The following is a 57,671-nucleotide window of genomic DNA, read 5'->3' as shown; positions in this document are numbered from 1 at the left end:
ACCACCAGCGCGCCCTCGGGCACCTCGTCCGCCTCGTCGACGAACACCGCGCCGCGCTCCCGCAACGTCTCCACCACGTGCCGGTTGTGCACGATCTCCTTGCGCACGTAGACCGGCGGCCCGTAGGTCTCCAGGGCCTTCTCCACGGTGATCACCGCCCGGTCGACCCCGGCGCAGTAGCCGCGCGGCTTGGCCAGCAGGACGCGTTTGGTGGGGGCGCTCATGCCATCCAGGGTACGGGCGTCGCGCGGCGGGCCGGTGTCGTGGTGCCCGGTGTGCTCGGCCCCTCGCTGTGCAGAACCCGGGGACTCGGGCAGGCTAGAAGCATGAAGTCACTCCCGCTGCCGTTGCGGGTCGCCGCCGGGCTCGCCGCCACCGCGTTCGAGCAGGCCCGCGACCTGCCCACCCGGATCGCCGGGCTGCCGGTGACCGTGGCCAGCCAGGCGCTGCAGGTGTCCATGCGGGTGCAGCAGCACGTCACCGAGCTGGCCATCAAGGGGGACGAGGCGCTCGCGGCGCTGCGGCCGGTGCCGGACGAGCCGGAGTGGGCGACCTTCGACGAGGACATCGAGGGGGACTTGGCGCACCGGGTGCCCGATGAGGACTGTGTCGCGTTCGACCACGAGGACGCGGCCCCCGCCGGGCTGGCTGACTATTCGGAACTGTCGCTCGCGCAACTGCGATCCCGACTACGGGGATTCGACGCGGATGCGTTGGAGGAGTTGTTGGCGTTCGAACGCGCCAACGCCAACCGTCCCTCTTACATCGGCATGCTCACTCGCCGGTTGGCCACAGTTCGCGATTCGTCCGGTGACGCTGCCTCCGCGGACAAGTCCGCCGGCGACACCGACCCGACAGACCCCACCGACGCGTGACGGGACCGACCGCAGAGGAGCCGTGGCCGGTCCGCACGGTAGCCCGCAAGATCGCCGACTGGGTCAACCGGCTGGGCACGGTGTGGGTCGAAGGACAGCTCACCCAGATCTCCGCGCGCCCAGGCACCGGGACCGCCTTCCTCACCCTGCGCGACCCGGCCGCCGACGTGTCCATGACGGTCACCTGCTCCACCCAGATGTTGCGCGCCCACGAACCGCCGCTCTCGGACGGCACCCGCGTGATCGTCCACGCGAAACCGACGTTCTTCCTCAACCGCGGCACCCTCAGCCTGCGTGCCGACGAGATCCGCGCCGTCGGCGTCGGCGAGTTGCTCGCCCGCATCGAGCGGTTGCGCAGACTGCTCACCGCCGAGGGCCTGTTCGACCCGCGACGCAAGCGCAGGCCGCCGTTCCTGCCCAACACGGTCGGGTTGATCACCGGCCGCGCCTCCGCCGCCGAGCGTGACGTGCTCGCCAACGCGACCGCCCGCTGGCCCGCGGTCCGGTTCCGGGTGGAGAACGTGGCGGTGCAGGGCGCGCTGGCCGTGCCGCAGATCTTGGACGCGCTGCGCGTGCTCGACCGCGACCCGGACGTCGAGGTGATCGTCATCGCCCGCGGTGGCGGCAGCGTCGAGGACCTGCTGCCGTTCTCCGACGAGGCCCTGTGCCGGGCGGTCGCCGACTGCCGCACCCCGGTGGTCAGCGCCATCGGCCACGAACCGGACACCCCGCTGCTCGACCACGTCGCCGACCTGCGCTGCTCCACCCCCACCGACGCGGGCAAACGGGTCGTCCCGGACGTCGCCGAGGAGACCGCCCGGGTCCGGCAGATGCGCGACCGGGCCCGCCGCGCGCTGCACGGATGGGTGGATCGCGAGGTCAGGTTGCTCGCCCAACTCCGCAGCCGACCCGTGATCGCCGACCCGCTCACGCCGCTGCGCAGGCACGCGGAACAGGTGGATGCCCTGGTCGGGCGGGGTCGCCGGGCGCTGCTGGCCCGGCTGGACGCGGAAGCCGTCGCGCTGACCGCCACGCGTGCCCGCTTGACGACCTTGGGGCCAGCCGCCACTCTTTCCCGAGGGTACGCGGTCGTACAGCACACCGATGCCGACGGGACTCCCCGGGTTCTCCGCTCCGTCCAGGACGCCCCCGAGGGCACCGAGGTCCGCATCCGGCTCGCCGACGGCGCCCTGCACGCGGTCGTCACCGGCGACCGGGAGGCCACGGCCGAAGGGAGCTGAGCGGACCGATGCGACCCTGCCGCGAACCCACGTTCCTCCCGCTCACGCTGTCCACCGCGCACGCGGGCCGGAGCCCGGCCGCCCGAGTGGTCCAGGCCACCGCGCACCGCGCCGACTCGGCCGCCGCCGAGTGCTGGGCCGCGCTGCTCGCGGGCTGCGACGCCCCCGGCCGCCACCAACTGCCATCCCGCCTGCGCGAACTGTCCGACGCCACCGCCGCCTACGCGGGCCCGTGCCACACCGCCCGCATCGACCAGGCCCGCGCCCGCGTCGAGGAAGCCGCCGCCGAACGCGACGGCGAGGACTTCGCCGAGGCGTTCGTCGGCTACGACCAGGCGGTCGCCACCGCCATCGCCCGCGCCCACCCCCGACTGGAAAGCCCCACCCGGTGACCGAAACCCCAGGCTACGAACAGGCCCGCGACGAACTCGCCCAGGTTGTCGCCAAACTCGAGGCAGGCGGCCTCTCCCTGGAAGACTCCCTCACCCTCTGGGAACGCGGCGAATCCCTCGCCAAGATCTGCGACCGCCACCTGGCAGGCGCCCGCGAACGCGTCGAAACCGCCCTGGCGGCCGCGGAAGCGGAAGACCGGTAGCCCTTAGGGGCGCCGTCTGCCCGTTGCTCGCGCAGCCGTGCTCGGCCGGCACTGGCCGCACGCGGAACCGGAGTCCGCGCGCACCCCCGCCCTGCCGGGCGGGCGATTGTCCACAATGCGCTGAGCTGTCCACAGCCGACCCGCGCGGCTCTTGACAAGCCGTCGTTCTCGATAGGCTCAGGAATGGGCCCCCGGCCCCCGGGTGGGCGGGCTCGCGTCCGCAGGTGGGTGCGGTCGCGTCAATCGCTCGATCGAGGACGTAGGGGGCGTCGAGCGGTGGGTACGGCGGTTGTGCGCGGGGGCTAGTCGCGCGTGGTGGGACGGGGGCGGCGGGGGCGGGAGTCCGCGGCGGGCTCGCGGGTGGGGCGGGATTTGCTGGGGGCGCCTGCCGAGGCCCGCTCGCGTGCGGGGCGGGACGGGGGCCGGGTGCTGGTGTGCCGGTTGGGGTCGCGCTGGATGAACAGGCGGACGAGCCCGAGGGCGACCGTGATCGCGGTGGTGATGCCCATGGTGGGGAAGTTGCTGGTCAGCGGGATGCCGACGGTGAAGATGAGTTTGCGCAGGCCGCCAACCGCGGAGGCCGGGGCCAAGAGCAGGTTGGCGGCGACGGCGGTGACCGCGAAGATCAGCGGCGGTTGCACCATCGGGCCGAAGAGGTTGGCGCGGCGGACCAGGCAGATGGCGCCGATGCAGCCGATGATGAAGGCGGCCTGGTAGATCTTGCCGAGGGCGTCGTGCAGTTGCATGTCGATGACGGCCGCGGCGGCGGCGAGGCCGAGGGCGAGCAGCACGGCGCCCCACCACGGCAGCCCGCGCGACCTGCCGAGGATCGGGCGTTCGTCCCACGCGGGCGCGGCGTGGGAGACATCGTCAAGATCGCTTCGGCGATCGCGGGTTGCGGTCACACCGGTACACGGTAGTCCGTCTCGGGTACGCCGTGGCGGGCGTCGGCCGTGCGGCGTCCCCGGGTCACCCGTTGTTGTGATCACCCGGACCGATTTGCCGGGTATCCCGGCCCATTTATCGACTCTGCGTCTCACCTCGGATCACTCAAGGTAGCCGAATTCGCCTCGGCGGCCCTGTTCCGGATCTCACCCCGGACAACCTTCGCCGCCCGATCGCCGTATTACGCCGTCATGCCTTCCGCGTCGCCGTTGCCCGCGGCCAGCGCCTCCTCGACTCTGCGCAGCTCAGGGACCTGCGTCGGGTTCGCGGCCGCCTCGCTCAACGGGGTCACCGACGACCGGAACTGCTCCAGCGCGTCGAGTTCCCGGCGGCGGGCGGAAAGAAACCGCTGCAGGTGGGTGCTCGACAGGTTCACCGCGTCGATGGCCGCGGACGCCGTCCGGTGCGCCGCGTCGGCCCCGGACCGGACCGCGGCGACGTCGGCGGCGATGGTGCGCTCGGTGGCCGCGAACAGGGCGGCCGAGGCGAGCACGGCGAACCCGGTCGGCCCGCACAGGAACACCCGCCGGTCGAGCAGCCAGCGCAGCAGGGTCGGATCGGCGTCCATGGCGGCGACCACGGCCGCGTCCGACGGCACGAACATGATCGTCCCGTAGATCGCGTCCGCCCACCGCTGGTAGCCCTTGCCCGCCAACTCCGCCGCCCGGGACCGGAGGTTGCGCACGTGCACCCGCAGCGCGTCCAGCCGTTCCTCGGCGTCGTCGGTCTCCACGGCCTCCGCCCAGGTGGCCATGCTCATCTTCGCGTCGACCGGGACCCGGCGCTCGTCGCCAACCAGCAGCAGCAGGTCGGGTCGGGCCGCGCCGCCGCCCGCGACGTCGGTCTGCACCGTGTAGTGCAGACCCTCGCGTAAGCCCAGGGCGCGCGCGGTCTCCACGAGCACCTGTTCGCCCAGTTCGCCGCGGCCGCTGATGGACGCGAACGCCACCTCGTAGCGGCGCAGCGCGGTCTGCTGGCCGTCCGCCCGGTGGCGTTCGGCGATCACCTCGGCGCGCGCGGCGTCGGCGCGGCGCTGGACGTCGGTGTAGAGCCGCCAGAACAACCCGCCCGCCGCGACCAGCAGCAGGGCGAGCACGGCGACGACGGTGCCGAGCACGGCGGTCACGGTCATGCCTCCTTTCCTCGGGTTCCAGATGTACCGCATTGCCCCGACAGAACCAGCTCGAACGCGCGTTCGAGCGGCGAGCCTCCCCCGATCGGGGGCAAGATCGGCCTAGCCTGGCGCGTCATGCGGGTCCTGCACACCTCCGACTGGCACGTGGGTCGCCCGTTCCACGGCCGGGACCTGTTGGCCGAGCAGGAATCCGTGCTCGGCGGCCTGGCCGACCTGGTGGCCGACGAGCGGGTGGACGTGGTCGTCGTGTCCGGCGACCTCTACGACCGAGCGGTGCCCTCAGCCGAGGCGGTGGACGCGGGCGCCCGGGTGCTGCGCCGGATCGCCGCCGCGGGCGCCAAGATCGTCGTCACCCCGGGCAACCACGACTCCGCGCCGCGGCTGGGCGCGTTCGCCGGTTTCGCGCAGGCTGGCGGGCTGTACCTGCGCACCACGATCGCCGAGCTGCACGAGCCTGTCGTGATCGATGACGTGTACGGCCCCGTGGCCTTCTACGGCATCCCGTACCTGGAACCCGAGCTCGCCCGTCATGCCCTCGGTGACCTTGAGCTGCGCGGCCATGCCGCCGTGCTCGGTGAAGCTATGCGACGCGTGAAGGACGACTTGGCGTCGCGCCAGGCCAGGTCGGTGGTTCTCGCGCACGCGTTCGTCATCGGCGGGGAGACAAGCGACTCGGAGCGCACTATCGCGGTCGGTGGGGTCCCACATGTGCCCGGGTCGATCTTCGCCGGTATCGACTACGCGGCCCTTGGTCACCTGCACGGTCCCCAGACCTTGGCCGACCACCTCCGGTACTCCGGTAGCCCCCTCGCGTACTCGTTCTCGGAGATCCACCACCGCAAGTCGGTGTGGCTGGTCGAGTTGGACGCGGGCGGTCTTGCCGGTGTCGAGCGCCGTGAGCTGCCCGTGCCAAGAGCCCTGGGGAAGCTGCGCGGCGAACTACGGGATCTGCTGACCAACCCCGCCTACGAGCCCGAGGTCGAGAAGTTCCTGTCCATCGAGCTGACCGACAAGGTGCGCCAACTGGACGCCATGCGCAGGCTGCGCGCACGGTTCCCGCACGCGCTGCACCTGGATTGGCAGCCGGAGGGCGGCAGGCCCAAGGCGCTGCGGTACGCCGACACGGTGCGCGGCCGCAGTGACGAGGAAGTCGCCTGCTGTTTCGTTGAGGACACCCGCAACAGTCCGCCGACCACCACCGAGCGCGCGCTCCTACGGGAGGCACTGGCCGCCGTCGCTGGTAAGGAGCCCGAGTGAGGCTGCACCACCTGGAGCTGACCGCGTTCGGGCCGTTCGTGGGCCGCGAGAGCGTCGACTTCGACCAGCTCGGCGCCGAGGGCTTGTTCTTGCTGCACGGTGACACCGGGGCCGGTAAAACCACCTTGCTCGACGCGGTCGCCTTCGCGTTGTTCGGCTCCGTCCCCGGCGCGCGCGCCGAGGCCAAACGCTTGCGGTGCGACTACGCCGATCCGGACGTGGTCACCGAGGTGACGTTGGAGCTGACAGTCCAGGGCCATCGTCTACGGATCGTTCGTAGCCCCGAGTTCGAACGCCCCAAGAGGCGCGGTGGCGGCACCACGAAGCAGAACGCGCGGGCCTCACTTACGTGGGTAGGGCCGTCGCCGTCGGGTCACCGTTCGGAGGGTGTGACCCGGATCGATGAGGTCGCGCGGACCGTCGAGCGGCTGCTGGGGATGACCAAAGAGCAGTTCTTCCAGGTCGTGCTGCTGCCGCAGGGTGAGTTCGCCCGATTCCTGCGGGCCACGACCGAGGAACGCGAGAAGCTGCTGGAGAAACTGTTCGGCACCGAGCACTTCGAGCGGGTCGAGCAGTGGTTCCGCGACCACCGTCGCGACCTCGGCCGCGAGGTGGAGCTGCGCCAAGGGGCCTACCGCGAACTGTTGGCCCGGTTCGCGCAAGCGGCCGACCTGGAACCGCCGGACGAGGTGGACATCGAGTGGGTGGACGGTGTTGTCACCGAGGCCGGTAAGACCGCCGGAGAAGCCGCCGAGGTCTCCGCAGCGGCTGCTAAGCGCCGAGACCGGGCGGACGAGGCCCTGATCGACGGGCGTGAACTGGTCCGCCGAGTCAAGCGCGTGCACCGTGCCGTCAACGGGTTGGCCGAGTTGGCCCACCAAGCCCACGAGCGCGTGGCATGGCGGGAAGAACTGGCAGCAGCGGAACGTGCCATCCCGGTCGTTGCCGCTACCGAGACGCTGATGAACCTGGAACGCCGGGCGGACGAGGCCGACGCGCTGGTCGTCGCCCGAGCCGGTGACGTTGCCGCGCAGGGCTTTGAAGACGCTGAGGCAGCACTACCGACATTGCGTGATGCCGTCGGACAACTGCGGGAGGAAGCAGGCGGTCTTGCCGCATTGGTGGCCGAGGCCGAGCAGCAACGTGCCGATAAGAGGCGATTGACGGCGTTGGGGGAGCGGGAAGAGGTAGTCCGCAACCAGGCTGTCGAGTCCGAGCATCGGTTGGCGGAATTCCCGGACCGGTTGAAGCGGGCGCGTGAAGACCTCGCAGCGGCCACTACGGCTCGCGCCTCGCTCGTAGGACTCCGTGCGCGTCGCGCCGAGGTCGATGCTGCCTTGGTCGACCGCAAAGCTCTGCCCGGCACAGAGAAGGACCTGGTTAAGGCTGAGGACAACAACCGCGTGGTAACCGATAAGCACCAGGCCGCGCGTGAGGAAGTCCTACGGCTGCGGCAGCTTCGCCTTGACGGTATGGCAGCGGAGTTGGCGGCCGGACTCGTTGACGGAGCCGCTTGCCCTGTCTGTGGCGGGTTGGACCACCCGCGCCCGGCGCCCGTACCCGTGGGCGCCGCGACCGCCGCTGATGAGCGTCAGGCGCAGTCGGCAGAGGTGGCCGCGTTGCGTGCCCGCGAACAGGCCGCCGGTGTCGTCTCTCGTGCTCGGGCCGCGCGAGACACCCTCTTGGAACGGTTGATGCGATGGGACGGAGAGGACCTACAAGCCTCTTACGCCGAAGCAGATCGCGCGTACGTTAGCGCGAACGAGTTGGCGTCCCGTTTCGGTGCATTCGAGCGCGCGGTCGCCAGTGTCGAACGTGATCACGAAGCGCTGCGCGACGAGCACGCCAAGCTCAATAACGAATTGGCCCGCTTGACCTCCGAGGCGACCGAACTGCGGTCGGCGGTCGACCTGCGTGAGTCCAAAGTGGACGCGGCTCGCGGTTCATACCGTTCGGTGGCCGCGCGGCGGGAACACGTGCTGGGCGTGGTCGCCGCGATCGACGCTCTGATCGAGGCCCACACGGTTGCGTTCACCGCTCACGACCGGGTGCGGGAGCAGCGTGACGCCTTGGCCGACACGGTGTCCACCGCCGGTTTCGCTGAACTGGGGGAGGCGCTGACGGCCGCCCGCGCCGAACCGATCATGGACAAGCTGCGGTCGCGCATCCAGGAAGCGGTGGAGGCCGAGCAACAGCACCACGCGACCCTCGCCGACCCGGACGTGTTCGGCATCGAGGCCGACCTGGACGTCGACCTGGCCCCGCTGGTCGAGGCCGCGACCGCCGCCCGCGCCGCCGCCGAGGACGCGTTCGCCCGGTCCCGCACCACGTCGACCCGGTTCGACCAGTTGACGGCCATCGGGGAGCGCCTCGGTACCGCGTGGTCGGAACTCGCCCCGCTGCGCGCCGAGTACGCCGAACTCGACGCGCTAACCGACGTGGTGAACGGGCGCGGGCAGAACAGCACGAAGATGTCCCTGCGGTCGTATGTGCTCGCCGCGCGGCTAGAGGAGGTCGCCGCCGCCGCGAGCCTGCGCCTGCGCGACATGACCCAGGGCCGTTACTCGTTCGAGCACACTGACGAGGCAGGTGCGCGGGGCACTCGCGGCGGCCTGGGCCTCGACGTCCTCGACGACTACTCCGGCCAACCCCGCCCCACCAAAACCCTCTCCGGCGGCGAGTCGTTCGTCGCCGCCCTCGCGCTGGCCCTCGGCCTTGCCGACGTCGTCGCCGCCGAATCCGGTGGCGGTGCCCTCCTGGACACCCTGTTCGTGGACGAGGGCTTCGGCACCCTCGACGCCACCACCCTCGACGAGGTCATGTCCACCCTCGACACCCTCCGCGCAGGCGGCCGCGTCATCGGTGTCGTGTCCCATGTGGACGAACTTCGGCAACGAATCCCCACTCGCCTCAACGTCCGCAAATCCCGCAGCGGCTCAACCCTCCACCTCACCGCTTGATCCACTGTGCTGAGCTGCCCCCGAATCCAGCCTACCCACTCACCCCGACATTCCCGCCCCTCCATCACCACCCAGTGGACGCCTTACACGCATGTGGACAACCAGCCCACATCCCCTGGCCCCATGTGAATAACCGCCCCACATCCTTCGCCGGCCAAGGGGGGACAAGCGATTCACAACCCGGCGTGGATCAGTGTGGATAATCGACCCACTCTCGCCCTCGATCAATGTGTGCAACCAGTCCACACCCACCGCTAATGGGTGTGGGTAACTAGCTCGCACCCCGTCGTCGATTGGTGTGGATAACTAGTCCACACCGATCGGCGGCCGGGTGTGGATTGGTTATCCACACGTGTCGGGAGAAGGGTGTGGGGTGGTTGTGCACATGTGTGGGGGTTGTCCACGGGGGAGGGTGGAGATGGGGGGAATGTCGGGGTGGGCGGGTAGGCTGGAATTGGGGGCTGCTCTGAACGGGCGGCGATGTCGGGGTCAGACTGTGGGGCCTGCGGCGCGGACCAGGTGCATGCCCGCGTAGGAGCGCCAGGGGCGCCAGCGGCGGCCGTGTTCGATGAGGGTTTCCATGCTCGCGGGGAGACCGAGGATTCGGGCGCCGTTGCGGAGGGCCAGGTCTTGCGGGAGTAAGACGTCGGGGTCGCCGAGGAGGCGCATGACCACGTAGCCCGCTGTCCACGGGCCGATGCCGGGGTAGGACTGGAGGCGACTTCGCAGCGCCTCTCCGTCCACGCCGACGTGGAGTTCTATGTCGCCGGAAGCGATTGCGGCGCAGATGGTTCGGATTGTTTCCACGCGGCGGGCGGGGCCGGTCAGTATTTCCGAGGCGCGTTCGGCGACGGCGGCGGCGGAGGGGAAGAGGGTGGTGAGGTCGCCTTCGGGGGCGGGGAGTTGTTCGCCGACGGCCTCGGTGAGGCGGCGGGCGGCGGTGCGGGCGGCGGCGACGCTGACCTGTTGTCCCAGCAGGGCCCGCACGATCGTCTCGGTTCCGTCCACACTGCCCGGTACCCGGATTCCCGGTACGGCGGCCACTGATGGCGCGAGCGCCGGGTCGGCGGCCAGCACGCCGTCGATCGCGGCGGGGTCGGCGTCCAGGTCGAACAGTCGGCGCAGGCGGGACACCGCTGTGCCCAGGTCTCTGAGGTCGGCCAGGCGGAGGGTGCATTCGACGTGGGTGCCCGCCGGGCGCAGGTGCGCGGTCGCCGAGCCGTGCGGGAGGCGGAGGGTGCGGGCGTAGCGGCCGGGGCGGGCGGATTCGACGCCGGGGATGGCGCGGGCGGCGAGGAAGGCCAGGATCCCGGCGGCGTCGAACGGGGTGCGGACGGGCAGGCGCAGCCGGATCCGGCCCGCGGTGGTGTGGTGGCGGCCGCGGCCGGAGCGTTGGGCGGCGACGCGCAGTTCGGACGGGGTGGTGGCGAACACCGAGCGGATGGTGTCGTTGAACTGGCGGACGCTGGCGAATCCCGAGGCGATCGCGACGTCCGACACCGACATCGTGGTGGTCTCGATCAGCAGCCGGGCGGTGTGCGCGCGGTGCGCGCGGGCCAACGCGAGCGGACCCGCGCCCAGCTCCGCGGTGAGCACCCTGGTCAGGTGCCGCTCGGAGTAGCCGACCCGGCGGGCCAGGCCGGGGACGCCCTCGCGTTCCACGACCCCGTCGATGATCAGCCGCATCGCCCGGCCCGCGAGGTCGCCGCGGGTGTCCCACTCCGGGGAACCGGCGACGATGTCGGGCAGGCAGCGGCGGCAGGCGCGGTACCCGGCCTGCTGCGCCGCCGCCGCCGTCGGGAAGAACTCGGCGTTGCGGCGCCGGGGCGCGATGGTCGGGCACGACGGCCTGCAATAGAGCCCGGTCGGTCGCACGGCGAGGTAGAACTGGCCGTCGAAGCGCGCGTCGCGGGAGACGACCGCGCGATATCCCAACTCCGGGTCGATCAACACCCGACCATGCTGCCGGCGTGCGTGCTTAAGGGCTGGCAGGAAAGAGACATCTGCATCCGGACGGACCAACAAAAACAAGGGGACCCGCCGCGAACGGCGGGTCCCCCGTGCTTTACCGCAGGGAATCAGTTTCGGTTATGACACCGATTGGACCACAACATCACCCGTGCCGATGAGCACGTCCGCGTCGTTGCGGACCTGGACGTTGCCCAGCAGCACGCGACCCGCGGCGGGTGCCTGGTTCGCGGTGACCGAACCCTGCACCGTCCACTGGGCGCCCGCGGCCCGGCTCGCGTTGGCGTCGGTGACGCTCACCGCGCCGTACGCCGGGTTCTGGAAGACGTCCAGGTAGCTGTAGGTCGTGGTGCCCGCCGGAACCGCGTAGCCGTCGACGAGGGCGATCCACACGCCCGCCGCCGGGTTGGCGATGTTGACCTCTTCCTCGGCCGTGCCGCCCGCGGACTGCCCGGCGAGCACGCAACTGCCGGAGGAACAGTTGTACAGGGACAGGTCGAGGTCGGCGCCCGGGTCGGCGGCGCTGCCGATCTTCGCCCGCAGGGCGGTCGAGCCCGGCGCGACGTTGATCTGGTACTGCTGGCTCGTGCCGTCGGCGATGGTCGGGGTGGCGCGCTTGGCGCTGCCCAGAGCCGTACCGGTGGCCCTGCCGTTGAAGGAGCCGTACAGGTTGCTCAGCGTGTAGCTGCGCGCCACCGGGGAGCCCACGGTCGCCGAGGCGATCGTGTCCGGGTTCGGCGCGACGGTCGCACCGAGCACCGACGCGGTCAGCACGTACGGCGCGAGCGCGACGTCCGAGGTGCGGCGGGACTCGACGACGACCTCCCACACACCCGGGAACGGGTTGGTCAGGGTGCGGCTGTTCGGGTCGCCCCCGTCGCACCCGGCCACCGGCGGGTTGTAGCAGTTGGTCGAGGTGTTGGCCTCGAGGTGGTAGCCGTACGGGTGGAAGCGCAGGAAGCGCAGTTGCCCGGCGCCCGCGGCGGTGCCGCCGCCCTGCAGGTCCAGCTTGAAGGCCGGGGTGTTCGCCGGGACGCGGAAGAAGAACGACTGCGTCTCGTTGCGGCCCACGACACCGGAGTTGCGGATGGTGTAGTTGTTCGCCGCGGTGAAGTCCTGGGCGGCGATGACGGTGTTCAGCGTCTGGCCCTCGATGCCCGAGGTGAGCGGGCTGTCCAGGTTCATGATCGCCGAGTGCACGCCCGCGCCCTTGACGTTCACGTTGACGGTGAACTGCACCGCGCTGTTCTTCGGCAGCGTGACCGTCGACGGCGAGCTGAACGTGCCGTCGTTGCCGACCCACTTGACCTGGTACGTGGTCGGCGCGTCCGGGCCGGTGGTGCGGTTCAGCGTGTAGGTGCGGGTGTAGCGGTCACCGGACTTGACGCCCTCGCGGTCGTTGATGCCGATGCCCACGCCCGGGGTCTTGAGCAGGCTGGACAGCGCGGTGTTGACCGGGACCGATGCCGAGATGTCGGTGATCGACGGGTTGTTCTTCAGCAGGTTCCACGCCTTGCGGGTGTCGATCAGGCCGTTGCCCTGCTCGTACGCGCCCACGTTGGACAGGTACCGCGCGGTCGAGCGGAACGCGAGGCGGATCTGCGCCGCGGTGTGCGACACGTTCTTCGCCTTGGCGGCGCTCACCAGCAACGCGGCGGCACCGGTGGCCTGGGGGGACGCCATAGAGGTGCCGTTGAGCATCGCGTAACCCGGCGGCAGGTCGTAAGTGCCGACGACGGGGCCACCCGGCTGCCAGGTCGGCACGGTGGAGATGGCCGAACCCGGGGCGATGATGTCCGGCTTGAAGCCGCCGTCCTCACGCGGGCCGCGGGAGGAGAACGGGTGCAGGTTGTCGTCGCTGAGCGAGTCGGACCCGTAGTTCGCCTTCCAGGTGTCACGGGCGATGTAGGAGCCGACGGACATGACCTTCGTGGCCACCGACGGGTCGCCCACGGTGTTCTCGCCCGCGCCGTCGTTGCCCGCGGAGATGAACATCTGCACGTTGTAGGTGTCGATAAGGCGGTCGTACAGCTCCGCGCGCGCGTTGTTCGCGTCGTTGAGCTGCGGCAGGCCGCCGATCGACATGTTGATGACGTCCACACCGGCGTCGCGGGCGGCGTAGATCATGCCCTCGAGCAGCGCGTGGTTGGTGCAGCCGGTGATGAACAGGCAGACCCGGACGGACACGAGCTTCGCGCCGGGGGCCGCGCCGGTCATCTGGCCGCCGAAGAGGCGGTTGCCCGCGACGATGCCCGCCACGTGCGTGCCGTGCTCACCGGACACGATGCCGATGTTGACCTCGTTGTCGGCCGGGTCGGTCTGCACGACGTACGGCATGGACTCCTTGATCGCCGTCGCCGGGTTGTCCGTGCCGAAGTAGCCGACGTCGTTGCGGACCTTGTAGTCGGTCATCGGCTTGTCGTCGCCGAAGGTGCCGTTCTGGTTCGCGTCGACCCAGACGGTGCTGGTCGCCGGGTTCCACAGCACGCCGAACAGGCCGGAGCTACCGGCCGGGTTGCCGTCCCGGTTGACGTCGTTGCCCAGCTCGCCGCCGAGGCGCGGGTCGCGCTCGTTGAACACGCCGTAGCGCAGCGTGCCGGTCTCGTTGGGCAGGCCGTTCTCGGCGCCGGTGGTGGTCTTGGTCATCTGGATCCACGTCGGGTCGTCGTCGTTGTTGACGCCGTTGGTGAACGTGGGGTCGGTGTAGGTGACCCAGTCGGTGATCTTGCGCTCGCCCGTGGTGGTGGTCTTCAGCGCGGGGTGGTCCAGGTCGATGCCGGAGTCCACGATCGCGACGCTGGTGCCGCGGCCGTCCCAGGTCGGGTGCTCCTCGACGAACTGCGACGCGCCGGTGTCACCGGTCGGCATGTACGAGTTGTGGTTCGGCGTGGTCGGGCCGGGCGCGGGCTGCGGGGACGGGTCCTTCGCTGCCTCGGGCTTCGGGTCCGACAGCGGGACGTTCTCGTCCAGGTCGAGCGCGGAGACGCCGGGCAGCTTGGCGACCTTGGCGACCTTGTCGACGGGGACCTCGGCGCGCACGTAGCCGATCTGGTCGTCCCGGTACTCGACCTTCGCGCCCGCCTTCGACAGCTCGTCGACGTGGGCGGCGGCGGTGCCTTGCTTCTCGGTGGCGATGAGGACGGTGACCGTCTTCTTGCCCGCCTGCTGCGCCTTGTTCAGCAGCTCTTGGTCGTGCTTGCCGAGACCGTCGCTGTCGGCGGGTGCAGGGGTGTCCGCCGCGGTGTTCGGTGCCGCGACCGCGGTGGGGATAGTGCCGAGCACGGCGCCCGCGACGGCGGTGGTCAGGGCCACCAGTCCGATCGCGACCCGGCCTCTGCGGCGCCTGGGGGGTTGGTTCATCCCACGTTCCTTCTTCCTCAGCGGGTGAGCTGGGTGCGCGCCGTCGGACCCTCCGTGGCCGGCGGGGCGCTCACGGAGTGTTGTTGGCGGGGATGCCGGTGACTAGCGTCCATTTGGGCTAATCCGGTTGGGTTCATCACACTGTATTAGTGCGCAGCGCACACGCATCGTCGCAGAGTGCCCGCGCGTTACCCATCGAATGGGGGATTTCCTGCGTATGTCTGGCGGACGACACACAGCGTTCCGTAGCCACAACTGGGAACGGTGTTGGTAACTATTTCGCACCGGGCGCCGGGCGCGGGCATCCGGGGTGGGGGTCCGTAGACTCAGGCACCGTGAGTTTGACCCTCGGGATCGTCGGCCTGCCCAACGTCGGCAAGTCCACCCTGTTCAACGCCCTGACGAACAACGACGTGCTCGCGGCGAACTACCCGTTCGCCACCATCGAGCCGAACGTCGGGATCGTCCCGCTGCCCGACCCCCGGCTGGACAGGCTCGCCGAGATCTTCGCCTCCGAGCGCGTCGTCCCGGCCACGGTGTCCTTCGTCGACATCGCGGGCATCGTGAAGGGCGCGTCGGAGGGCGCGGGCCTCGGCAACAAGTTCCTCGCCAACATCCGCGAGGCCAACGCCATCTGCCAGGTCATCCGCGTCTTCGACGACCCGGACGTCATCCACGTCGACGGCGTGGTCGACCCGCTCGCCGACATCGAGACGATCAACACGGAGTTGATCCTTGCCGACCTGCAGACCCTGGAGAAGGCGCTGCCCCGGCTGGAGAAGGAGGCGCGCACCCGCAAGGAGGCCCGCCCCACCCTGGAAGCCGCCGTCGCCGCCAGGGACCTGTTGAACAGCGGCCGCACCCTGTTCTCCGCGGGCGTGGACGTCTCCCTGCTGCGCGAACTGAGCCTGCTCACCACCAAGCCGTTCCTGTACGTCTTCAACGCCGACGAAGCCATCCTCAGCGACCCCGCCCGACGCGACGAACTGACCAAACTGGTAGCCCCCGCCGACGCGGTCTTCCTGGACGCGAAGGTCGAGGCGGAACTACTGGAACTGGACGCCGAATCCCGACTGGAACTGCTGGAGTCGGTCGGCCAAACCGAACCCGGCCTCAACGCCCTCGCCCGCGCAGGCTTCCACACCCTCGGCCTGCAGACCTACCTGACCGCGGGCCCCAAGGAATCCCGGGCGTGGACCATTCCACAGGGGGCTACCGCGCCACAGGCCGCAGGTGTCATCCACACCGACTTCGAACGCGGCTTCATCAAGGCGGAGGTCGTTTCCTACGACGACTTGGTTGAGGCCGGAACAATGGCCGCAGCGAAGTCGGCGGGGAAGGTCCGCATTGAGGGCAAGGACTACACCATGTCCGACGGGGATATTGTCGAATTCAGGTTCAACGTGTGATGTGACATAGACACGCCCTGGTCATCGCAGGCGACTGCTTGGCCACCTTGCAGGTAGATGGCGCGGAACCGTTTGCGTCGACCTGTGAATGCCTGCGCCAGCGGGCTGTGCTGCGATCCCGGCGTACTGTCAGACCCACTCGTTAGAGTCCTGGTGTGTGTCCATCGAGAGCGAAGCGAGCCGCCTGCGCGAGTTGGGCGGATCCATCGCGGCGTCGGGGTCAGCGGCTGTTGACCGCTTCACCGGATGGTTGGACGAGACGACCCAAGCTGTCCAGACGGCCCTCGGCCACTCTGCCCGGTCCGAGCAGATCATCGGACTATTGGGGGCCGCGAGGTCCCACCTCGGGGATCTCGACGCGGCACTGACCCAGGCGAGTACGGCGGTCTCCGCCGCAGCCGATCATCACGGACAACCCACTGCCCCTACCGATTCGTCCACGGGCCCTCCGCCTGCCGGTGCGAGCGGTGACCGGCCATCCCCCGGAACGGCTCCACCCCCGGAGCCCCAAGGGGAACCCAACACGCACGGCGACCGGTATCCCGAGGAGGCCATCCCCTATCACGACTTCATGCCGCCCCGAGTGCGGACGGGGCAGCCGAACTCCCCGCCGATGACCGGATGGGTGCTGCTTGACGGAAAGGACTTCGGTGAGGTCACCGCAACGAGGCGCGATCCATGGGCGGAGCAAGCAGCTCAGCGTATTCGGGAACTCCGTGTCCCTAATGCCGATAGGCTCGGAAATCATGTCGAGGTCAAAGTTGCGGTCATGCAGGTTGCGATGCAGCGAAAAGATGGTTGTGTCGTGATAAATAACGCGCCATGCGGGTCTCAGCCCGGCTCCTACCCTCCCGGATGTCACGGCACGCTTCCTCGGATTCTTCCCAAGGGGTATACGCTGACAGTCCTTGGCACTGACACCCAAGGTAACCCATTCAAGCACACATATCACGGGAGGGCTACTCGATGAGTTACTGGGCTCCAGTACTCGAGCGCGGATGGATCGCTGTCGACGATCTTCCGCCCGAGGTGGACCTGCTGGCTGCGGTCAAGCAGCTTAATGAGCATGGGGTGGAAGTCCTGTGGGTATGGGAGTTGGCAAGCCGCTGGGCCGGTGAAGACGATCCGGAAGGTGAGGAGCAGCAGGAGAGTCTGACGATCGGTGTGTTCAATGAGACGGGCGTTCTGACTTGGCGGAAAGGGTTCAGCCTCTGGGCTCCGACGCGCGGCTTGAATACCGAGTGGGAGGATGCCCGCTTGGCAGGATTCTATGAAGTGGGTATACCTCCTCGCAGCATTGTTCCGATCGACGTTGTGTACACAGCGCTCGCGGAGTTTTTGTCCACGGGGAGTCGACCGACCTCGGTTGAATGGGAGCTGGGCGAGCGTATGCCGGGGATTCCGTCCGAGCCGATGTAGCGGTCCGCAAGGGACAGTCACTGGGTCGGGCTCAACGTTGAGGCGAACGAAGCATGGCATCATGCCGACGAAATCGCCTTGTTGGCGGTCGGCGCGGGACCATGAGCGGTGGCTGAGCACCGGCTCAGGAGTGGTAGGGGCGTGCAACGGCCGTGCACGCCCCTACAACAATGCCCGCAGCGCTGGCAGCAGCACCAAATCAGCCGGTAGCCAGTCCACCGCTGTTAGCTCCGTCGAGTTCAACCACCGCAGGGATCTGTGTTCGCGGGCCACCGGCTCACCATCGACGATTCGAGCGGCATAGACCCGTAGGACGTAGTCACCGTGTAGCGGCACGTCCGGGCCTACGCGCTCGCCGACCTTGACCGTCACGCCCAACTCTTCCCAGCACTCCCGGCGGACCGCTTCTTCTTCTGTCTCCCCAGGCTCGACCCGTCCCCCTGGCACTTCCCACTTCCCGGCCGTCTCCGGCGGGAAGGCGCGTTCCTGCGCCAAGAGGCCCCGGTCCCCGACGATCGCTGTTCCCACTACGACTTGCATAACCCCTCACGCGACCGTTGTTGTTCGCCAGCTCACCAGGAACCTTGCGCCGCCCTCCGGGGACTCGCCGACCCGTACGGTCCCGCCTCGCCTGCGGACGACCTCCGCTACGAGCGCCAGGCCGAGTCCGGTGCCACCACTACTACGAGCGCGGTCGTCTTGAACTCGGTAGAACCTGTCGAACACACGAGACCTGTGCTCGACGGGGATACCGCCGCCGTCGTCGTCTACGACCAGCCGAGTGACGGTAGAGCCACCTATAACCGTCACCGTTATCCGTGACCGGGCGTGTCTTGCCGCGTTGCGCAGCAGGTTGTCCAACACCAAGTCGACCTCGTTGTGTGCGGCGAGTACCCAGCACCAGCCCGCTGGGGTGTGCACAACGACCTCGGGGCCGTCATCGGGACAACGGGCGGCGGCGTCGTAGGCCGCCGCGGACAGGTCGACCTGTTCGGCGGGTGGGACCTCGCCCGCGTCCGACCGCGCGAGTGTCAACAGGCCGTCCACCAGCGCGGACAGGCGCTCCGACTCGTGGACCACGTCTGTCAGCACCTCTTGCGCCAACTCCGGGTCGGGATGCCGGACGGCCACCTCGGCCTGGACCCGGATCGACGCGACCGGGGACCTCAGTTCGTGCGCGGCGTCCCCGGTGAACCGGCGCAACCGGTCGGCGGCCTGGTCGCGGCGGGCCAGCAGATCATTCAACGCGCCGGTCAAGGCCCACAGCTCATCCCGCGACGCGGGCAGGGGCAAACGTTTGCCCGCTCCGAGTCGCGCGGCCGCCTGCCGCATGTGCTGCACCGGTCGCAACGCCGACCGCACCGCGAACCACGTCGCCAGGGCGCCCGCCGCAGCCACGATGATCGCGGCCACCAACAACCAGTGCAACGTGCTGATGTGCGCCGTCGTGTAACCGGCCAAACCGGTACCCACTACTACGACACGCTGAGAACCGTCCGGGGCAGACACCACTGTCCCCAACCAGCGCACGGGCGGGTAGTCCGTCAGCCTTAGCACGGGAGTGCCCGCCTTCAGGACACGTACATCAGCGGCGGATAGAACCGGCGCGGGCTTACCGTCAACCGGCTGCCCAGCCGTGTCCAACACGTGCGCGAGGATGCTCGGGGAGCTGGACTCGACGGGCCTACCGTCCATGACCGCCGCTGCCGCCGCGGTTAGCACCGGCGACAACTCGCTGTCGGCGGAGTCAACCAGCAGGGGCTCGATCATCCGGCTCGTGAGGAAGGCAAGCGCAAGAAGCACCGCGAGCGTCACCGCCGTGGCGACCGTAGTGACCCGGAACCGCATCGATCGGCGGAGCCACAGGTCGCGAGGGCCGATCACCTCGGTGGGGTGGCCGGATCGATGACGGCGTCCAGCTCCGAGGTCGACGCCAGGTAACCGTGCCCACGCACCGTGCGCACGATCCCGTCCGCGCCGGCCGCGTCGAGCTTGCGCCGCAAGTAGCCCACATACACCTCGACAGCATTGCGCGTCGCGGCCTGTTCGTCGCCCCAGACCGCGCGCAGCAGTTCGTCCTTCGTGACCACCGACCCCGCCCGACCCGCCAACGTGTCCAGCACGGCGAACTCGCGGGGGCTCAACGCCACCGGGGTCCCACCGAACCGCACCTGCCGAGTGCCCCGGTCGACCTCCAGGCGGCCCAACCTGAGGGTGCGGCCACCGCCGTCCTCCGCGCCGCGCCGCAACACGGCCCGGACCTGGGCGACCAGCACCACGAACGAGAACGGCTTCACCAGGTAGCCGTCCGCGCCCAGGTCGAGGCCGTCGGCCTGGTCGACCTCGCCGTCCTTGGCCGACACCAGCAGTACCGGCGTCCGCACGCCCTCGGCCCGCAACCGCTCCAGCACCCGGTACCCGGAGAGGCCGGGGAGCATGATGTCGAGCAGGATCACGTCGAACGTGCCGGTCAACGCCACCCGCAGGGCGCTGGGCCCGTCGGCGGCGACGACCACGTCCATTCCCTCGGCGGTCAACCCGCGCTGCAGCGCCCGGCGCACGCCGAGTTCGTCGTCGACCACCAGCACCCGAGGCTTCACAGGTGCCATCATGGCCGTAACACCCCCCAGCCGGAGCGGACTCTCAGCCGACTCTCAGCAGGCCGAGCGCTCTCAGCTCCATCTCAGCGACCGGGGAGCAAGGTTCTCGGTGCGGGAACGAAGCAACCCGAACAGGGGAGAGAAACCATGAACAGGAAACGGACGGCCATCGCCGTCGCGGCGGCGGGCACGGTCGCGGGGGTGACCGGGCTGGTCCTCATCGCCAGCCCCGCCGGTGCGAACGAGGCCCCGCCGGTGCTGCCGCCGATCAGCGCGCAGGCCCTGGTCCAGTCGGTCCTCGACACGAAGGTGCCCGCCATGGACGGCGCGGTCGAGCTGCAGAACAACATCGGGCTGCCGGTGCCGGGGCTGCCGCAGAGCTCGGGCAGCGGCGAGATCGCGCACGTCTACTCCGACGGGCAGGGCCGCGGCCGGATCGCCCTCAAGCAGGGCGGCGCCGAACGCACCATCGTCCAGGACGGCACCACCACCTGGCTGTGGAACTCGGCCGACCGGTCCGTCGTCAAGTACCGCAACGGGGACACCGCGGCCAAGCAGCACGACCAGGTCAGCGACCCGACGACCGCGGCGCAGACCATCGTCGGGAAGATCCAGCAGGACAGCGTCATCACGGTTGACGGCACCGCCCGGGTCGCAGGCCGGCCGGTCTACCAGCTCGTGCTCACGCCGAAGCCGACCGAGCGGACCCTGCTGCGCGAGGTCCGGGTCTCCGTCGACGCGGACACCCGGCTGCCGGTGCGGGTCGAGGTGTTGGCCAACGGGCAGTCCGAACCCGCGCTGGAGGTCGGGTTCACCACCTTCAACGCAGGCGCGCCCGACCCGTCGCTGTTCACCTTCACCCCGCCCGCGGGCGCCAAGGTGACCGACGGCACGAGCGCGGTGCGCGACGAGAAGGAGCGCACCGACCTGTTCAACGCCGTCAACGGCAAGTTCGTCGGCGAGGGCTGGGACACGGTGTTCACCGGCAAGGTGCCCGCGTCGCTGCTGTCGACGCAGGCGAGCAAGGACCCGAACCGCGGCCCGGTGGACGTCACCGGTCTGCTGTCGCGGCTGGGCAAGCCGGTCACCGGGCCGTTCGGCTCCGGGTACGTCATCAGCACCAAGGTGGGCACGGCCCTGATCACGACGGACGGCCGGGTGGCGGTAGGCGCGGTGCCGCAGCAGGTACTCGTCGAAGCCCTCGGGGCGAAGTGAGCGGGCTGACCGAGCACGGGGCGGCCGCGGAGACATCCGCGGCCGCCCGCACCAAGGGCCTCCGCAAGGTCTACCGGGGGACGGTCGCCGTGGACAACGTCGACCTGGAGGTCCCGATGGGCGCGGTGCTGGGGATGCTCGGCCCCAACGGATCAGGCAAGACGACGACCATCCGGATGCTGCTCGGTCTGGTGACCCCGACCGCCGGTTCGGTCGAACTGCTCGGGCACGCGATGCCGGACGGGGCGCCACGCGCCCTGCCGCACGTGGGCGCGCTGGTGGAGGGGCCCGGGTTCTACCCGTTCCTCTCCGGCCGGGAGAACCTGCTGCGGTTCGCCGCCGCGGAGCCCCTGCTGTCCTCTTCGGACATTCCGAGGGCGGTGGGGGAGGCGCTGGAACGGGTGGGGCTCTCGGGAGCGGCCGGTCGGCGGTTCCGCGGGTACTCGCTCGGCATGAAGCAGCGGATGGGGCTGGCCTCGGCCCTGCTGGTCCCCCGCCGGTTCGTGGTGCTGGACGAGCCGACCAACGGACTCGACCCGGCGGGCACCCGCGAGGTGCGGACGGTGATCGCCGACCTGCACGCGGCGGGGACCACGGTGCTGGTGTCGTCGCACCTGCTGTCCGAGGTTGAGGCGACTTGTACGCACGTGGCCGTGTTGAACCAGGGGACGGTGGTGGCGCAGGGGGAGCTCGCGCAACTGCTGGAGGCGGGGGGCGCCAACCTGCTGGTGTCCACACCCGAGGTGACCCTGGCCGTGGACACATTGCGGGACAACCGGATTCCGGCGCGGCCGGTGCCGGACGGGGTGCGGGTGGATTTGACGGCGAACACGGCGCCCGCGGTCGTCGAGATGCTGGTGCGGGCGGGGGTGCCGGTGCACGAGGTGCGGCGGCAGCGGACCGGACTGGAAGACCTGTTCGCGCGCCTCACCGAGGACACCGCGGTGGGCGAGATCGACGACCTGGACACCCTGATCACCCAGGAGGCGCGATGAACACCGCGCCTGCGGAACCGGTGACGCCCCCGGTCGACTGGGTGGGCCTGATCCAACCGGCGTCCCTGCGCGAAGTACGCGACAACAACCCGACAACCGAGGAGGCGCGATGACCACGCTGGCCGCACCGTTGCCCGTGCGCCGCGCGCCCATGACGCGGGTGCTGCGGTCCGAACTGCGGATGGTGCTCCGCCGCCCACGCACCCTCATCGGACTCGGGTTGTTGGCGCTGGTGCCGGTCGTGATGGGGATCGGGATCTCGATCGCGGCGTCGGACTCGTCGAGCGGGGCGGAGGGGATGGCGGCGCTGGTGGTGGGGAACGGCATGCTGCTGCCGATCTTCGCGCTGAGCATCGCCGTCGTGATGCTGCTGCCACTCACCGGAGCGATGCTCGCGGCCGACGCGCTGGCGGGGGAGTCGGCGCACGGCACGCTGCGCGGGCTGCTGATGGCGCCGGTGGGGCGCGGTCGGCTGCTGGCGGTCAAGGCGTTCGGGGTGGCGGCGGTGACGCTGCTCGCCGTGGTCATGATGGCGATCACCGGGATCATCACGGGGGTGGCGCTGCTGGGGGGCAGCGGCATGCTCACCGCGTCCGGCACCACGCTGTCCTTTGTGGACGCCCTGGGTCGGGTGGCGGTCACCGTCGTGTTCGTGGCGATCCAGGTCTGGGCGGTCGCGGCGATCGCGATGGCCGTGTCGGCGTACACCGAGCACCCGCTGATCGTGGTGGTGGTGACCCTCGGCGTGATCATCGTGTCCGGGGTGCTCTCGTCCATCCCGGCGCTGGACTGGCTGCGGCCGGTGCTGATCGTGACCAGTTGGGACGCGATCTCCGAGGTGATCGTCGACCCGCTGTCCTGGCGTCCGCTGGTGGAGGGGACCTTGCGGGCGCTGTGCTACCTCGCGATCGGCGGCTCCATCGCGTTCAGCCGCATGCTGACCCGGGACGGCTGACCCGTCCCACCACACTGGGGGGCCGACGGCGACGTCCTATCGCGGACGTCGCCGTTGGCCGACCACCGCCATCCCGTCGGGGTCGAGCCGCAGACCGACCACGGCTCCCGGCTGGACCCCGATCGGCGCCGTCGCCTCGACCTCTCTCGTCGCGGACTTCACCGTGATCCGCACGTGATCCCTCCGGTGGACCGCGGCGGTCACGATTCCCGGGTGTTCGCCACCGGTTTTCAACGCCGCCGGGCGCAGGCCGAGCCGTACCGGGCCGTCTTCCGCGCTGAGCTCGACTTCGCCGAACTCGGTGGTGACCGCGTTTCCACTGACTTCGCCGTCGATGAACGTGCTGCAGCCCAAGAACCGGGCCGTGTCTTCATCAACCGGATAGCGCCACACCTCTTCCGGCGAGCCGGACTGCACGATCTCCCCTTGCCGCATGATGGCCACCCGATCGGCGAGGGTGAACGCCTCGTCGTGGTCGTGCGTGACGACCAGGGCGGTGGAGTTTCCGGCCCTCAACAAACGCGACAGGTCAACGGCCAACTGCTCTCGCAGCGACCGGTCCAGCGCCGAAAGCGGCTCGTCGAGCAGGAGCAGCCTGGGGTTCGGCGCGAGGGCCCGCGCCAACGCGACCCGCTGCTGTTCGCCGCCGGAAAGTTCCGTCACCTTGCGCTTGCCGTAGTCGTTGAGGCCGACGAGGTCGAGCAGTTCGCCGACCCGTGGTTCCTTGGGCAGGCCCGCCATTTTCAGTCCGAACGCGACGTTCCCGGCCACGTCCCGGTGCGGGAACAGTTGGCCGTCTTGGAACACCAATCCGAAACCCCGCCGGTGGACCGGGGTCCCGGCCAGGTCGGTGCCGTCCCAGGCCACGACCCCGTCCGCTTGTTCCAGGCCTGCGATGCCCCTGAGCAGGGTCGATTTCCCGCATCCCGATGGGCCCAACAACGCCAACACCTCGCCGTCCGCGATTTCCAGGTCGACTTCGCGCACCGCCGTCGTCCGGCCGTAGCGGACGGTGAGGCCCTCGATTCGGAGCACTAGAACTCCCCTACCGTGCCGAGGCGGTCGACCGCGATGACGATGGCGGTGGTGACGAGCATGAGCAACGCGCAGGCGGCGTACGCCATTTGGTTGTTGAGTTCGCCAGGGCGGGACACGAGGCGGCCGATGACAACCGGGAGGGTGGCCGAGTCGGGCCGGGCGAGGAAACTGGTGGCGCCGAATTCGCCGAGGGCCACGGCATAGGCGAACGCGGTGGCGGCGATGAAGGAGCGGGACGCGAGCGGGATGTCGACCTCACGCCAGACCCGCCACGGGGAAGCGCCGAGGGTGGCGGCGGCTTGGCGGAGGCGGGAATCGATCGAACGAAGCACCGGAAGCAATGTGCGGATGACCAAAGGGGTGACCACAAGAGCTTGTGCGAGCGGGACCAGCATCGGTGACGTGCGGAGGTCCCCGGGAAGCTTGTCGAGGGTGATGAGGTAGCCGAAACCGACTGTGACGGCGGAAACGCCCAGCGGCAGCATGAGGGCGGTGTCAATGGATTCGACAAGGCTCGGGCGGGCACGGGTTCGGCTCAACGTCACCAGGGCGACACAGGCGACGACACCGAGGGCGAGCGCGAGCAGCGTCGCATAGGTGGCGGCTTTCACGGAATTCAGGGCCGCGTCCCAGCCGGTGATTTGCAGCGAGCCACGGAAACCGGTGCCCGCCAGGGCTTTGAAGCCGTTGAAGCTGGATTTCGCGACGAGGGAAATGATGGGGACGAGCAGGGCGATCACGACCGCGTACGCGGCGGCGACCACGAACCATTCGCCACCGCGCGGCCGCCGGGCGGTGTCCACACGCAGGTTCAACGTCGTGCTCCTGCGGCGCAGGACCGCGCCGATGACCAGGACCGCGATCACCGAGGTCACCTGGAGCAGCGACAGCGCGGCAGCGCCCGGCAGGTCGAAGAGTTGCACCGTGCGCAGGTAGATCTCGGTTTCCAGCGTCGAGTACTCGCCGCCGCCGAGCAGCAGGACCACGCCGAAACTGGTGGCGCAGAACAGGAACACGACGGCGGCGGACGAGAACACCGCGGGCCGCAGCGCCGGGAACGTCACCGAGAAGAACGTTCTCGCCCGACCCGCGCCGAGGGAACGCGCGGCATCCTCGGCTCGTCTGTCCACATGCGACCACAGCGCGGCCACCGTCCTGGCCACCACGGCGACGTTGAAGAACGCGTTGGCCAGGATGATCGGCAGCGCGCCGCCACCGAGCAGGGAACGGAACGCCAAACCGACCACCACGGTCGGCAACACGAACGGCACCATCACCACCGCCCGGACCAGGGTGTGACCTCGCAGAGCGGTGCGCGCAAGCAGGAACGCGACCGGCAGGCCGGTCAGCACCGCGACCGCCGTCGCCGCCGCGGCCTGCCCGACGGTGAACTCGACCACCCGCCAGGTGTCCGAACTGGACAGCACCGCGGCGACCCCGCCGCCACCGCCGAGCCGGATGATCGCCAGCACCGGCCACACGAAGAACACCGCGAGGAACCCCAGCGGCACGGCGGCGGTGACGAGCGCCCCGGTCAGCCCCGGACGGCCGCGCGCCACTGCTCGATCCACCGGTCCCGGTTGCCCTGGATCTGGTCCGCGGGCACCGTCGCCGGGCTCTCCGGCTTCGGCGCCGCCTGCTGCCACTGCTCGGGAAGGGCCACGCCGTCCCGGGTCGGGTAGACGTACATCGCGTCCGGCACCAGCTTCTGGAACTTCTCGGAGATCAGGAAGTCGACGACCTTGCGCGCGTCGTCCGGGTTCTTCGCGCCGTTGAGCACGCCCGCGTACTCGACCTGCCGGAAGCAGGTGTCCAGCAGCGCCTTCGTCCGCGCCTTCCCGTCGTCCCCGATCTCCGCCGACGGCGACGACGCGTACGACACGACCAGCTTGCGCGGCCCCTTGCCCGACGACCCGGCGAAGTCCTGGCTGTACGCCTCCTCCCAGCCGCTGTCGACCTTCACCCCGTTCGCCTTGAGCCGTTGCCAGTAGTTGACCCAGCCCTGGTTCCCGTAGTGCGCGATCGTCGCCAACAGGAACGCCAACCCGGGCGAGCTTGTGGATGGATCCTCCACAACCAACTGGTCCTTGAACCGGGGATCAGCGAGGTCCTCGAACGTCTTCGCGTCGACGTCCTGTGTGGCGTTCACACACACATCGCCGACATCCACCGCCGTCAACCGCTTGTCGATCGCGTAGTTCTGCGGACCCTTGTCGGAGTCCTTCGCCTGGTACTCCGCGAAAACCCCCTCCTGCAACGCTCGCGACGCGAACGTGTTGTCCACACCGAACGCCGCGTCCCCGATCGGCGCCGCCTTGGTCAACACGAGTTGCGTGGTGAGCGCACCCGCGTCACCGGTCTTGCGCACGTCGATCGTGATGCCCGTATCCGCCTTGAACGCGTCGAGCACCCCCTGGTCGACACTGAACGAGTCATGCGTGACCAGCACGACGGTGTGGCTGTTTGTTGGCGTCGAAGAACATCCCGCCACCAAAGCCGTCACCACCAACAGGGGACCGAGACGCCGCATCAGCAAGCCCTTCCTCGTCGCGCGAGCGCGCCACGAGCACCTCCCTGCGCGGGCATGACCCCGATCAGGTGTGGACGGTCGGGGGCCGCGTGCCCCCCTCTCAGCCCGGCGCGACCCGGACTCCCGTGGCGCCCTGAGCGTACGCCTGCCGGAGCGGTCAAGATGGACACCATGGCCGAACTACTCAGCGACACCGACATCGGCAAGGCCCTGGGCACCCTCCCCACCTGGACCCTCGACAACGGCGCCCTCCGCCGCGTGGCCGAACTCACCGACTTCGCCGCCGCCATCGCCGCCGTCAACCGCGTCGCCACCATCGCCGAGGCGCACAACCACCACCCCGACATCGACATCCGCTGGAACAAGGTCACCTTCCGCTGCACCACCCACTCCGCAGGCGGCCTGACCACCGCCGACATCGCCCTGGCCACCGACATCGAAGCCACCCTGGCCTGACCCCTCGCTGGGCGGGTTCCGACCGGGCTGGTCGGAACCCGCCCGCGCCGCGCTGGCCCAAACCTGCCCACCACGCTCGTCCCGGGTTCGCCGGCTTCGCGGCAACAGGTGGAACGACTGGAACCCGAACCCGATCCGCTCCGCCTACTCGTGCGCACTCGCTCCGGCAACGACCCCACGTCAGCCTCGTCGATCAGGTACTGCCGCCACGCCCTGCTCTGGTCCTCACCCCTGTTTGACCACGCCCTGTGCTTGACCCCTGCTGGTCAATCGCCCGAGCACGCCGAGGAGCCATCCCTCAAGCCCCGCGATTACCGCCCCGGATCGTTGGAAGCCTCGTCGAGTTGTCCACAACGCCTCGCCTCATCCCCAGTTTCTCCGCCGCCCGTCCACCGCGGGCGTCAGCCGGTAGACTGGCTCCGGGGACGCCCCCCGGGACGGGTGGGGGCTGGCCGGGACCCGACTGCCCAAGCCCTGCTCCGGCTGGAGCCGTTTACCCACCACTGCGAACGCCTCTTTACCTGGCCCCGGCTGCGCCAACCAACCGCCTGGGCACGCTGAGAGATCGTCCCCGGACTCCCCCGCGCACCGCTCCGGAGCCCAATGCCCGCTCCGGCGAAACCCACTCGCCCGGCAATCACGACCGCTCAGTTCCGACCTGAGCCCATCGGCCCGCCCGAACGGGCCGAGAAGTCGTCCCCCAAAACCCACGATCACCAGGCCTGGATCGCCGCCTGCCTCGTCGAGTTGTCCACAACCCCTCGCCCCATCCCCAGTTCCTGCGCGACCCTTTCATCGCGAGCGTCAACCGGTAGACTGGCCTCGGGGACGCCCCCCGGGACGGGTGGGGGCTGGCCGGAGCCGACTCGGCCGCCCGAGCTTGTGTCCCGCGCAGGCCGGAACTCGCTCAATCGCCGACCATGAACGCCCGAGTCCGATCTGGGTCTTGTCGGCCAGTCGCTCGGGGCGAGAAGTCGTCTCCGAACCCCGCGATCACTGCCGTGGGTCGTCGCCGGCTCCATTGAGTTGTCCACAATGTTCCGACCCATCCCCAGCTTTCTCGACGCCCTTTCGCGCCGGGCGGCAGCCGGTAGACTGGGACCGGGGACGCCCCCCGGGACAGGGTGGGGGCTGGCCGGAGGCCACGTAGCAGGCGGGGCTGGAATTGGATGGCCGGGGATGGGGGAGTTGGAGGGTTGGGGCGGGGGCGGCAGAAGCGGGTGGGTGTGAGGGGGAGCGGGCGGGGTGGGAGGGCGCTAGCGGGAGCGGAGGGCGGCTTCGATGGATTCGGGGGTGGTGCCGTAGTCGGGGGCGTCGGGGAGGGCGAGGAGGCCGAGGAGGAGGTGTTCGGGCCAGATGGTCTCGGTGGCGAGGCGGAGGGCTTCGCGGTGGGCCAGTTCGAAGGTTTTCTTGGCGGTGGCCGAGAACGGGATGTGGCCGTCGAGGCGGGTGGGGCCGGTGCCGAGGGCTTCGCGGGTGGTGGTGCGGAGGGTGTCGGCGGTGGGGATCAGGGTGGTGATGGCGGGGTCGTCGAGGAGGGCCAGCAGGATGTGGCCGGGTTCGATCTCGGGGAGGGACGCGGCGCGGGCTTGTTCCTGGGAGTTGACCACCACTTTGCGGGCGCTGTCGTGGTAGCGGGCGAAGGTGCGGAGGTCCTCGGCGGCGGTGGCGGGCTCGGTGGGGACGAAACGCTTCTGGGCGGCCTGTTTGGTGACGCCGAGGCTGTCGCCGATGGTGGTCCAGGAGGCGCCGGAGCGGCGGGCGCGGTCGACGAAGTGGCCGATCAGGTGGTCGGCGAGTTCGTCGAGGTGGCGGCCGAGGACGACGGCCTCGGTGAGGCGGGTGAGCGGGTCGTCGGAGCGGGTTTCGATGGCGGCGATCAGGTCGTCGAGCCGGGGTGCGTTCATGGCGTCAACTCTAGGTTGACGACCGGCTAGACGTCAACCGTTAGTTGACGAGGGCGGCGGCGACGGCGGCGGCGTAGACGTCACCGGCGAGGGCGGCGTACTCGCGGCTGTGCCTGCTGAAGCGCTCCAGGGACACCCCGCTGTTGACCTCCAACACCACGTCCTGGTCACCGACGCGGACGATGTCGACGGTGGCGAAGCGCAGGCCGAGCGCGGCCATGGCCTGCCCGCCGACGTCGGCGAGGCGATCCACAGTGGATGGTTCGACGCAGAGTTCCGGGATGGCGCCGAGGTGCAGGTTGTGCCGCCACTCGGCCGGGTCGGTGCGGATTTTCCGGAACGCCAACAACAACCTGCCGTCCAGGAACACGGCGCGGTATTCGTCGGTGATGTCCAGGAAAGGCGACCACGCCAAAGCCAGGTACCGCTCACCGAGCGACGCAATGGCCTGGTCCAATTCCGTCATCGTGCGCGCCAACACGACCCCGCGACCACCCGACTCGGAGTTCGGCTTCACCACCACCGGCAACTCCGCCCGCCAGTTCACCCGCGGCGACCCCTTCCAGCCCGGCCGCACCAACCGGTGCTCCACGCACTCAACCTTGGCCGCCCGCAACAAAACCGTTGTCGCGACCTTGTCGCTGGCCGCCCGCGCCGCCGCCGCGTCGTTCAGCGGAAACACATACCCGACGATCAACCCCCGTACGCCCCCGCGGCAGATTTCCCCAACCCAATGCCCGCTGTGCCAGGTCACCGACCCCCCGACATCGGCGGCCCCACGCTCCACGTGCCGCACGAAATGCCGATCATCGATCCCGGCACCCGACACCCCGTCGAGGAATTCCTTCACGCACGTACTCCGAATCCGACCCCCGACCGTTTCCCCTACCCCGGGAATCGTACCGCCGCACACTTACCGCACCACCACGCGGGCCGCGTGAAAATCCACAATGACACGCCAAGGCGGCCCGTTTTCACGCCTCCTGGCACCATGGCCACGTGACAGAGCCCACGGAAGCCGCCGAACGCCCGCCGCAGTCGGTGCACGACGAACTGCGGTCCTACCTCGAGCAGGACGAGTCCCGACTGGGTGACGTCTACCGCGGCCAGCAGGCCGGGCAGTCGCCCGACGAGATCGCCGCCGCCCTCAACGTCGCGACGTCGAACTTCGTCTGGAACTACACGCAAATCATCAAGGCCCTGCTCGAAGGCCGGATTCCGGGCAAACCGTCCATGGCCATGCAGGTAGCGCGCCGACTCCGCGCCATCGCGAAACAACACCACCTCACCGAGCCCACCCGCGTCTACCTGTCGGCGCGACTCGCCGTGCTCGAATTGCAGGCCGATGACGTGCCCGCGCGCGAAGCCGAGGACGAGCAGGCCCTGCGGTTCTCGACAACCGCCGAGTCCCGCAAGGAGACTGGTGTCTACGTGTACGCGCTGCCGCACTACCTGCGGTACCCGTATGACCCCGCCACCGGCCACACCTTGCTGAAAGTCGGCCGGAGCGCACGGGACATCATGGAGCGAGTCCAAGCGCAGGGCCGTACCACCGCGCTACCCGAAGACCCCATCCTCCTGCGCATCTACCGCGCGGGCGCGCATTCCCCGGAAGACCTGGAAAAGAAGTTCCACTACCTGCTGAAATCGGCGGACCATTCGCTCAATGTGAGCAGGGTCGCCGGGAAGGAATGGTTCCTCACCACGACGCGCTTCCTCGATGCGATCGCCCGCACACTGGAAGTCGAGATCGTCGTGGTGAACGACATTGAGGACTTCTAGTCCCAGCGCTACCCCTGTGTGGGTGCCTCGGTGCTGGTCATGGTTCGGACCGATGTCAGCAGCAGTGGGGTCAGGGCGACTACGAACAAGATGATTCCGCCGAACAGGGCGACGTTGTTCGCGCCCAGGGCGGCGGCGGCCGGGATGACGGCCAACTGTCCCAAGGGGATGGTGGCGAAGGCGCCGAAGTCGTCGTAGGAGGTTACTCTGGAGAGCATGGTGTTCGGGATCTTCGTTTGCAGGGTGGTGTCCCAGATGATCCCGAACAGCGACGCGCCCGCGCCCGCGACGAAGGAGGCGACTGCCAGCCAGACGATGGTTGGTCCGGTGCCGAGCAGGACGAGGGGGGCGGCGGTCGCGGAGACCGCGATCAGGCCGGTGACCAGGGGGCGGCGGACGGTCAGCTTGAACATCACCAGGCTCAGCACGAGCAGACCGACGGCCTTGGCGCTGAGCACGGCGCCCCAGCCGGTCGAGCCGATGGTGCCGTTCGCGATCACCGGGCCGAGCACCTGCCAGATGCCGACCTGCACCGCGTTGATCGCCGCGCAGGCGATGGTGATCGACCAGACCCAGGGCAGGGATCGGAAGTACGACCAGCCCTCCGTCAACTCCCGCACCAGGTTGCCCGAAGCCGCCTTCGGTTTCGACGGCAGGGTCACCCGCGCCATGCAGGCGGCCGCGAACAGGAAGGTGGCCGCGTCGATGGCGATCGCCCAGCCGCCGCCGATCGTTGCCACCAGGATGCCCGCCGCTGTGGGGCCGAGGATTCTGATCGCGTTCCGGGACGAGCTCAGCACCGAGTTCGCCCGTTGCACCGACCCCGTGGGCACCAGTTGCGGCACGATGCCGCGCAGCGCGGGCGTGGTGAACGCCTCCATCACGCCGTTGAGGAACGCCACCGGCACCAGCAGCCACGGGGCCGCGTCGACGAGCACGATCACCGCCACCCCGGCCTGGGTGATGCCCGACCCCAGGTTCGCGACCCGCAACAACACGTCCCGCCGATAGCGGTCCGCGATACCGCCGCTGATCACCAGGAAAGCGACCATCGGGATCATCTGGGCCGCGAGCACATAACCGAGGTAGTTCGGGCTGCCGGTCCGCTGCAGCACGGCGAACGCCAGCGCGACCGGCGTCATCGCGCTGCCGAACAGTGACACCAATCGGCCCAGGAAGAACCACCGGAACCCGGTGTCGCGGAACGGTGATGGGGTTTCCGGTTTATCCGATCCGGGAGTCGTCGAATTCTGCCCCGTGCTCGCGGTAGTCACAGCGTCGCAGTATGCCACAGCGCAACGGACTCGCCCCGGTTCTCGCCAATGCCCAACGTACGCAGGTCAAGCCGCCGGTCGGACTCGGCCATCCCGGTGAAGTTAAATCAAAAGTAAAGCAAGAGTAATCCATGGGCAAATGGTCGGAATGTCCGGCGAAGGTGGCTGGAAGCCCGGTTTGGCGGCTTTTCCTCACCCTGGGTGAGAGGCGGCCGTCCGCAGGTTGCTCCATCCGATGGTTGACCGAAATTGGCGGCGCTTACTACGTTGGGAAACGTGAGTTAATTCCTCACCGAATTGGGAACGGGTGTGAACGACGTTCGCCGGTGACTGGGGGAACCATGCATGTCGTCCTGGTTGGGCCACGCGCGGAGGTAATCGACGCACTGCACCGCGACGGGCACGAGACCACGGTGTTGTACGAAGCGGCGCAACGCGACCGCGTCCGGCAGTCGGAATCGCTGATCGCCCGCCGGTGCGTGGTCGACTCGTACGGCAAGACCGAGTCGTTGTGGTCGGCGCTGCACCACCTCGGCGTCGCCGACCGGGTCGACGCGGTGCTGACCGCGAACGAGCTCGCCGTCGTCTCGACCGCCCTGCTCGGCGCGCGGCTGGGCGCGATCTCGGTCGATCCGCAGGTCGCGCTGGTGTGCCGGGACAAGGCGATCCAGAAGGCCAGGTGGGCCGACGCGGGGATACCGACCGCGCGGTGGCACGTGCTGACCAACGGCGCCGAGTCCGTCGAGCAGGTCCGCGACGCGCTCACCACGGCCGGCCTGAAACCCCCACTGGTCATCAAACCGCTGGCGGCGGGCGGCGCGGAATCGGTGTCCCGCGCGGATTCCTACGCCGAGGTCTTCACCAAGGCCAAGGACAACCCGCAACTGAGCAGGCTCATGGTGGAGGAATTCCTGGACGGGCCGGAATGGCACTTCGACGGCATCGTCGAGGGCGGCCGGGTCACCGACCTCATGGTGTCCCGGTACGGCGAACCACTGCTGACCACGAAAGACGGGCAACCGTCCCGCTCGGTCGCGTTGCCGCCCCGCCGCCACCCCCGGACATACCGGCACGCGCACAACCTGACCACCCGGGCGATCGACGCACTCGGTTACACCAAAGGCGTTTTCCACTTCGAGGCATTCGGCCTGCCGGACGCGTTCGTGGCCAGTGAGCTCGGTATCCGGCCAGGTGGGAGCTTGGTCGGGATGACCGCCGAGCGCGTGCTCGGGGTCGATTTGTGGGCGGCGAGCGTGCGGCTTTTCACCGGCGACGAACTCGGCCGCCGAACCGTCGACCAGGACGTCGTGCACGGGTGGTTCCACCTGCCGTCGATCCCCGGGGTGCCGAACCTGGTGACCGAGGACGACGTCCGCGCGATTCCCGGCGTCGGCACCGTCGTGATGCGGGTCCGGCCCGGCGAACCGATGCCCGACATGACCGAGACCACCTCGGCCGGAATCGGGTTCGTCTCGGTGACCGCGCCGACGGAAACCGAATGCCGACTGGTCATGGACAAGGTGATCGCGCACGTCCGCGCGGTGCACGGGGAACGGCTCCCGGCGTAGCGAACCGGTTCGGTCGAGCCCGGTTGGAACGGTGGAGGGGGAAGTTGTGCGCGTTCACGTCGCCAACGACATCGACGAGTCGCTGTGGTTGCGCAGGGACCCGCGCGCCTGGGCGCAGCGGATCTTCTGGTTCGTCGCCGCAGGCGATGTCGTCGTGCTCTCGGACCGGCCGGACACCGCCTTCGTCGAGCACGTCTGCGCTGTTCGCGGCATCGACCCGACGACCATCCGGGTGCACGTCGCCCCGCCGGGGGCGCACGAGGGCAGGCGGCTGGAACCGCGGTCGCTGCTCGACCCGGGGTTCGTGGCCGAGGTCGCGGCGGGGTTGGGCGAGGTCACCGAGGTGACCGGGCTGTTCCCGTCGACCATGGTGGGCGAGTTCGCCGACCGGCTCGGGCTGCCGGACCGGGTTCCCGGCGCCGGGTTCGTCGCGCAGGGCGGCGGGCACCTGGCCAACAGCAAGGCGACCTTCCGCGCCGTCGCCGCCGGAGTGGGTGCGCCCACCGCTCCCGGGTACGTCTGCTCGGACCCGGCCGAAGCCGCCAACGCGATGACCCAACTGATCGACTCTGGCCGTGACGTGCTGGTCAAGAAGGCGCAGAACGGGGCGGGCGCCGGTAACGAGATGGTGCTCAAACCCGGAGCGGTGCCCCCGGACAACATCGGTGTCCGGCACGTCCACCACCTCGACGGCAGCCCCGACGCGGTGGACCGCTACTGGGCCCAGCGGTGGGCGTGGGCGTCGGTCGACAACCGGTTCCCGGTGCTCGTGGAGCAACTGCTCGACGTCCGCGACTCGCTCTACGTCGAACTGCAGGTCACCGCGCAAGGGTGCCGGGTCTGCGCCACGGGGGTCCTGGAGTTCACCGACGGCATGATCTCCCGGGAAACACTTGGACTATCCGAAGTGGACACAAAGGAAGCCGGACGGTTCGTGGCCAACGCCTCCCGAGTGGCGGATGTGTTCCGCGCCATGGGTTACCGCGGCTACTTCTGCGTCGACGCCGTCCTGACCGCCGACGGCCGGATCGTGCTGACCGAGATCAACGCGCGGACCACCACCAGCAGCCACCTCTACCAGCTCATGGGTTTCGAGCCCGGTGGCCTGCGCACCGACGGCGGCCTCGTCTTGCGCCAGCACACCGCGCCACCGTCCTGGCCGGACCTGACCACCGCCCAGTTCCTCGACCGGGTCGCCGCGGCTGGTGTCGGCTACCACCCCGACCGCGGCGGGGTCTTCCTGAGCATGCCCGCCACCAAGGGTTTCTTCTTCGGCCTGGTCTGCCGGGCGGACGAGGAACCCGACCATCTGCGCGCCATCGACTCGGTGTTCCCGCGACGGAAATGGGACTAGGACAATGCCTCTCACCCTCCGGTACGACCCGCTCGCCCCGGACATGCTGGAAAACCCGTACCCCACCTACGCCGAGATGCGCGAACACCGGCCGGTGCTCTGGCACGAGGGCATGCGGTCCTGGGTGCTCAGCCGCTACCGCGACTGCCAGACCGTGCTGCGCGACTACGACCTGTTCGCCCGCGACCGGCGGCGGGTCGGCGAGGAGATCCCCGAGTTCCGGCAGAACCTGCAGGCCCTCGACCCGCCCGCGCAACTGCCCGTCCGCAGCGTCTTCGTCAACTCGCTGCGCGCCCAGGACGTCGCCGAGGTCGGGCGGCGCACCAGGGACCGGCTGCGGGTGATCTTCGAGCGGTTGGCCCGGCAGCCGGAGTTCGACTTCATGACCGAGGTCGCGGGCCCGTTCGCGCTGGTGATGACGGCCGAGCTGCTCGGCGTCGAACCGCCGGGGCTGCGCGAGTACACGGCCATCTCCGACGCCCTGGCGCAGCGGATGGACGCCGGGTTGCGCCCCGAGGCCATCGGCCCCGGCGACGAGGCCAGGAAACGGCTCAACGGCCTGGTCGAGGACTGGTTCGCCGCCGAACGGCGACCGGGCACGTTCAGCGAACTGCTGGCGAGCGCGAAACAGGAACAGGTACCCGACCACTACCTGCGCAACACGGCCGCGACCACCTTCAACGCCAGCTTCGGCACGCTCTACGCCACCGCCGGGAACGTCGTGTTGACCCTGCTCGACCGCCCGGACGCCCTCGACCGGCTCCGCGACGACCCCGGTCTGCTCGGCACCGCCGCCGACGAGCTGATCCGCTTCGACGGCCCCGCGCAGGCCACCAGCCGGGTCGCCACCCGCCCGGTGACCATCGGCGGCGTCGACATCGAGGCGGGCCAGACCATCGTCACCCTGATGGCCGCCGCCAACCGCGACCCGCGCGAGTTCGACCGACCGGAGGAACTGGTCCTGGACCGGAAACCCAACCGCCACCTCGGTTTCGGCTGGGGCCCGCACGCCTGCATCGGCCTCACCTTCGGCCAACTCGGCGTCCGCGAACTCATCGCCGCCATCAACGAATGCCCGAGCAGGCTGCGACTGGCGGGAAAACCGACCCGGCGGCACACCGCGACCGTCCGGACGATTGGTGACTTCCCGGTCACCTTCACCCCTTAGACATGGGAACCGCCCATGGAACCGCCCTTCGGAGAGGAGGAATTTCCATGAGCTACGACCACTGAAACCGATGAGCCGATCGGGTCCGGCCCTCGCGCCGGACCCGATCCCACCACCCAGCAGACCTCTGGAGACCGGATGTGACCAATACCGATGTCGTCCTGCACTACTACGAACTCGTCGACGCCAACGACGTCCCCGCCCTGCTCGCGCTGTTCGCGGATGACGCCGCCTACCACCGCCCCGGATACGACCCGCTGGTCGGCCAGGACATGCTCCGCCACTTCTACCAGGACGAACGCGTCATCGCGGCGGGCCACCACCACGTCGACCAGCTTGTCGCGGGGGACCACGAAATCGCGGTCAACGGAACTTTCACCGGCACCCTCCGCGACTCCACCGACATCACCCTGCGTTTCGCGGACTTCTTCCGGCTCAACCGCACCGGCCTCATCTACCGCAGGGACACGTTCTTCTTCGCGCCCCTTGTCTGACGACGCCGGTTCACCCCACGCCCGCCATGCGCAGCGCCGCCTCCAGGATGTGCTTCCCGCGTTCCCTCGCCCTTTCCGCGCCCGCCGCCCGAATGGAGTCCAAACCCGCCGGGTCGTCCAGGTATTCGAGGGCTTGGGCGCGCAGGGGCGCGAGTTCGGCGACGACGGCCTCGGCGACCGCTTCCTTCAACTCGCCGTAGGTGGTGTGGTCCTCGGCGACCTCGATGGGGGAGCGGCCGGTGCAGGAAGCGAGGATCTCCAACAGGTTCGCCAGGCCGGGCTGGAACGTCGGGCGGTATTCCAGGCGGTTGTCGCTGTCGGTGGCGGCCCGGGATATCTTGCGGCGGACCAGGTCCGGGTCGTCCAGGACGAAGACCACCCCGGCACTGTCCTGAGTGGACTTCGACATCTTCCTGGTCGGGTCGGACAGGTCCATCACCCGGGCGGCCGTGCCCGCCATCACCGCTCGGGGCACCACGAAGACATCGCCGTAGGTCGAGTTGAACCGGCGGGCCAGACTTCGGGCCAGTTCCACGTGCTGCGTCTGGTCCTGGCCGACCGGGACCTCGTCCGCGCCCTGCAGCAGGATGTCCGCCGCCATCAGCACCGGATAGGTCAGCAGGCCGAGCCGGACCACGCCCTGACCGTCCGCCTTCTGCTTGAACTGGGTCATCCGCGCGGCCTCGCCGTACGAACACGCGCACTCCAGGACCCAACTCAGCGCCCCCAACTCGCGCACCAGGTCGGACTGGACGAAGACGCGGTCGGGGGCGATGCCCGCGGCCAGCAGCACGGCGAGGGTCTCCCGGGACAGCGACCGCAGCTTCGCCGGGTTGTACGACACCGTCATCGCGTGCAGGTCGCTCACGAAGTACAGGTCGCCGGGGCTGCCCTCACCCGCCCAGCGGCGAATGGCACCGAGGTAGTTGCCCAACTGGGCGTGACCGGACGGGGTGATCGCGGACAGGCGGGTCATCATTCGCTCCTGGAAGCCGGGGCTGCCCGTCCCGGGGTCCCCTGGCCGCCCGGGTGGGCGGCCTGAGGGGTGCACAACGTCAGGGCCGCCGGTTGGGGCCCCACCACTGGTTGACGTCGAGCGTGCGCATCATCGGGCGAACCGTAGCGCAGCGGTCACGCGGCCTTCAATCGTTTCAGCGCGAGCACCGGGCACTTGCCGCACCGGGGACGGGACTGGCAGCAGCGGGACTTCACCTTGCCCGCCTTCATCAACTTCTTCACCGCCTGGGCCGGTGTCCGCTTCTTCGCCATCGGTCCTCCGCACGTGAAATCCCCACTGAGGTTAGGTTAACCTTCGTCGATACCGTGCGTGGTGCTGCTCACACCCAGGGTCGAGGTATCCTGTTGGCAGCCATGAGCAGCTCTCTAGCTGCGCGGGCGCCCACGCAGATCACCACCGAGCCCTGGGCCGCCCTCCAACGCCGAGCAAGGAACCAGGAGCACGCGCGTGCCCACAGCGACCGCCACCGCCGAGCAGGCCGACACCGGCCTGCGCCGCAACGACCTGCGCAACGTCGCGATCGTCGCGCACGTCGACCACGGCAAGACCACCCTGGTCGACGCCATGCTGCGCCAATCCGGCGCGTTCGCCGCCCGTGCCGAGCTCGTCGACCGGGTCATGGACTCCGGCGAGCTCGAACGGGAGAAGGGCATCACGATCCTGGCGAAGAACACCGCCGTGCGCAGGCAGACCCCGGACGGCCCGGTCGTGATCAACGTCGTCGACACCCCCGGCCACGCCGACTTCGGCGGCGAGGTCGAACGTGGACTGTCCATGGTCGACGGCGTCGTCCTGCTCGTCGACGCCTCCGAGGGCCCGCTCCCGCAGACCCGCTTCGTGCTGCGCAAGGCGCTGGCCGCCAAGCTGCCCGTGGTGCTGGTGGTCAACAAGGTCGACCGGCCGGACGCCCGCATCGCCGAGGTCGTCGAGGAGACCCACGACCTGCTGCTCGAACTCGCCGCCGAGCTCGACGACCTGGACGAGTCGGTGCTGGACCTGCCGGTCGTCTACGCCTCCGCCCGCGCGGGCCGCGCCAGCCTCAACCAGCCCGACGACGGTGGCCTGCCGGACAGCGAGAACCTCGACCCGCTGTTCGAGCTGCTGCTCACCAAGGTCCCCGCGCCGCTGGCCGACCCGAGCGCCCCGCTGAGCGCCCTGGTCACCAACCTCGACGCGTCCAGCTTCCTCGGCCGGATCGCGCTCTGCCGCATCCACGCCGGTCGCATCCGCAAGGGCCAGACCGTGGCCTGGATGCGCGAGGACGGCTCGGTGTCGAACGTCCGCATCACGGAGCTGCTGGTCACCGAGGCCCTGGAGCGGGTGCCCGCCGAGCAGGCGTCCGCCGGTGAGCTGGTCGCGATCGCGGGCATCCCGGAGATCACCATCGGCGACACGCTCGCCGACATCGACAACCCGGTCGCGCTGCCCCGCCTGACGGTCGACGAGCCCGCCATCTCGATGACGATCGGCGTGAACACCTCGCCGCTGGCGGGTCGCAACGGCGGCAGCAAGCTGACCGCGCGGCTGGTCAAGAGCCGGTTGGACGCCGAACTCGTCGGTAACGTGAGTGTCCGGGTGCTGCCGACCGAGCGGCCGGACGCGTGGGAGGTGCAGGGCCGCGGCGAGCTGGCGCTGGCGATCCTGGTCGAGCAGATGCGCCGCGAGGGCTTCGAGCTGACGGTCGGCAAGCCGGAGGTCGTGACCCGCACGATCGACGGCAAGCTGTGCGAGCCGTTCGAGAAGCTGACCGTGGACGCGCCGGAGGAACACCTCGGCGCGCTGACCCAGTTGCTGGCCAACCGCAAGGGGCGGCTGGAGCACATGGGCGGGCACGGGACCGGTCGGATCAAGGTCGAGTACGTCGTCCCGTCGCGTGGCCTGATCGGGTTCCGGACGGACTTCCTGACGGAGACCCGGGGCACCGGCATCGCGAACGCGATCTTCGAGGGGTACCACCCGTGGGCGGGGGAGATCCGGTCGCGGCACACGGGATCGTTGGTCGCCGACCGGCACGGGCCGGTGACGGCGTACGCGATGCTGCAACTCGCCGACCGGGGCACGTTCTTCGTCGACCCGGGCGCGGACGTGTACGAGGGCATGGTCGTGGGGGAGAACCCGCGGGCCGAGGACCTCGACGTGAACGTCACCAAGGAGAAGAAGCTGACCAACATGCGGTCGTCTTCCGCTGACGTGATGGAGACGCTGGCGCGGCCGCGGAAGCTGTCGCTGGAGGAGGCGTTGGAGTTCTGCGCGAACGACGAATGCGTGGAGGTGGCGCCGGAGGTCGTGCGCGTGCGAAAGGTGATCCTGGACGCGACGACCCGGGGGCGGCAGCGGTCGCGGGACAAGGCTCGCGATCAGCGGTGAGGTGACGTGAGGTTGTCCACATCCCGGTTGTGCTTGCACAGCCGGGATGTTGGTTTTTGTGCCGGGTGCCGGGTGCCGGGTGCCGGGTGCCGGGTGCCGGGTGCCGACGGTTGGTTTGTCGGCAGGTTTTGTCGGTGCTTCTGGCTAGGCTGTGTATTCAGGGGCTCATGTTCGGGTTGATCATGGTTGTTGGTCGGCTGGGCGATCTTGTCGGTGGACTTGGTTAGGCCGTGTATTCCGGGGGCTTTGGGGCGGGTTGATCTTGTTTGTGGGCGGCTGGCGGATCTTGTCGGTGGGTCTGTTTAGGCTGTGTATTCGGGGGCTTTGTTCTCGGTTGATCTTGGTGTGAGGGGTCTCCGGGCCTCGGCTGCGCCTCGGGGTTCGGCCTGGTCGCCTTCGGCGACGCCGGCCTCGGGCGCCAGATGACGCGGCTGCGCCCGCTGGGGTGAACTTGTTTTGTGTGGGGCCCCTACGGCAACCGCACGGTAAGGCTAAAAGGCGGGGCCACTGGAAAGCGTGGCCTTACCCGCCAGCCAGCTTCGCGGTCACCGTCCCCCCACACAAAACAAGTCCACCCCAGCGGGCGGTTGGTGTCGGCGGGTCCCGAGGCGCGCGGGGCGAGTTGGTCGCGATGCTTCTTCGCCTGGTTGGCGGTTGGTGTCGGCGGGTTCGAGGCGCGCGGTGCTGGTTGGTGGGCTTCTTCGTCCAGGGGGTGGTTGGGGTGGGTTGCTCCCTCACCCCCACCCTCACCCTCTGCCTCACGGGGCAAAGACCCTCCGGCCTGCACCTGCAGCCCGCAGCCCGCACGCGGCCCACACCAACCACCACCGGGTGAAGAAAGCACCAACCCACCCGCACCCCTGGCGAGTGGCGGCAGAACGTGGGGGCGGAACCTCTGCGCCACCGGGGGGGAAGGTGGGGGCGCTGTAGATCACACGGAACCATTGGTGGGGGTTGTGCGTCATGCGGTTGGCTGCATGAACCTGTGTGGGGGGTGGTCTGGCAGCATGGTGGGTCCGAGTCGCCTGGGGGAGGAGGGTTCGTGTGGGGTAGGGGTGTTTGGGGGGTAGGGGCGGTGGCGCTTGCCCTTGTCCTGGGGGCTTGCACGAACGCGCCTCCGCCGCCGTTGGTGACGTCGGAGTTGCCTCGGACGGAGGTTTCCAAGGTTCCTGCGCCCAACGAGGCTGTGGTGGGGGTCGACAGCGTTGTGGGGGGCTACAACCCGCACAAGCTGTCTGATCAGTCGACCATTACGGCGGCGCTGGCGAACATGGTGTTGCCGTCGGTGTTTCGGCCGGGGCCGGATGGGACGCCCGCGCTGGACCGGACGTTGATGGTGTCGGCGCAGGTGACCAGTGCGCAGCCGTACCTGGTCACCTACCGGCTCAAGCCGGAGGCGGCTTGGTCGGATTCGGCGCCGATCGCGGCTGAGGACTTCGTTTACCTCTGGGAGCAGGCGCGGGATGAGCCTGGGGTGGTGGACAGCGCGGGGTACCGGCTGATCTCGAACATCTCGGCGCGGGACTCCGGGCGGGTGGTTGAGGTGACGTTCGCGAAGCCGTACCCGGGGTGGCGGGAACTGTTCGGCAACCTCCTCCCGTCGCACCTGCTCAAGGACATCCCGGGTGGGTGGTCGAACGCGTTGAAGGACAACTTCCCGGCGGCGGGTGGGCCGTTCTCCATCAAGAACATCGACCGCGACCGGGGTGAGGTCGTGCTGGAGCGCAACGACCGCTACTGGTCGACGCCGGTGCCGTTGGACCGGGTGATCCTGCGGCGCGGTGACGCGGCCTCGATCGCGTCCGCCGTGCACACCGGGCACGACCAACTGGCCGTCACCGCGCCCGACTCGAAGGGGATGGCCGAGTTCAGCGGGCTGGGCTCGCCGGTCGTGACCACCGCCGCCGTGCCGAAACCCGCCGTGGCGACCGTGCTGTTGCGGCCGGTCAGCACGCCCATGGCCGACCAGCGGGTGCGGTCCGCGATCGTCGCGCTCACCGACCGCACCGCGCTCATGCAGGTCGGCACCGGCGGCGGGCCAGGGTCGACGCTGGTCGCCAACGGGCTGGTGCTGCCGCCCAGCGCCAGGGGCTACGCGCCGACGGCGACCGCGCCCGCCAAACCGGACATCGCGTTGGCCGAGGGGCTGCTCACCCAGGCCGGGTACACCAAGGTCAACGGCAGTTGGGCGCTCGGCGAGACCCCGCTCAACCTGGTCATCGCCGCCCCCGCCGACCACCCCGGCTACCTGGCCATGGCCCGCGAGCTGCAACGCCAACTCTCCGCGGGCGGGGTCCAGTCCCGTCTGATCACCCCGGCCGCCGACGAGCTGTACACAACTCTGCTGGCGCCCCGGTCGGCCACCGCCGTCGCCGGGGCCGCGCAGGTGGACCTCGTCGTGGCCCCCCAGCCCGCCGGTGGAGACCCGGCCACCGTGTTGGCCACCCGCTACGGCTGCGCGGCCGCCCAGGGCGACACGGGCGCACAGAGCGCCAACCCGACGGGCTTCTGCGACCCGACCGTGCAGCAGACCATCGACCGCGCGATCACCGGTGAGATGTCCCTCGGCGACGCGCTGGCCGCCGTGGAGCCGGCACTGTGGAGCAAGGCGATCGCGCTGCCGGTGTACCAGGAGGCGGACGCGCTGGTCGCCGGGCGGGAGCTGACCGGGGTGGCCGCGGGGCCGCCGGGGGCCGGGCCGTTCGCCACCGCCCCGCAGTGGCAGCGGCCGTCCGGATGAGCCGCGGTGCGCCGACTGGGCGCTTTGGCTCTGGCGAGCCAATTCTGTGGATTGACCGGCCCGGAACCCGCCCGGAACCCGTGCAGAACGCCCAGAAAGGCCACCCCTCAGTGGCTGGTTGCAACGAGGTGACTTAGGACACTCAGTGTTATCAATTGACACCGCTGGGTGCCTGCCGGTAACGGTCGCGTTGCGTGTGGCTGCCTGCGTGTCACCCTTTGGTCACGATCGCCGCGCCAGAGGTGACCACAGAGGCGGTCCCTTCCTAGCGTGCCCACCTAGTGCGCTGCCCAACGGTCGTTGGGCGCGTGATGGGTTACGGGTGCGGCCCGGCCGGACCGGTCGTGGACGGCCCTGTGCTAGGAGGGCACGTGTCAACTAAGAGAACCACTTTGTCGGCGATCGCGATGGTCGCCGGGGCGACGCTCGTCCTGAGCGCATGCGGCGGCGGATCCAGCGACAACGGCGGCAGCACCGGTGGGCAGGAACCGACCGGTGACGTCGCGGCCATGGCGATCGCCAAGGGCGAGTCCGGCGACAACTACGCCGCGCCCGAGGTCCCCCAGTCCAACGACCAGTTCGTCGTCTCGACCGACAACCCGTACACCGCGTACAACAACTCGGCCGCGGACGCGAACAACTCGTACAACACCTTCGCCCTGGCGCAGGTCCTGGCCGGTGCCTACCGGCTCGACGGCAACAACAAGGTCCTGCTGAACAAGGACGTGATGGACAGCGTCGAGCTGACCAGCAAGTCCCCGCAGGTGGTCACCTGGAAGATCAAGAAGGGCACGGTCTGGTCCGACGGCGCGCCGTGGGGCTGCAGTGACTTCTACCTGACCTGGCTGTCCTCGACCGGCAAGGCCAAGGACGCCGCGGGCAAGGACATCTTCACCTCGGCGAACACCGTCGGCTACGAGCAGATCAGCAAGGTCGAGTGCCCGGACCCGAACACCGTGGTCACCACCTTCGACACCCCGTACCCGGACTACAAGGGCCTGTTCGGCGTCTCGCTGGACATCATGCCCGCGCACGTCCTGGAGCGGGAGACCGGCGTCGCCGACGTCACCAAGCTCACCCCGACCGGCGGTGACCAGGCCGCGCTGGCCAAGGTCGCCGAGTTCTGGAAGACCAAGTGGAACGGCTTCGACGCGAAGCTGATGCCCGCGTCCGGTCCGTACCAGATGACCGGCTTCGAGCAGAACAACTCGGTCACCCTCGAGCGCAACCCGAAGTGGACCGGCAAGCCCGGCGGCCCGGCCAAGATCGTGCTCCGCGGCATCTCCGACCAGGTCGCCCAGGCCCAGGCGCTGGAGAACGGCGAGGTGCAGGTCAACTCGATGGCCCAGCCCGACGTCAACGCCGCCGACCGGCTGCGCGGCCTCGCCTCGCAGGGCGTCACCTTCGGCGCGTCGAACGGCCTCTCGTTCGAGCACATGGACCTCAACTACAAGAACAAGTGGCTGCAGGACCAGGCCGTGCGCAAGGCGTTCATGCAGTGCGTGAACCGCAACGAGCTGGCGGAGAAGCTGATCCGCCCGGTGCTGGCCACCGCCAAGCCGCTCGGCTCGCTGACCTTCTTCCAGGCCGAAGAGGGTTACCAGGACAACTACGCGCAGTACACCGGTGACGCGGCCGCGGCCAAGAAGACGCTGCAGGACGCGGGCTACACCTTCGGCGGCGACGGTTTCGCCACCAAGGGCGGCGCGAAGGTGTCGCTGAAGATCAGCCACACCGACATCCCGCGGCGCAAGCAGACCGTCGAGCTGGTCCAGTCCCAGTGCAAGGCGGCCGGTATCGAGGTCGTCGACGACACCGACCCGAACTTCCTCGACACCCGGGTCAGCCAGGGCGACTACGACATCGCGCTGTTCGCCTGGTCGGCCGCGCCGTTCAAGTCCGCGCAGAAGGCGATCTACGAGACCGGCGGCGGCCAGAACTGGTCGAGCTACTCCGACCCGAAGGTCGACGCCTCGTTCAAGGACGCCGCGACCAACCTCGACGAGACGGCCGCCCGCAAGGCCTACCAGGACGCCGACAAGCAGCTCGCCGAGGACAACTACTCGCTGCCGCTGTACCAGCTCCCGAACATGTGGGCGTTCAAGGGCATCGACAAGGTCTACTTCCAGTCCTACTTCGGCGCTCTGTGGAACGCCAACGAGTGGGTCAAGACCAACAAGTAGGCCGACTCCCTGCCGCCCCCAGGCGGCGTCACCCCGGACGACGAAGCCCGAGGGGCCGGACCAGGAGTCCGGCCCCTCGGGCTTGGGTACCGGATTCCCCGCGGAGCACACTGGCGGGGGACGGGACTGCCAGCGCCGCCCAACCGGCCGCCTGGGACCCCACCGAGGAGCATCTCGTGATTCGCTACATCATCCGTCGGCTGCTGATCTCCATACCCATCCTCGCGATCGGCAGCATTCTCGCGTTCTTCCTGGTCGCCGCCGCGGGCAACCCGTTGGCCGAGCTCAAGGCCAAGCCAGGGGTCACCCCCCAGCAGATCCACGACCTGGAGGCCAGCCTGGGCCTCGACCAGCCCATCATCGTGCGCTACTGGAAGTGGCTGGTCGGGTTCCTGCAGGGCGACTGGGGCCAGAGCATCGCGCTCGGCCAGGCCAAGGTGGACATCTTCAGCTCCGTCATGCGGGCGCTGTGGATCACCGCCCGGCTGGTCGTCGGCGCCGAACTGCTGGCGATCGTGCTCGGCGTCGCGGTCGGCGTGCTGGCCGCGGTCAAGCAGTACTCGATCTTCGACTACCTGGCCACCTCCAGCGCCTTCCTGATGTTCTCGATGCCGATCGTCTGCGTCGCGGTCATCCTGAAGACCTACGGCATCCGGTTCAACAACCTGCTGCAGTCCATGGGCATGGACCGCTGGCTGAGCACCGTCAGCCCCGCCGCGGGCGGCTTCCACGGCTCGTTCGGCGAACAACTCTTCCAGTACACCGGCACCTACCTGCTGCCGACGCTGAGCCTGACGCTGATCAGCTTCGCCGCGTACAGCCGGTTCCAGCGCGCCTCCATGCTGGAGACGCTCAACTCCGACTACGTGCGCACCGCCCGCGCGAAGGGCATCTCGCAGCGCCGGGTGATCTTCCGGCACGCCTTCCGCAACGCGCTCATCCCGGTCAGCACGCTGTTCTCGCTCAACGCGGCCGCGCTGTTCTCCGGCGCGATCATCACCGAGACCGTGTTCGGCTGGAAGGGCATGGGCAACCTGCTGGTGCAGTCCATCCGCACCTTCGACCCCTACATGCTGATGGGCTGGCTGATGGTCACCGCCACGCTGGTCATCCTGTTCAACCTGGTTGCCGACATCATGTACGGCATCCTCGACCCGAGGATCCGCCTTGCCTAGCGACCCCGCACTCAACCCGATGGGGCCGACCGCCCTGCCCACCGCGGGCGGCGTCGCGGTCGCCTCAGGCAGCGAGTTCGACGCCAGCAAGGCGCGCAAGCAGAGCACGCTGATCATCCGCCGGTTCTTCCGGCACCGGTTGGCCGTCACCGCGCTGGTCGTGTTCCTGCTGATCTGCCTGTTCGGCTTCCTCGGCCCGCTGTTCTGGACGATCCCGGTGGAGGACACCTCCAGCCGCGGGTACCTGCCGCCCAGCGGCGCGCACCCGCTGGGCACCATCCAGACCGGCAAGGACATGCTCGCCCAACTGATCGTCGGCACCCGGCTCTCGGTGCAGATCGCGCTGGTCGTCGCGGTCGGCTCGACCCTGGTCGGCGTGGTGCTCGGCGCGCTCGCCGGGTACCTGCGCGGCGCGACGGACAGCGTCATCAGCCGGTTCACCGACCTGATGCTGATCATCCCGCAGATCGCGGTCGCCGCCATCCTGGTCCGCGCGCTCTCCGGCTCCTGGTACACGGTGGCGTTCATCCTCGCCGCGTTCGCCTGGATGCAGATCGCCCGCATCACCCGCGGTGAGACGCTCTCGCTGGCACAGCGCGAGTTCATCGAGGCGGCGCGGGCGTCCGGCGCCAAGACCGGCTGGATCATCTTCCGGCACCTGGTGCCGAACATGATCGGCACCATCACGGTGAACACGACGCTCGCGGTGGCCACGGCGGTGCTCTCGGAGGCCGCGCTGTCGTTCATCGGCCTCGGCGTGCAGCCGCCGGACACCTCGCTCGGGTTGATCATCAGTGAGAACTACTCACAGATCACCAACCGGCCCTGGCTGTTCTGGGGCCCGTTCGTGATCATCGTGTTGCTCTCGCTCGCGGTGAACTTCATCGGCGACGGCCTGCGCGACGCGTTCGACCCGAGGCAGACGAAGGTGCGTGCCTGATGACCGGACTGCTCCAACCCGACCACCGGGGCGTCTCGACCGACGCGCTGCTCACCGTCGAGGACCTGTCGGTCGGCTTCCCCACCGACGACGGCGTCGTCCGCGCCGTCCGCAACGTCTCGTACACGCTGCGGCCGCGCGAGGTGCTCGGCATCGTCGGTGAGTCCGGCTCCGGCAAGTCGGTGTCCTCCATGGCGGTCATGGGCCTGCTGCCGCGCACCGCCAAGGTCACCGGCTCGATCCGCTACCGGGACCGGGAACTGGTCGGCCTGTCCTACAAGGACATGCAAAGCGTGCGCAACAACGGCGTTGCCATGATCTTCCAGGACCCGATGACATCACTCAACCCGGTTTACACAATCGGGTGGCAGTTGGCGGAGGCATACCGAGCTCATCACTCGGTGTCTAAGCGAACCGCCTGGGCTAAGGCCATCGAGGCGCTCGAACTGGTCGGCATCCCGCAGCCCGATCGCAGGGCGTCGCAGTACCCGCACGAGTTCTCCGGCGGCATGCGGCAGCGCGTCGTGATCGCCATGGCGATCATCAACGACCCGGACGTGATCATCGCCGACGAGCCGACCACCGCGCTCGACGTCACCGTCCAGGCCCAGATCCTGGAGACCCTGCTCCGGCTGCGCGACGAGGTCGACGCCGCCATCGTCATGATCACCCACGACCTGGGTGTGGTGGCGGGCATGGTCGACCGGGTCCAGGTCATGTACGGCGGCACCGTGGTCGAGGCTGGCCCGGTCGAGGAGATCTTCGACCGGCCCCGGATGCCCTACACGGTCGGCCTGCTCGGCTCGCTGCCCAACCCGGCCCGGCTCGGCCAGCGGCTCACCCCGATCACCGGCGCCCCGCCGTCGCTGATCAACCTGCCCGCCGGGTGCGCGTTCAGCCCGCGCTGCCCGCTGGTGATCGACCAGTGCCGCACCTCCGAGCCGCCGCTGCTGGCCACTGAGCGCGGCGACCACTCCACCCGCTGCCACCGCTGGCAGCACCTCGCGGGCCTCAACCGGCCCCGCGAGCTGTTCGAACACGAGGAGATCGGGGTCATCGAGAACCCCGCCGCGCTGGTCGAGGCCGATCCGGACATCCCGGTCGCCACGGAGGCGCACACGGTGGAGCTGCGGCTGCCGCAGGAAGGTCCGAGCGCATGACGAACACGCAAGCCCCGCTGCTGCGGGTGGACAAGCTGGTCAAGTCGTTCCCGGTGCGCGGCGGCGGCATCATCCCGCGCACCGTCGGCCAGGTCCAGGCCGTCTCCCAGGTCAGCTTCGACCTGCACCGCGGCGAGACGCTCGGTCTGGTCGGCGAGTCCGGCTGCGGCAAGTCGACCACCGGGCGGGCCATCCTGCAGTTGCACAAACCCACCTCCGGGTCGGTGCAGTTCGAGGGCCGCGAGCTCACCACGCTCCGGCCAGCGCAGATGCGGCCGCTGCGCCGCGACCTGCAGATCGTGTTCCAGGACCCGTACGCGTCGCTCGACCCGCGCTGGCAGGTCAACGACGTGGTCGCCGAACCGCTGCGCATCCACGGCGTCGGCTCCGGGCGGGACATCCAGCGGCGGGTCGACCAGCTCCTCGAACTGGTCGGGCTCAACCCCGAGCACCGCAACCGGTACCCGCACGAGTTCTCCGGCGGCCAGCGCCAGCGCATCGGCATCGCCCGCGCGCTCGCGCTGGACCCCAAGCTCATCGTGCTCGACGAGCCGGTGTCCGCGCTGGACGTGTCCGTGCAGGCCGGGGTGGTCAACCTGCTGGAGGAGCTGCAACAGCGGCTCGGCCTGGCGTACCTGTTCGTCGCGCACGACCTGTCCGTGGTGCGGCACATCTCGCACCGGGTCGCGGTCATGTACCTCGGCAAGATCGTCGAGATCGGCGACCGGGAGGCCATCTACAACCGGCCGAGCCACCCGTACACCCAGGCCCTGCTCTCCGCGGTGCCCGTCCCCGACCCGCGCCAGGAACGGCAGCGGCAGCGCATCGTGCTGACCGGTGACGTGCCCAGCCCGGTGTCCCCGCCGTCCGGCTGCCGGTTCCGCACCCGCTGCTGGAAGGCCCAGGACATCTGCGCGACCGAGGAGCCGCCGCTCGTGTCGCACGGGGCCACCCTCTCGGCGTGCCACTTCGCCGAGGAGCGCAGCGTCCTGCCGTAGTAGGGTTGGCGACCGCTGGGGCCCGGTTCGACGGGCCCCGCGACGGTCGAACGGTGCCGGTGCGCGGCCAGTCCGACGCACCGGCACCGCCCTACACGCCCCTAGGCTGAACCCGATGCTGACAGCGCCACCCCGACTGCTGCTCGTCCACGCCCACCCGGACGACGAGAGCCTGTGCACCGGCGGCACGATCGCCCGCTACGCCGCCGCCGGGGTCCAGGTCACCCTGGTCACCTGCACCCTCGGCGAGGAGGGCGAGATCATCCCGGCGTCGCTGGCCCGGCTCGCGGCCGGGGAGGCCGACCAGCTCGGCGGGTACCGGGTCGGTGAGCTCCGGTCCGCGTGCGCGTCCCTCGGCGTGTCCGACCACCGGTACCTCGGCGGGATGGGCCGCTGGCGGGACTCCGGGATGGCCGGGGTGGCCGCGAACCGGCATCCACGTGCTTTCGCTTTCGGTGACCGGGAACCGCAGGTCTCGGCGCTGACCGAGATCCTGCGGGAAGTCCGGCCACAGGTCGTCGTGACCTACGGGCCGGACGGCGGATATGGGCACCCGGATCACATCCGGGCGCACGAGATCACGGTGGCGGCGGTCGCCAGGGTTCCCGAGGTGACCCGGTTGTACTACACAGTCGCGTCTTCTTCCGCCATCGCCGATGGGATTGTCGGGTTGGCCGATGTCGACGGGATTCCGTGGCGCCTGCCGGTGGCCGGTGAATTGCCGGTCGTGGATGATTCCTCGATCACGACCTCGGTGTTCATCGGGGACCACTTGCCCGCCAAACTGCGCGCGTTGCGTGCCCACGCGACGCAGGTGAGCGTGTGGCAGGGGCAGGACGGGACGCACGCGTATTCGCTGTCGAACAACATCGCCCAGCCGGTGGTGGAGCACGAGTATTACGTGTTGGCCGGGGGAGCTTCTTCCGACGCGGTCGAGTCGGATGTGTTCGGCGGTCTCGCCCCGGTCGAACACGCGGGCGCGGACCGGTGACTGTTGGCGAGCGCTTCCGCTACGCGGGGTTGTTGGCTGCCAGCGTGGTGCTCGGGATTTTCGAACTGTTCTTCCTGCCGCTCCGACTGGATGGCCGGGTGCTGCCGGACATCGCGGAACTTCCGTTTCCGATCACGGTTGTCGTGGCCGGGCTGACATTGCCGTGGCTGGTGGTCCGGGCCGGGCGCATTCGGCCGCGGGCCGCGTTCGCGGGCGGGCCGCTGTACGCGTGGCTGGCGACGTTCTTCGTTTTCGTCGTCGTGGCTCCCGGCGGCGACTCGGTGATCATCCCCGACTGGCGGACCCTGCTGCTGTTGGCCGCGGGCGCCTTCCCCGCCACCGTCAAGATCGGTGACGTGCTGGCCCGATCAGTCGGTTCATCCCCGGACTCCCGCCCGAAGTGAGATGATCGTCGGCGATCGCACCGGGAGTCCCCTTTGGCTGAACTGATCACCGACCGGCACGTGGTGCTGGTGCTCCGCCCGTTCGTCCGCGCCACCACCCCCCTCCTCGACGCCCTCCGCGAATCCGACCCGCTCGGGTTGGTCCGCCGCGTGCTCGGCCGCTCGACCGACCGCGACCCGGACCTCGCGGGCGCCGACCAGACCGAGGTCAAGGGCCTGGAGAGCCTGCTCATCCCGGGCACCACCGCCTGGCACAACATGTCCGTCGACGACCGCGACACATGGTGGGTCAACCGCGTCGGCCGCTTCACCGTGCTGATGGCCTCGATCCCCGGCATCGGCGGCGCCCTCGCCGACCGCCTGCCCATCCAGGACACCCTCGCCACCGCCGGACAGGGCCTCGTCCTGTCCGCCATCGCCGCCGAACACGGCGCCGACGACCCGGCGACCCGGGTCCGCCTCATCGCCCACGTCCTGTTCGCCCGCGACATCACCCCCGAGGTCGCCGCCGGCACCGCGGACACCCGCGCCGCCGAAGACGCCGCCACCGCCGACATGACCACCGACCTCGACGAGTCCCGCGCCGCACACGGCGGCATCACCCCCAAAGCCGCCGCCAAAACCCTCTGGCGCTTCGGCCGCACCCTCTTCGCCCTCGGCGACGAACTCGACAAACGCCCCCAGGGCCGCATCTACCACCGCGCCCTCGGCAAACTCCCCATCCTCGGCGCCGCAGGCGACTACCTCGGCGAACGCAGCGCCCTCAAGCGCGCCGTCAAAAAGGGCCGCAAATGGCTCGACACCCCCTAACCTGAGCAGCCCCCGAATCCAGCCTACCCACCCCCACCGACATTCCCCACCCCTCACGCCCTCGGTGTGGACAACTCCCCTTTATGTGGACCACGTGCCCACAACCGACCCGCCGCATTCTCAACTCCCGCCCCGCGACCTGTCGCCGAGTTGTGTGGACCACATGCCCACAACCGACCCGTTGCCGCTCCCCACCCCCGTCCGAACTGTCATCGCAGATGTGGGCAACTTGTGCACACCAACATGTGCGCTGTCCACAACGCAATGTGGATGAGTCATCCACAACGTGTGCGACCGGCCGACGGCCGCATCGGGGTAAGCCATCCACAAGGTCAAGCCGGCCCAGCATCCTGTGGGGATGAACAATCCACGAGGCAGGGATTTGAACCGATGACCTGGTGGGATAAGCCATCCGCGAAGTCCGGGCCAGCCCGGCATCCTGTGGGGTGAGTAATCCACAACGTGCGAGATGAGCCTGCGGCTCATTGGGGGTAGATCATCCACAAAGCCCGGGTGATCGCGCGATTTGTTGGGGGCGGGTTGTTTACACGCCGCAGCGACGGGTCGCGGGCGGACATTGAGAATGGCGGCGGGCAGGTTGTGGGCATGTGGTCCACATAAAGGGGAGTTGTCCATACCGAGGGCGTGAGGGGTGGGGAATGTCAGCGGGGGTGGGTAGGCTGGATTCGGGGGCTGCTCAGGTCGGCATCCAATAGCGGTAGCGGTGGGATTCGCGGTAGCCCTGGTGGGTGTAGAGGGTCAAGGCGGGCGAGTTGTGGACCGCGACCTGGAGCACGCGGCCCCGGACGCCGCGGGCCCAGTGGTCGAGGGCGGACAGGAGCTCCAGGGCGATGCCCTGGCGTCGGTGGGTGGGGAGGACCTCGACCATCGAGAGGTGCAGCCAGTCGTCCACGACGCAGCCTCGGGCGGTGCCGACCAAGACCCCGTCGCGGTGGGCGGAGGCGAAACCGACGCGGGAGCCGGTGGTGACCACATGGTGGGCGGCCGGGGAGGGGGCCGCCCCCAGCGCCACGGTCCACCACTCGGTGGATGGTGAATCGGCAACTTCGGCGGTTGGGGCGCCGTGGCCGGGGGAGTTGTGCATCACGGCGGACTCGGCGCCCCTGGGGTGGGCGAGGTTGACCGCCCACCCTGCACGCGCCAGCTCCGCCTCCCAACGGGAGCCGACTACAACCTGTGCGTACGGCCGGATTCCGTGCGCCGCCGCGAACCCCTCCACCTGCGACAACGCCTCCGCGACCGGTACACCTGGGTCGCCGTTCACCCACGCGCTGTTAGCTCTGCCCGTGTAGCCCCCGGACGCGCGCAAACGCCAGGAGCCCAGCGGTCGCGTGTGTTGGGCCTGCCAGGCGTCGGCGCAGGCTTTGTCGAGGTGGGGGTGCACCGGACGAGGGTATGTGACCTATGCAGCACCGGGTGCGTGTGACCAATCGTCCCGTTGGATACTGTCGACTGTCGCGCATCCTCCCGAGTGCGCGCGCAACACCATGAAGGAGCAGGAGAGCGCAGTGACCTACGTGATCGCCGAGCCCTGCGTCGACATCCTCGACAAGGCGTGCATCGAGGAGTGCCCGGTCGACTGCATCTACGAGGGCGACCGGATGCTCTACATCCACCCCGACGAGTGCGTGGACTGCGGTGCCTGCGAGCCGGTGTGCCCGGTGGAGGCCATCTACTACGAGGACGACGTCCCCGACCAGTGGTCGACGTACACGAAGGCCAACGCCGACTTCTTCAGCGAGCTGGGTTCGCCCGGCGGCGCGTCGAAGACCGGCAAGGTCAGCGCCGACCCGGATTGGGTCAAGGCCCTCGACGCGCGGGGCGAGTGACCCCCGCCGCGCGGTTCCCCGAGTTGCCGGACTTCCCCTGGGACGTCCTCGCCGACCACGCCGCTCGGGCCAGGACGCACCCGGACGGCGTGGTCGACCTCTCCATGGGCACCCCGGTCGACCCGGTGCCGCCGCTGGTCCAGGCCGCCCTGGGCACGGCGGCCGAGCTGCCCGGCTACCCGACCACGCACGGCATCCCGGAGTTGCGCGAGGCCGCCGTCGCCGCGCTGGCCCGCAGGCACGGGGTGACCGGGCTCGACCCGGACGCCGTGCTGCCGACGATCGGCTCGAAGGAACTGGTCGCGTGGCTGCCGACACTGCTCGGCGCGCGGTCGGTGGTGATCCCGGAACTGGCGTACCCGACCTACGAGGTCGGCGCGCGGCTCGCGGGCGCCGAGCACACCAGGGCCGACGGCCTGACCGCGCTCGGGCCCGCCGCGCCGTCGATGATCTGGCTGAACTCCCCGTCCAACCCGACGGGGCGCGTGCTGCCGGTCGAGCACCTGCGCAAGGTCGTCGACTGGGCGCGGGAACGCGGCACCATCGTCGTCTCCGACGAGTGCTACCTGGCGTTGGGGTGGGAGACCGAGCCGGTCTCGGTACTGCACCCGTCGGTCAGCGGCGGAGACCTGACCGGGATCCTCGGGGTGCACTCGCTGTCCAAGACCTCCAGCCTCGCCGGGTACCGCGCGGGCTTCGTCACCGGCGACCCGGCGCTGGTGCGCGGGCTGCTGGAGGTCCGCAAGCACGCCGGGTTGATCGTGCCCCGGCCGGTGCAGGCCGCGATGACCGCGGCGCTGTCCGACGACACCCACGTCGCCGCGCAGAAGGCCAGGTTCGCCGCCCGCCGCGCGCTGCTGCGCCCGGCGCTGGAGCGCGCCGGGTTCCGGGTCGACCACTCCGAGGCGGGCCTCTACCTGTGGTCCACCCGCGGTGAACCGGCCTGGGACACTGTCGCCTGGTTGGCGGGGCGCGGAATCCTGGTGTCCTCCGGGACCTTCTACGGGCCTGCGGGCGCGGAGCACGTCCGCATCGCCCTCACCGCCACCGATGAACGCGTCGAGGCAGCGGTAAACCGCCTTAGCTAAGGTTGATTCGCGTTTCCGACAATGGTCGCTCGTGTCACTAGCCTACTCGGGTGATCTCGGTGCGGGCGTTTCGTGACCGCCTTCGTCACTACGAAGAACATGTCCGCGGGCGGCCAACTCGGTCGCCAGCCGAACGGTGTCGGTAAGCACGGAGTCGACCGGGTCGGCGCCGTCCGGCGGCTGCCACCCCTGCGCCAGCAACAGCAGCCGATCGGCGTTGTCCCGCAACTGAAGCGCCAGTTGACCCAGTTCGATCCGCTCCCGCGCGTCCGCGGCGAGCGCCCGGCTGCGGTACGCGCGCTGGCGGCACGCCGCCGTGCAGTAACGGCGCGGTCTACCCGCGGTGACCGCGACAATTGGCCTGCCGCAGTATTCGCACACTTTCGTCACCATCGTCGGGTGGCGATTCTCATTGCCCGGCATCAACTGTGCTGACTTTCCGTATGCCAAGGTCACGCCCTATCGGGCGATCCCGGAATCATTGACGCATTCGCGGAAACGGTGCTGTACTAATCCGGTCTTCGAAAACCGGGAACACCGGGGACGGCTTTCGGGGACGGGGTCACTTCAGCGTCATTCCACCCATTCCTGTTGGGAGTATTTCGCATGTCCACTCAGTACTCGCTCACCGTCACGAATAATTCGACCCAGTACCAGGACCTTTGTGTCTACCAGAAGCCGGTTGACCTCGGCGTGCCCAACGCGCTGTCGCTGGCCTGGTTGACCGCGCCCGCGTGGCCGGGCACCACCGTCACCTTCACCTGGGCGCTGGACTACAGCTTCGTGTGGGCGCAGACCGGGTCCCTGCAGCCGGGCGTCACCTTCCGGGCGCAGCAGACCATCGGCGCCGACCCGGACAGCCTCACCAACAACCAGGTCCAGTTCGACTACCGCCGCGGCGCGTTCACCTTCGTGCCCGGACCGGCCGTCGGCACCCCGCAGCTCGGCTCGCTCTACGTGCGCGAGCTCAGCGGCATCCCGGCCAACACCGCCACCGTCGGCATCGGGATGTCCAACGCGGGCACCTTCGCCGTGCAGGCCCAGCCGAACACCAACCTCGTGTTCACCCCGCACCCGGAGTACTGGATCACCGCGGGCACCTTCACCGCCGGGCAGGTCCTGGACATCGAGCAGATCACCAACGAGGCCGAGGTGCCCTACGACGGCACCTTCGCCATGACCGCCACCCTCAGCTCCAGCAACGTCTGGCAGGTCAGCGCGAGCGCGGTCTGAGGCCGCGCCCCGGTGAGACGGCGGGGCGCGGTCCGCACCCCGCGCCCCGCCGTGCCAGCGAACCAGCCCGGACAAGGAGATGCCGTGCCGAACTACCGCAACATCCAGCTCATCAGCTACGGGTCGGTCACCTCGACCCCCACCCCGGTCCTCACCGGCGACGAGCCCAACCGGTTCCGCGAGGACCTCAAGGTCCGCGGCGAGACCCTCTGCGGGGTCGCCGACTGGGCCGCGGGCGCCTTCCAGCTCGGCGACGCGGACACCCTGAAGGTGTTCGTGGCCCCCGAGTTCTACTTCCGCTACGGCGGACCGTCCCAACCGGCCACCGCGCTCGGCGACAGCTACCCGAACGGCGAGGCGCTGCTCCCCGGCCTCATCGAGGAGGTCCTCAAGCCGTTCTTCGCCGCCGACCGGTTCGCCGACTGGATCGTCATCCCGGGAACCATGTTCTGGCACAAGGGAACCCAGGACGACCCCAGCTACTTCAACACGACCGCGGTCGTCAACGGCGGACCGGACACCGCGCTCACCCCGGCCGAGCGCGCCGCCAACGCCAACCCCACCGCCCTGGCCACCGTCGGCGCCGCCACGACCAACCAGAAGGCGCTGATGTCCACCATCGACTACGCGATCGGCGTCGACCGCACCCAGTGGGACGCCGCGCTCAACCCGATGTTCCGGCTCAGCTTCCGCGGCGCCGAGTTCTGGCGGTGGCACACCTTCGCCGTGCACGGCAAGCACGGCCCGGACGGCCGGCCGCTGGTGTTCGGCCTGGAGGTCTGCCTGGAGCACATCGCCGCCTACGCCGGGACGAACGCCAACCTCGGCTTGCTGCGCACCATGGAGAACCTGGTACCGGACCAGCCCGAGATCGACATCCACCTGGTCACGTCCTGCGGCATGTCCCTCGACCCGGCGTTCGGCATCACCGCCCGCGAGGACGGCTACGCCATGATCTGCGACGGCATGAACCCCGGCATCCCCCCGGTCCCCTGGCCGCGCACCGACGTCCAACGCGTCACCGCGGTCGAACGCGACGGCAGGCGCACCGTCGCCCACGCCACCCGGGTCCTCGACACCCAACTAGTCCCACCCGCCCTCCAGGTCGGCGGCGCGGGCACCCACACCCCACCCGACACCGTCGCCGTCTGGGAAGCCGCCCCCCTGGCCGACCGGGGATAGCCCGCCCCCTTGGTTGGTCGCTCAGCCCGGCGCGGACTGAGCGACCAACCACCCCCATTGCCGCCTCAACCCCAGCCCGCCGAACCGCCCCGCAGCCACCGGCACACCCAGAACCGACCACCTCCACCCACCGACCCACGACAACCACCCTCGACCACGCACCGGCCCCCACACCCCACGGGTTACCCCGCCACCAGCACCCCCCGCCCGACAGAAACCACCACCATCACCCGAGCCCCCCGCACCACAGCCCACGACATCACCAACCCCCACACCCACTCAAAATCCCCACCCCACCAGCACAAACCCACCTCGGGCTGCCCCATCCCGCCAGCACAAACCACCCCCGGGCGGCCCCCACCCTTCCCGGGGGGCGTCCCCGATGCCAGTCTACCGGCGGGGCAAGATCAACGGGAGGTGGCGGGGTTGGCTGTGGACAAGTGCGGGGAATGTGGGTGGCCGACCACTCGGGCCAGTCCAGCAGGGCCAGTCCAGCAGGGCCAGCCCAGCAGGGCCAGCCCGACGGGGCCAGCCCTGCAAGGTCGGTACGGCGAGATCAGCCCGGCAGGGTTGGTCCGGCGGGGTCGGTCCCGGCAGGGCAGAGCAGAGCCAGCCCGACGGGTCGGTCCGGTGGGGGTAGCCCGGCAGGGTCGGTACGGCGGGGTTGGTCCGGCAAGGCCAGCCCGACGGGGCCAGCCCTGCAAGGTCGGTACGGCAAGGTCGGCACGGCCGGGGTGGGTCCGGCAGGGTCGGTACGGCGGGGGCAGTCCAGCAGGGGTCGGCCCGGCAGGGGCGGTCCAGCAGGGTTGGTCCGGCGGGGGTCGGCCCGGCAGAACTGGCCCTGCGGGAATCTGTCCGGCAGGGAGCAGCCGAATAGGACCGATCCGGCAGGACCAGTCCAGCAGGGGCTGGCCCGGCATGGATCAGTCCAGCAGGGGGCGGCCGGCATGGGGCAGTCCGGCGGGGTCAGTCCAGCAGAGCTCCCGCGCAGCGGTCGACGTCGACTAGGGCGGCATGCCAAGTGGCCCGGCA

Annotated in this window: 51 protein-coding genes and 1 riboswitch (2 of these 52 only partly in view); of the genes, 32 read left to right on the top strand and 19 right to left on the bottom strand. The window is 69.5% G+C overall.

The annotated features are described in order from the left end of the window. Window positions 1-224 carry the start of a 4-hydroxy-3-methylbut-2-enyl diphosphate reductase gene (locus tag H504_RS33935; RefSeq protein WP_035303630.1) on the bottom strand. The gene continues 733 nt to the left of window position 1, outside the view, so only the first 224 of its 957 coding nucleotides appear in the window; the start codon lies at window positions 222-224; its stop codon lies beyond the left edge, outside the window. Between the two features lie 102 nt (window positions 225-326). Between H504_RS33935 and H504_RS33930 the strand changes: the two genes are divergently transcribed. The 4 genes from H504_RS33930 to H504_RS0108295 are packed head-to-tail and all read left to right on the top strand — an operon-like array spanning window position 327 to window position 2,711. After that, window positions 327-875 (top strand): lipid droplet-associated protein, encoded by a 549-nt coding sequence (locus H504_RS33930; protein ID WP_051385622.1) that lies wholly within the window; start codon window positions 327-329, stop codon window positions 873-875. Further along, on the top strand, window positions 872-2,116 hold the full coding sequence (xseA, locus tag H504_RS0108305) for an exodeoxyribonuclease VII large subunit (protein ID WP_026422404.1): 1,245 nt from the start codon (window positions 872-874) through the stop codon (window positions 2,114-2,116). Before H504_RS33930 ends, xseA begins: the two co-directional genes overlap by 4 nt. A gap of 8 nt (window positions 2,117-2,124) precedes the next feature. Beyond that, window positions 2,125-2,508: a hypothetical protein gene (locus H504_RS0108300; protein WP_026422403.1), complete on the top strand. Its 384-nt coding sequence runs from the start codon at window positions 2,125-2,127 to the stop codon at window positions 2,506-2,508. Continuing rightward, window positions 2,505-2,711 carry an exodeoxyribonuclease VII small subunit gene (locus H504_RS0108295; protein ID WP_026422402.1) on the top strand — a complete coding sequence of 69 codons (207 nt, stop codon included), beginning with the start codon at window positions 2,505-2,507 and terminating at the stop codon, window positions 2,709-2,711. The genes H504_RS0108300 and H504_RS0108295 overlap by 4 nt, the downstream gene beginning before the upstream one ends. A gap of 302 nt (window positions 2,712-3,013) precedes the next feature. Here the strand turns inward: H504_RS0108295 and H504_RS33925 are convergent, their stop codons facing one another. Then, complete coding sequence (locus tag H504_RS33925) at window positions 3,014-3,616, bottom strand: DUF6542 domain-containing protein (protein WP_051385621.1); 603 nt, start codon at window positions 3,614-3,616, stop codon at window positions 3,014-3,016. Window positions 3,617-3,837: 221 nt separating this feature from the next. After that, complete coding sequence (gene rmuC / locus H504_RS0108285) at window positions 3,838-4,788, bottom strand: DNA recombination protein RmuC (RefSeq protein WP_035303627.1); 951 nt, start codon at window positions 4,786-4,788, stop codon at window positions 3,838-3,840. A 117-nt stretch (window positions 4,789-4,905) separates the two neighbouring features. Between rmuC and H504_RS0108280 the strand changes: the two genes are divergently transcribed. Then, the gene (locus H504_RS0108280; RefSeq protein ID WP_026422400.1) at window positions 4,906-6,048 is read left to right on the top strand and encodes an exonuclease SbcCD subunit D; all 1,143 of its coding nucleotides are present in this window, start codon (window positions 4,906-4,908) and stop codon (window positions 6,046-6,048) included. Further along, complete coding sequence (locus tag H504_RS0108275; protein WP_026422399.1) at window positions 6,045-9,008, top strand: AAA family ATPase; 2,964 nt, start codon at window positions 6,045-6,047, stop codon at window positions 9,006-9,008. Before H504_RS0108280 ends, H504_RS0108275 begins: the two co-directional genes overlap by 4 nt. Before the next feature lie 489 nt (window positions 9,009-9,497). Here the strand turns inward: H504_RS0108275 and H504_RS0108270 are convergent, their stop codons facing one another. After that, entirely contained in the window at window positions 9,498-10,961 is a 1,464-nt protein-coding gene (locus H504_RS0108270; RefSeq protein WP_026422398.1) for an AlkA N-terminal domain-containing protein, read from the bottom strand. A gap of 135 nt (window positions 10,962-11,096) precedes the next feature. Next, complete coding sequence (locus tag H504_RS0108265) at window positions 11,097-14,336, bottom strand: S8 family serine peptidase (RefSeq protein WP_026422397.1); 3,240 nt, start codon at window positions 14,334-14,336, stop codon at window positions 11,097-11,099. A gap of 335 nt (window positions 14,337-14,671) precedes the next feature. Here H504_RS0108265 and ychF point away from each other — a divergent pair, with 335 nt between their 5' ends. From ychF to H504_RS0108255, 3 genes are all read left to right on the top strand, one after another. Further along, the gene (gene ychF, locus H504_RS0108260; protein WP_026422396.1) at window positions 14,672-15,745 is read left to right on the top strand and encodes a redox-regulated ATPase YchF; all 1,074 of its coding nucleotides are present in this window, start codon (window positions 14,672-14,674) and stop codon (window positions 15,743-15,745) included. A gap of 88 nt (window positions 15,746-15,833) precedes the next feature. After that, window positions 15,834-16,715, top strand: a complete 882-nt coding sequence (locus tag H504_RS44005) for a DddA-like double-stranded DNA deaminase toxin (protein WP_084467476.1) — start codon at window positions 15,834-15,836, stop codon at window positions 16,713-16,715. Next, window positions 16,712-17,164, top strand: a complete 453-nt coding sequence (locus H504_RS0108255) for an Imm1 family immunity protein (RefSeq protein ID WP_026422395.1) — start codon at window positions 16,712-16,714, stop codon at window positions 17,162-17,164. Before H504_RS44005 ends, H504_RS0108255 begins: the two co-directional genes overlap by 4 nt. A gap of 162 nt (window positions 17,165-17,326) precedes the next feature. Here H504_RS0108255 and H504_RS0108250 read toward each other — a convergent pair whose 3' ends face one another. From H504_RS0108250 to H504_RS0108240, 3 genes are read right to left on the bottom strand one after another with little or no spacing between them, the layout of a single operon-like run. Then, the gene (locus H504_RS0108250; RefSeq protein WP_026422394.1) at window positions 17,327-17,704 is read right to left on the bottom strand and encodes a (deoxy)nucleoside triphosphate pyrophosphohydrolase; all 378 of its coding nucleotides are present in this window, start codon (window positions 17,702-17,704) and stop codon (window positions 17,327-17,329) included. A gap of 6 nt (window positions 17,705-17,710) precedes the next feature. After that, window positions 17,711-19,048 (bottom strand): sensor histidine kinase, encoded by a 1,338-nt coding sequence (locus tag H504_RS0108245; protein WP_026422393.1) that lies wholly within the window; start codon window positions 19,046-19,048, stop codon window positions 17,711-17,713. Next, entirely contained in the window at window positions 19,045-19,776 is a 732-nt protein-coding gene (locus tag H504_RS0108240; RefSeq protein WP_026422392.1) for a response regulator transcription factor, read from the bottom strand. Before H504_RS0108240 ends, H504_RS0108245 begins: the two co-directional genes overlap by 4 nt. Window positions 19,777-19,911: 135 nt before the next feature. On the opposite strand from H504_RS0108240, the gene H504_RS0108235 reads away from it, so the two are divergent. The 3 genes from H504_RS0108235 (at window position 19,912) to H504_RS0108220 (ending at window position 22,929) form a co-directional block, all read left to right on the top strand. Continuing rightward, on the top strand, window positions 19,912-20,979 hold the full coding sequence (locus tag H504_RS0108235; protein WP_026422391.1) for a LolA family protein: 1,068 nt from the start codon (window positions 19,912-19,914) through the stop codon (window positions 20,977-20,979). Continuing rightward, a complete protein-coding gene (locus H504_RS0108230) occupies window positions 20,976-21,974 on the top strand; it encodes an ABC transporter ATP-binding protein (protein WP_026422390.1) in 999 nt (332 codons plus the stop codon). The genes H504_RS0108235 and H504_RS0108230 overlap by 4 nt, the downstream gene beginning before the upstream one ends. A 109-nt stretch (window positions 21,975-22,083) precedes the next feature. After that, the gene (locus tag H504_RS0108220; RefSeq protein ID WP_026422389.1) at window positions 22,084-22,929 is read left to right on the top strand and encodes an ABC transporter permease; all 846 of its coding nucleotides are present in this window, start codon (window positions 22,084-22,086) and stop codon (window positions 22,927-22,929) included. A gap of 36 nt (window positions 22,930-22,965) precedes the next feature. On the opposite strand, the gene H504_RS0108215 is transcribed toward H504_RS0108220, so the two are convergent. The 3 genes from H504_RS0108215 to H504_RS0108205 are packed head-to-tail and all read right to left on the bottom strand — an operon-like array spanning window position 22,966 to window position 26,497. Further along, a complete protein-coding gene (locus H504_RS0108215; RefSeq protein ID WP_026422388.1) occupies window positions 22,966-23,964 on the bottom strand; it encodes an ABC transporter ATP-binding protein in 999 nt (332 codons plus the stop codon). Then, the gene (locus H504_RS0108210; protein ID WP_051385620.1) at window positions 23,964-25,526 is read right to left on the bottom strand and encodes an ABC transporter permease; all 1,563 of its coding nucleotides are present in this window, start codon (window positions 25,524-25,526) and stop codon (window positions 23,964-23,966) included. The genes H504_RS0108215 and H504_RS0108210 overlap by 1 nt, the downstream gene beginning before the upstream one ends. Beyond that, window positions 25,502-26,497: a thiamine ABC transporter substrate-binding protein gene (locus H504_RS0108205; RefSeq protein WP_026422386.1), complete on the bottom strand. Its 996-nt coding sequence runs from the start codon at window positions 26,495-26,497 to the stop codon at window positions 25,502-25,504. The genes H504_RS0108210 and H504_RS0108205 overlap by 25 nt, the downstream gene beginning before the upstream one ends. A 24-nt stretch (window positions 26,498-26,521) precedes the next feature. Then, window positions 26,522-26,634: riboswitch (TPP riboswitch) on the bottom strand. A 34-nt stretch (window positions 26,635-26,668) separates the two neighbouring features. On the opposite strand from H504_RS0108205, the gene H504_RS0108200 reads away from it, so the two are divergent. Continuing rightward, a complete protein-coding gene (locus tag H504_RS0108200; protein WP_026422385.1) occupies window positions 26,669-26,953 on the top strand; it encodes a 4a-hydroxytetrahydrobiopterin dehydratase in 285 nt (94 codons plus the stop codon). Window positions 26,954-28,209: 1,256 nt separating this feature from the next. Here H504_RS0108200 and H504_RS33920 read toward each other — a convergent pair. Together H504_RS33920 and H504_RS0108190 are read right to left on the bottom strand one after the other, a co-directional pair. After that, on the bottom strand, window positions 28,210-28,860 hold the full coding sequence (locus tag H504_RS33920; RefSeq protein WP_051385619.1) for a Clp protease N-terminal domain-containing protein: 651 nt from the start codon (window positions 28,858-28,860) through the stop codon (window positions 28,210-28,212). Window positions 28,861-28,900: 40 nt separating this feature from the next. Further along, a complete protein-coding gene (locus tag H504_RS0108190; protein WP_026422384.1) occupies window positions 28,901-29,710 on the bottom strand; it encodes an ATP-grasp domain-containing protein in 810 nt (269 codons plus the stop codon). A gap of 149 nt (window positions 29,711-29,859) precedes the next feature. On the opposite strand from H504_RS0108190, the gene H504_RS0108185 reads away from it, so the two are divergent. Then, window positions 29,860-30,642 (top strand): GIY-YIG nuclease family protein, encoded by a 783-nt coding sequence (locus tag H504_RS0108185; protein ID WP_026422383.1) that lies wholly within the window; start codon window positions 29,860-29,862, stop codon window positions 30,640-30,642. A gap of 8 nt (window positions 30,643-30,650) precedes the next feature. Here H504_RS0108185 and H504_RS33915 read toward each other — a convergent pair whose 3' ends face one another. Then, window positions 30,651-31,916 (bottom strand): MFS transporter, encoded by a 1,266-nt coding sequence (locus H504_RS33915; protein WP_084467480.1) that lies wholly within the window; start codon window positions 31,914-31,916, stop codon window positions 30,651-30,653. A 341-nt stretch (window positions 31,917-32,257) separates the two neighbouring features. Here H504_RS33915 and H504_RS0108175 point away from each other — a divergent pair, with 341 nt between their 5' ends. The 4 genes from H504_RS0108175 to H504_RS0108160 all read left to right on the top strand — a co-directional run bounded on the left by H504_RS0108175 (window position 32,258) and on the right by H504_RS0108160 (window position 36,500). Continuing rightward, window positions 32,258-33,484, top strand: a complete 1,227-nt coding sequence (locus tag H504_RS0108175; RefSeq protein ID WP_026422382.1) for a hypothetical protein — start codon at window positions 32,258-32,260, stop codon at window positions 33,482-33,484. A gap of 46 nt (window positions 33,485-33,530) precedes the next feature. Next, on the top strand, window positions 33,531-34,838 hold the full coding sequence (locus H504_RS0108170) for a preATP grasp domain-containing protein (protein ID WP_026422381.1): 1,308 nt from the start codon (window positions 33,531-33,533) through the stop codon (window positions 34,836-34,838). A 4-nt stretch (window positions 34,839-34,842) separates the two neighbouring features. Beyond that, entirely contained in the window at window positions 34,843-36,006 is a 1,164-nt protein-coding gene (locus H504_RS0108165; protein WP_026422380.1) for a cytochrome P450, read from the top strand. Between the two features lie 140 nt (window positions 36,007-36,146). Continuing rightward, complete coding sequence (locus H504_RS0108160; protein ID WP_035303624.1) at window positions 36,147-36,500, top strand: nuclear transport factor 2 family protein; 354 nt, start codon at window positions 36,147-36,149, stop codon at window positions 36,498-36,500. Window positions 36,501-36,510: 10 nt separating this feature from the next. Here the strand turns inward: H504_RS0108160 and trpS are convergent, their stop codons facing one another. Together trpS and H504_RS41880 are read right to left on the bottom strand one after the other, a co-directional pair. Next, the gene (trpS, locus tag H504_RS0108155) at window positions 36,511-37,476 is read right to left on the bottom strand and encodes a tryptophan--tRNA ligase (RefSeq protein WP_026422378.1); all 966 of its coding nucleotides are present in this window, start codon (window positions 37,474-37,476) and stop codon (window positions 36,511-36,513) included. Window positions 37,477-37,631: 155 nt separating this feature from the next. Next, the gene (locus H504_RS41880; protein ID WP_169735356.1) at window positions 37,632-37,769 is read right to left on the bottom strand and encodes a hypothetical protein; all 138 of its coding nucleotides are present in this window, start codon (window positions 37,767-37,769) and stop codon (window positions 37,632-37,634) included. A gap of 196 nt (window positions 37,770-37,965) precedes the next feature. Between H504_RS41880 and typA the strand changes: the two genes are divergently transcribed. The 10 genes from typA to H504_RS0108100 all read left to right on the top strand — a co-directional run bounded on the left by typA (window position 37,966) and on the right by H504_RS0108100 (window position 51,286). Next, complete coding sequence (gene typA / locus H504_RS0108145; RefSeq protein WP_026422377.1) at window positions 37,966-39,885, top strand: translational GTPase TypA; 1,920 nt, start codon at window positions 37,966-37,968, stop codon at window positions 39,883-39,885. A 1,189-nt stretch (window positions 39,886-41,074) separates the two neighbouring features. Then, window positions 41,075-42,625 (top strand): ABC transporter family substrate-binding protein, encoded by a 1,551-nt coding sequence (locus tag H504_RS0108140; RefSeq protein ID WP_245614114.1) that lies wholly within the window; start codon window positions 41,075-41,077, stop codon window positions 42,623-42,625. 407 nt (window positions 42,626-43,032) lie between these two features. Then, on the top strand, window positions 43,033-44,808 hold the full coding sequence (locus H504_RS0108135) for an ABC transporter family substrate-binding protein (protein ID WP_035303668.1): 1,776 nt from the start codon (window positions 43,033-43,035) through the stop codon (window positions 44,806-44,808). 176 nt (window positions 44,809-44,984) lie between these two features. Further along, the gene (locus H504_RS0108130; RefSeq protein ID WP_026422374.1) at window positions 44,985-45,983 is read left to right on the top strand and encodes an ABC transporter permease; all 999 of its coding nucleotides are present in this window, start codon (window positions 44,985-44,987) and stop codon (window positions 45,981-45,983) included. Window positions 45,984-46,002: 19 nt separating this feature from the next. Further along, complete coding sequence (locus tag H504_RS0108125; protein ID WP_051385618.1) at window positions 46,003-46,923, top strand: ABC transporter permease; 921 nt, start codon at window positions 46,003-46,005, stop codon at window positions 46,921-46,923. Then, window positions 46,923-48,083, top strand: a complete 1,161-nt coding sequence (locus H504_RS0108120; RefSeq protein WP_026422372.1) for an ABC transporter ATP-binding protein — start codon at window positions 46,923-46,925, stop codon at window positions 48,081-48,083. The genes H504_RS0108125 and H504_RS0108120 overlap by 1 nt, the downstream gene beginning before the upstream one ends. Then, window positions 48,080-49,081 (top strand): ABC transporter ATP-binding protein, encoded by a 1,002-nt coding sequence (locus H504_RS0108115; protein WP_026422371.1) that lies wholly within the window; start codon window positions 48,080-48,082, stop codon window positions 49,079-49,081. The genes H504_RS0108120 and H504_RS0108115 overlap by 4 nt, the downstream gene beginning before the upstream one ends. A 115-nt stretch (window positions 49,082-49,196) precedes the next feature. Further along, entirely contained in the window at window positions 49,197-50,072 is an 876-nt protein-coding gene (gene mshB, locus H504_RS0108110) for an N-acetyl-1-D-myo-inositol-2-amino-2-deoxy-alpha-D-glucopyranoside deacetylase (protein WP_035303618.1), read from the top strand. Next, entirely contained in the window at window positions 50,069-50,476 is a 408-nt protein-coding gene (locus tag H504_RS0108105; RefSeq protein WP_026422369.1) for a hypothetical protein, read from the top strand. Before mshB ends, H504_RS0108105 begins: the two co-directional genes overlap by 4 nt. 33 nt (window positions 50,477-50,509) lie before the next feature. Beyond that, window positions 50,510-51,286 (top strand): hypothetical protein, encoded by a 777-nt coding sequence (locus tag H504_RS0108100; RefSeq protein WP_026422368.1) that lies wholly within the window; start codon window positions 50,510-50,512, stop codon window positions 51,284-51,286. A gap of 697 nt (window positions 51,287-51,983) precedes the next feature. Here the strand turns inward: H504_RS0108100 and H504_RS0108095 are convergent. Then, window positions 51,984-52,691: a GNAT family N-acetyltransferase gene (locus H504_RS0108095; protein ID WP_026422367.1), complete on the bottom strand. Its 708-nt coding sequence runs from the start codon at window positions 52,689-52,691 to the stop codon at window positions 51,984-51,986. 124 nt (window positions 52,692-52,815) lie between these two features. Between H504_RS0108095 and fdxA the strand changes: the two genes are divergently transcribed. After that, window positions 52,816-53,136: a ferredoxin gene (fdxA, locus tag H504_RS0108090; protein WP_026422366.1), complete on the top strand. Its 321-nt coding sequence runs from the start codon at window positions 52,816-52,818 to the stop codon at window positions 53,134-53,136. Further along, window positions 53,133-54,224 carry a succinyldiaminopimelate transaminase gene (gene dapC, locus H504_RS0108085; RefSeq protein WP_026422365.1) on the top strand — a complete coding sequence of 364 codons (1,092 nt, stop codon included), beginning with the start codon at window positions 53,133-53,135 and terminating at the stop codon, window positions 54,222-54,224. The genes fdxA and dapC overlap by 4 nt, the downstream gene beginning before the upstream one ends. A 42-nt stretch (window positions 54,225-54,266) precedes the next feature. Here the strand turns inward: dapC and H504_RS33910 are convergent, their stop codons facing one another. Next, window positions 54,267-54,605 (bottom strand): hypothetical protein, encoded by a 339-nt coding sequence (locus H504_RS33910; RefSeq protein ID WP_035303616.1) that lies wholly within the window; start codon window positions 54,603-54,605, stop codon window positions 54,267-54,269. A 225-nt stretch (window positions 54,606-54,830) separates the two neighbouring features. On the opposite strand from H504_RS33910, the gene H504_RS0108075 reads away from it, so the two are divergent. Together H504_RS0108075 and H504_RS0108070 are read left to right on the top strand one after the other, a co-directional pair. Then, window positions 54,831-55,457: a hypothetical protein gene (locus H504_RS0108075; RefSeq protein ID WP_026422364.1), complete on the top strand. Its 627-nt coding sequence runs from the start codon at window positions 54,831-54,833 to the stop codon at window positions 55,455-55,457. Between the two features lie 84 nt (window positions 55,458-55,541). After that, window positions 55,542-56,639, top strand: coding sequence for a hypothetical protein (locus tag H504_RS0108070; protein WP_026422363.1), 1,098 nt, complete (start codon window positions 55,542-55,544; stop codon window positions 56,637-56,639). Between the two features lie 966 nt (window positions 56,640-57,605). On the opposite strand, the gene H504_RS33905 is transcribed toward H504_RS0108070, so the two are convergent. Then, window positions 57,606-57,671 carry the end of a CHAD domain-containing protein gene (locus tag H504_RS33905; protein WP_169735354.1) on the bottom strand. It continues 783 nt past the right edge of the window, so 66 of the gene's 849 nt are visible here — the last part of the coding sequence; its start codon lies beyond the right edge, outside the window; it ends in the stop codon at window positions 57,606-57,608.

It is taken from the genome of Actinokineospora inagensis DSM 44258 (assembly GCF_000482865.1).
GTDB classification, from domain to species: domain Bacteria; phylum Actinomycetota; class Actinomycetes; order Mycobacteriales; family Pseudonocardiaceae; genus Actinokineospora; species Actinokineospora inagensis.
This window is presented reverse-complemented; position numbering and strand designations above follow the sequence as displayed.

Coding starts and splice junctions, on each gene's coding strand:
- H504_RS33930 (WP_051385622.1), top strand. CDS start 327: ATGAAGTCACTCCCGCTGCCGTTGCGGGTCGCCGCCGGGCTCGCCGCC.
- H504_RS0108300 (WP_026422403.1), top strand. CDS start 2,125: ATGCGACCCTGCCGCGAACCCACGTTCCTCCCGCTCACGCTGTCCACC.
- rmuC (WP_035303627.1), bottom strand. CDS start 4,788: ATGACCGTGACCGCCGTGCTCGGCACCGTCGTCGCCGTGCTCGCCCTG.
- H504_RS0108280 (WP_026422400.1), top strand. CDS start 4,906: ATGCGGGTCCTGCACACCTCCGACTGGCACGTGGGTCGCCCGTTCCAC.
- H504_RS0108265 (WP_026422397.1), bottom strand. CDS start 14,336: ATGAACCAACCCCCCAGGCGCCGCAGAGGCCGGGTCGCGATCGGACTG.
- H504_RS44005 (WP_084467476.1), top strand. CDS start 15,834: ATGCCTGCGCCAGCGGGCTGTGCTGCGATCCCGGCGTACTGTCAGACC.
- H504_RS0108255 (WP_026422395.1), top strand. CDS start 16,712: ATGAGTTACTGGGCTCCAGTACTCGAGCGCGGATGGATCGCTGTCGAC.
- H504_RS0108250 (WP_026422394.1), bottom strand. CDS start 17,704: ATGCAAGTCGTAGTGGGAACAGCGATCGTCGGGGACCGGGGCCTCTTG.
- H504_RS0108240 (WP_026422392.1), bottom strand. CDS start 19,776: ATGATGGCACCTGTGAAGCCTCGGGTGCTGGTGGTCGACGACGAACTC.
- H504_RS0108235 (WP_026422391.1), top strand. CDS start 19,912: ATGAACAGGAAACGGACGGCCATCGCCGTCGCGGCGGCGGGCACGGTC.
- H504_RS0108220 (WP_026422389.1), top strand. CDS start 22,084: ATGACCACGCTGGCCGCACCGTTGCCCGTGCGCCGCGCGCCCATGACG.
- H504_RS0108205 (WP_026422386.1), bottom strand. CDS start 26,497: ATGCGGCGTCTCGGTCCCCTGTTGGTGGTGACGGCTTTGGTGGCGGGA.
- H504_RS0108200 (WP_026422385.1), top strand. CDS start 26,669: ATGGCCGAACTACTCAGCGACACCGACATCGGCAAGGCCCTGGGCACC.
- H504_RS33920 (WP_051385619.1), bottom strand. CDS start 28,860: ATGAACGCACCCCGGCTCGACGACCTGATCGCCGCCATCGAAACCCGC.
- H504_RS0108175 (WP_026422382.1), top strand. CDS start 32,258: ATGCATGTCGTCCTGGTTGGGCCACGCGCGGAGGTAATCGACGCACTG.
- H504_RS0108165 (WP_026422380.1), top strand. CDS start 34,843: ATGCCTCTCACCCTCCGGTACGACCCGCTCGCCCCGGACATGCTGGAA.
- trpS (WP_026422378.1), bottom strand. CDS start 37,476: ATGACCCGCCTGTCCGCGATCACCCCGTCCGGTCACGCCCAGTTGGGC.
- H504_RS41880 (WP_169735356.1), bottom strand. CDS start 37,769: ATGGCGAAGAAGCGGACACCGGCCCAGGCGGTGAAGAAGTTGATGAAG.
- H504_RS0108135 (WP_035303668.1), top strand. CDS start 43,033: ATGGTCGCCGGGGCGACGCTCGTCCTGAGCGCATGCGGCGGCGGATCC.
- H504_RS0108125 (WP_051385618.1), top strand. CDS start 46,003: ATGGGGCCGACCGCCCTGCCCACCGCGGGCGGCGTCGCGGTCGCCTCA.
- H504_RS0108120 (WP_026422372.1), top strand. CDS start 46,923: ATGACCGGACTGCTCCAACCCGACCACCGGGGCGTCTCGACCGACGCG.
- H504_RS0108115 (WP_026422371.1), top strand. CDS start 48,080: ATGACGAACACGCAAGCCCCGCTGCTGCGGGTGGACAAGCTGGTCAAG.
- mshB (WP_035303618.1), top strand. CDS start 49,197: ATGCTGACAGCGCCACCCCGACTGCTGCTCGTCCACGCCCACCCGGAC.
- H504_RS0108075 (WP_026422364.1), top strand. CDS start 54,831: ATGTCCACTCAGTACTCGCTCACCGTCACGAATAATTCGACCCAGTAC.